Genomic DNA, 56,805 nt, shown 5'->3' on the forward strand with positions numbered 1-56,805 from the left:
ACAAAGCTCTGCATGCCCTGTTTCATAAAGAAGGGCCCGTAGATGGGTGAATTGAACGCAATGGGGACGGAAAAGGCTGCAGCGAGAACGAGCGTACAAATCCATACGGCCTTGTCTCTTAGGATTAGTTTGAGAAGAAGTCGACAGTACATTTGGAAGCACCTACGTTCCTCAAAGAATTGTTAGATTAAAAGTAACAGACCGGATGAAGATACGTGCGACGGGGGCGAGGCGAATGGCTGAGCGGTATCGATATGCGGGTTCAACGGTATCACATTGGCCACATAGATTTTTAACTTGCATTTCTACCCGCCCTTTTCGTAGAGTCGCCGATACGTGCTTAGCGCACCCTCGGCGCGTCCGGCAGGCTTTGCGAAATGGGATCCAGTAGACTTCGGCGCAGCATCATCTTGCGGAATGCTTCTAATGAGCCTCCCATCCTTCAAAAACAGAATCTCATCGCACAGCCTATCGACCGAATCCAAGATGTGGGATGACATGATGATGCACGTACCAGAATCGGCCAGCTTCCTGAGAATCTCGGAATGCAAGTCCACCCTGCTGGGGTCGAGCGCGTTCATGGGCTCATCTAATAGAAGGTACCGCGCGCCCGTCGCATACGCAATCGCCAGGGTAAGCTGCTGCTTCATGCCCTGGCTCAGAGTGCGGATCCTCATCTTCGCGAACTCGCCTATCTGCGTTTGTTCCACTATCTCTTCGATATCGCGAGCATGCGGCCACATATCGCAAACCATCTTGAGGTGATCTTCCGCACGCAATCCGGGATACAGCAGCGTCCCCTCACCAGGTGCATAGAAGATCATAGAACGGACCTCTCTCGCACCCGTACCCTGCACCTCATCCAGAACGATGCTCCCGTCCACGCGAGGACCCGGCAAACCTGCCATCGCACGCAGCAACGTCGTCTTTCCATGCCCGTTCGGAGCGACGAGACCGTAGACCGTACCCGGGGCAAACTCAGCGTTCACCGAATCTACGAGCACCTTCTTTCCATAAGAGATCGTCAGCGTTTGAAGGTCAATCATCGAGATCATCCCCTTTCGATCTTTGGAACACTCAGGCGCACCATCAACGGAGATACGGCGCCCAAGACCACCAGCAGAGCGCCCGATGCGCCGACGACCTCTCCAAAAGGCATCGCGTTCGTCCCTCGCCCAAGGAACCCAATCGTCCCCACCTGGGAAGCGGGATCAAACGAGGCGAATGGAGCCAGCAGCGCGACGCCCATGCCCACGCTTTCAACATGAGCGCTCAACGAACCCAACACCAAGAGAACCGCGCAAACCATTCCGGTGACAACGGGGTTGCGGCTAATCGCTGCTGTCAACGCAGCGACGACGGAAATCACGCCGTATGCCATGACCAGCAACGGAATACTGCACAACACTGCCTCCCCCACCATGGACGTTGTCGAAGCTCCCGCCCGAATGAGAGCGACGGGATACTCCGATCCACCCGCACCGTTCTTAATCACGGACACAACGACAGCGGGAACCATCGACACCAAAAGCAGCACCAAGCCAAGCAGGAGAGCCAGCGCAACAGCCGTCAGAAAACGCACATGCGCTGTTGCGGGGATCTGGAGAACCAGAAGGGAACGACACTGCAGGTGGGTGCACGCGAGCGATGTGACAACCACGGGCAACAGCAAAAATAAGGAGGGAAGCGCTGCCTGGAGATACGAAAGGAGGATTAATGGGGGCATCTTCGTACTTAACTCGTAAACCTTGGGGTCCGGCAAGCTCGCGATCGACTCAAGCAGAAGGGCGCGCGCCTCCGCACGAGAAGGAGTCTCCGGCTCGATTCCGATCGATTGCAGGAGAGTCGCATCTGCCGCGCCCAGCTCACCTCGAGCGCGCTCGTACGTCGCAAGGCTTCGAAACCCCTCCGCAGGCATAGGCGCGTACACGAAACCCGAAAGAGCATCCCGCATGTCTTCCAGGGCCGCTTTGCCCTCGACGTCCATATTCGCAGCGTTCTGCTCTAGATACCGATCTATTGAACGGAGCTCCCCATCCCTATACCGAACAGCGGAAACGTTATCAGCGTCAGGAAACATCTCGACCAGAGCCGGGGCCAGCATCGTCGTCGACATTGCAATCGCGCATACGGCGAGGGTAGGAGAACGCAGGAGCAGTTTCCCCATCGTTCTTACGTATGCAACGGCGGAGGCACAAGCGCTCGAACGAGTTGCCGTTCTCGATGCAGTGAAGGAACCTCTCTCAAGACAAATCGGGGATATCGGGCACGCGCAGCCGCTCTTTCCAGCAACGCAAAGCAGGCTAATTGCCAGCACCTCGATCCCGATTGCGCATACGAGGGCAATCGCGCCACGCTCGAAGCAAAGTCCAGGCAGATTCACTATCTGCGTTGTCGGGTACGGGCTATAGGCGCCGACGGTCAACTCAGTGTTCGCATACGTAAGGGGATTCAACAGGGCGAACTCACGTAAAGCGATGGATCTTCCGTAATACCCGGGAACCATCGTCACCCCCATCAGGGCACATACGAACACGATTCCAAGCGTAGGGTTATTGGCAATCTTCACGGCAAGGTGAACGACAAGCGAGATGAACGCTGCCACCAAGAATTGCAAGATGGCCGTCTGCACGAACACCAGCCAAGCCGGTTTGATAACCGGAGTCGCATATTGAATGTAGCCTATCGGATAGAACGGCGAGCCCGGGCCATTCTTCACAAGCGCGGCGATTATCCCTGGAAGATTGATGGCGAGGACGGCAAGCATTGCAAAAACACTCGCCCATACGCTCGATGCAACAAGTCTACCCAGCTCGCCCATCGGTGCCTGGATGATGAGCTTTTCACGTTTGTTAAGACGTGCGGCAAGGAACGAGACGGCAACGGCCGTTGCGACCCATAGCAAGTACTCCTTCGATCCGTCATAATAGGTGTACTCTCCATCCGATATCTGCAGAAACGGAAGTAGGGGAGAGAGCGGTGCCAAGATAAGACGTCCCGCGGCAAGAGGGTACAGAAGCGCGGGCATGCTTGATGAAGAGGTATAGACACCGTCCTCCCCCGCATTCACAAGCGCATCCGCATAGGATGCTGACAATTCCTGCTCAACACGGGTTATTCCCGACTCGAGGTATTCGACCCGTCCGTCGATGCCAGCCGCGCTCCTGAAGACGGGCAGAGCACAAAGAACCATCAACGCAACAACGACAACACAGAGCGACCTGGAGGAGAGAAGCGACCTAAAGATCGCCTTCGAGATTTTGAGCATATTCATCGCCAACCTTAACCTCATCCAGTCGGAACAGAGGGGCCGAACAAAATGCTCGGCCCTTATTACTTGCCGGCAAAGTCAATTTAACATAAACTGTTAAAAAGTAACCTGAGTTTTTTAAATTCTTCGGAGGTTATTATGAGTTCCGACAATCGCACTCCCCGGCTTCATTCCTTCCGCATCGCATGTGCGATAGCCTCTGCGACCCTTTGCGCCACCGCCATCGCACAAGTGGCGTTCTCCTTAAAGCCAGCAATCGAAGTGCTCGACAACCCTGTAATTGCAGACTCCCCCGCGTATCCAGCCCTTGCGATCTCGACATTGGTCCCTGCCGTCATCGGTATCGCTACGACCATCCTCAGCGCCGTTCTCGTGTGGACGATCAAGAGCGGAGACCCCTTCAAGAAAGGGTCTGCGACATGCTTGAAGGTGCTCGGCATTCTCTTCGTTGTTCAAGCTGCCACCAGCCTCTACGCCGGCTCACTCAAAACCTCCGTTTCGATGTTTGGCGGCGAGGGGGCCGTCGGCGCCCAAGAGATCGCTTCATCATTCGATTGGACCTCTCTGGTTCTCGGCATCGTCCTGTTCATGCTTTCCCAGCTCTTCTTGTACGCCCGAGAGCTGTACCTCGACTCCGACGAGATTGCGTAAGGAAACGCCATGCCCGTAATTGTTCGCCTCGACAAGATCATGGCCGAGCGAAAGATTTCCTCGAACGAACTTGCCGAAAGGATTGGAACCACGCCCGTGAACCTGTCCCGTATTAAAAAAGGGCATATTCGCGGCATTCGCTTCAACACACTCGAGCAGCTATGCCTCGCCCTTCGTTGCCAACCCGGAGACCTTCTCGAAGTCATGAGCGAAGAGGATGCCCGAAAGGAGTTCGGACTCGATTGGTCCGCCGAGGATTAGAGGGCGGTCGTACTCGCCCTGCACACGGGGATGCGAATCGGCGAGGTCTGCGGCCTTCGGTGGTGCGATGTGGATTTCGAGACGGGCCTGATCTCGATCAGACACTCGGTGGCGTACGCGAAGGGAATGGGTTCGTTCATCAAGGACACCAAGACCTATGACGCCAGGGGTATCCCCATCGACCCGGTCGGCCTACTCCCCTTCCTGAAGGAGACCCACGAGATCGACTGCGGAAAGCTGCGCTTGCGCGGCCTTACCGGGGCGGTCGAGATCGGGGGCTGCTACATCCTGTCGGAGCCGGGCGCGACCTTCGCGACGACAAGCTATATCCGCAGGGCGTTCAAGACGTTCTCGGAGACCAACGGCCTCATGGGCACCAACGACGAGCTGATCACGTTCCACGGCCTTCGCCACACGTTCGCAACGCAGTGGATCCGCCAAGGCGGCGATATCAAGGCGCTCCAATCGATCCTCGGCCACAAGGACGCCATGGCGACGCTCAACGTCTACGCCGACATCGAGCCCATCTCCAAAATCCATAACATGCTGCGTGCCACGCCGTGCCTTTGGCGCGGGCACCTCGGGCCGAGGGTCGATCCGGGTCCCATGTTCCAACAGAGGATCCAGGAGTCCATCGAGACGCTCCAGGCGTTCGGCTACGGCATCACCGAGCCGGACGACCGAAATATCGCCATACGCGACGTGAAGACGAACAGTTGGCTCTAGCTCACCGAGTACGCGGCAGTGCTGGGCCCATCCCAACTGAGGTCACGGTGGTCCGATAGGGGCGCCGCCCGCGGCATGCGCCGCGGAGCGGTATCCCCTACCGAAGGGCGGGGATGCCCTCCGCTTCCAGTTCGGAATCAGCCGTCGGAGGCGTTCGGCTGACTGCGGGAACGGCCTGTCCGCTCAATGTGTTCGGCTGAGATCGGAAATCAACCCAACACGAGCCGGACACGCGCCAGACGGCTCTTCCCCGTACGGCCTTCCCCCTTACGCTCATGTTGCAGGCATGTAACGCCGCAGCGAGCGCGCCTTTTTTGCGCCAGACAGGTACAATGATGAACACTGTACCGTAGCGGAGCGCCCCGCGCGCGCCGCAACCACGCGAAAGGGTTTCCCATGGCCGAGATCTCGTCCTCCCGCATCGTCATCACCGTCCTTGGCAAGAACCGCCCCGGCATCGTCGCCGGCGTCACCCGTGTCCTGGGCGAGGCCAATGTCGACATCCGCGACATTACGCAGTCCATTATCGAGGACATCTTCACCATGACCATGCTGGCCGACACCGCTGAGTCCAAGCTCGACTTTGCCGAGCTGCAGAAGGCCCTGGCCGAGGCCGGCGAGCTTTCGGGCGTCAATGTGTCCATCCAGCGCGAGGACGTCTTTAACTTTATGTACCGCCTGTAGCGAACAGGTCGTGCGGGAACAGGCTGGCGCATCTGCACCCAAGCACGCCGCCCCCACACGACCCCGAGAGGAGCGCGCATGGCTTACGACGCCAAGAAAATCTACTACCGCTTCGATGACCATCTGAGCCGCCTGGTCTTGGATTATGAGGCGAGCCGCCAGATTTCGCCCGAAAGCGAAAACCTCTACTACGGCCTGCCGACTGATCCGTACGACGAGGGTCTGTTCGTCGAGCATAACGTCAAGCGCGGCCTGCGCAATGCCGACGGCTCGGGTGTGGTCGCGGGTCTTACCCGCATCTCGGACGTGCACGGCTACAACAAGGTCGACGGCAAGGTCGTGCCCGGCCAGGGCAAGCTCACGCTGCGCGGCTACAACATCGAGGACCTGGTCAACAACGCGCAGGCCGAGAATCGCTATGGCTACGAAGAGGTCGCCTACCTGCTCATCACGGGCTCGCTGCCCAATAAAGAGGAACTCGACGGTTTTTGCGGACGTCTGGGCGCTTTTAGGCACCTGAGCGACGAGTACGTCAAAGAGTTCCCCATGACCACGGTGTCGTCGAGCATCATGAATGTGCTTCAGCGCGCCGTGCTGCTGCTCTACGCCTTCGACGCCGAGCCCGACGCCATTACGCCCGAGCACGAAATCGACGTCGCCATCTCCATGCTCGCCCGTCTCCCCCGCATCGCCGCCTTCGCGCATATGGCCTCGGTCGCCAAGCGCCGCGGCTCCGAGGTCCATGTACCGCATCCCACACCCGGCCTCTCCACCGCCGAGACCATCCTGCAGGTGCTGCGCGGCGGCATGGCATTCACCCGCGACGAAGCCATGCTGCTCGACGTGATGCTCATGCTGCATGCCGAGCACGGCGGCGGCAACAACTCCACGTTTGCCTGCCGCGTGCTGTCCTCCTCGGCCACCGACCCGTATTCCGCCTACGCCGCGGCTATCGGCTCGCTCAAGGGCCCGCGCCACGGCGGTGCCAACGCCAAGGTCGTGTCCATGCACGAGGACATCCGCGCGCATGTCTCCAATTGGGAGGACGAGGACGAGGTCGCAGCCTACCTGGGCAAGATCCTCGACAAGCAGGCCTTCGACGGAACGGGTCTCATCTACGGTATGGGCCACGCCGTCTACACGCTGAGCGACCCGCGTGCCGAGGTGTGCCGCCGTTACGCGCGCACGCTTGCCGCCAAGAAGGACCTGGGCGATGAGTTCGCGCTCATCGAGCGCATCGAGCGCCTGGCGCCGCAGGTGATGCGCGATCACGGCATGACCAAGCCCATCTGCGCCAACATCGACCTGTACACGGGCTTTATCTACAAGATGCTCGGCGTGCCCGAGACGCTCTTTACGCCGCTATTCGCCGTTGCCCGCATGGCCGGCTGGTCGGCGCACCGCATGGAAGAGCTCTTCTGCGCGCACCGCATCATCCGTCCCGCGTATCGCCCGGTTATCGAGCCGCTGAAGTACAAGCCGCTCGCCGACCGCTAGGACGCGGACCGTTATAGAACCCGAGCGTGGCCAGGGCATCACCGCCCTCGGCCACGCTTTTTGCCAGTAGAAAGGGCTGCATCGAATGATTGTGTTTTCCGACATGGATGGAACGCTGCTGACGAGCGATAAGCAGATGAGCGACGCCACCTGGGCGATGCTCGACGAGCTCGCGCGCCGCGGTATTGAGTTTGTGCCCTGCACGGGGCGCCCGCTGTCGGGCGTCTTTGAGCCCATCCTCGCCCACCCCGCCGTACACTACGCAGTCTGCGCCAACGGTGCCAGCGTCTGGCAGCTCGACGACGGTACGCCTACCGATGTCTCACGTGCTACGCGCATTTTGAGCCGACCGCTCGACCGCGCCATCGCCCACCGCGTCCATAGCATTGCCGCCGGCCACGATGTGACCTTCGATATCTTCGCGGACGGGCAGTGCTTCCTCCCCCGCCCGCTCTACACGCGCCTGGACGAATTCTGTGGCGGCGATCCTCACATCGCGGCTTCGCTCAAGCGCACGCGAACGCCGATCGACATGGATATCGACAGCAAAATCGACGAAGTCGAGGTGCTCGAACGCATCGCCATGTACTGGCACGACCCGGCCGATCGCGACGCCATCGCGGCGGAGCTCGACACGCTCGAAGGCATTGAGGTCACGCGTTCGTACGCCATGAATATCGAGGTCATGGGCGAGGGCGCTACCAAGGGGACGGCCCTCACGTGGCTATGCGAGCACCTGGGCGAGCCCCTCGCCGACGCCTGGGCGTTCGGCGACAACATCAACGACATCCCCATGCTGCAGGCGGCGGGTCACGGCATGGCCATGATCAACGCCGAGCCCGAGGATCGCGAGGCCGCCGACGCCATCACCGAATACGACAACGACCACGACGGCGTCGCCCACACCATCATAGCCGCCCTCGCCTAGTCATCGGCCAGTCATTGGGGACGTTCTTAAATGACTAGTCGTTGGGGACAGTCTTCGCGAAAAAGCTGCAAGGACTGTCCCCCACTGCCGGCAGAAAAGGAATGTCCCCATCTGCCGGATTAGGCGAGACTCTCCAGCACGCGACGGAGCTCCTGCTGGACGGCGTGGTCGCGGTTGCAGCCTACGACGCGATCGGCAACCGCTTTGAGCGCGGGGCGCGCGTTTTCCATAGCACAGCCCGTACCGACAAAGCGAATAATCTCGTAATCGTTCATCGAGTCGCCAAACGCCATGACCTCGTCGCGCCCAATGCCGTAATGCTCCGCAAGCTGTGCGATGCCCGAGGCCTTCGACACACCGGGCTGCATGGCATCGATCCATGCGTTTCCAGAAGGCGCAAAGGTAAAGAGCTGGCCGAGCTCACGCTGCAGTACGTAGGCACTGTCCATAACGGCACAGTCATCGCAAAAGATACTCGCCTTGATGATATTTACGCTGGGATCGGGCAGCTCCCAAATGCGCTCGGCATTGGGAAGGTCCTTATCGACCTCGCGTACGAACTTGCACTCATCATCGAGCAAGAAGGATTTGGTTCGGTCAAAGAGCGCAAGATGCAAATTGGGAAACGTCCCGACGGCCTGGGCGAGCTTTCGAATCGCCAGGTGCGAATATACCTCGCGGTCTACCATCTTGCCGTCGGCGTAGACCTGGGCACCGTTAGCTGCGACAAAGTCCATCTTGTCACGAACGGGCGCAAAGAACTCGCACAGTCGATCGTAGCGGCGGCCTGACGATGCGGCAAAATGCACGCCATGCTCGCGTAGCGCCAGGATCAGTTCATAGGTCTCAGGCGGCACCTGGCCATTTTCGTCAAGCAGTGTGCCGTCCATATCGGATGCAATCAGTTTAAACATAGAAAAGCTCCCTTCGGGGTTGTTGGAATCGAACGTGTATCCGATTCCAACGTACCCAAAGGGAGCTCAAATAAGACTCCGCGGTCATAAACGTTACATGGACCTAGCAAATAGCTCACACGTGCCAGAGGTCCCACGGTCGCGGCGTCAGGCGGCACGCCAAAGAGTGTCCCCGACGACTAGTCGTTTAAGAACGTCCCCGATGACTAGTCGGCGTAGGTGAAGGTGGTGACGTCGAACATGCCCTCGGGACGGATGCGGAGCGTCGGGATCACCGGCAGGGGCAGGAAGATGATGCCCATGATGGGATCGAGCGGTGGCTCAATACCCATGGCGCGCGCCTTGACCATAAAGTCGTCGTGCTGCGCCGCCACGTCCTCGGCCGTGCCCTCGCTCATCAGGCCACCGAGCGCCAGCGGAATGCGCGCTACGACCTCACCATCGCGCACCAGCACGTGACCGCCCTGCCCCACGGCTTCAACAGCCGCCATCATATCGGCAGCGTTATCGCCCACCACGCACACGTTGTGCGAATCGTGGCCGATCGTCGAGGCGATGGCACCGCCCGTGATGGTAAAGCCGCGCACCCAGCCGCGACCGATGTGCTTGCCGACAAGACCCAGACCCGCAGGACCATCGCCGTCGGCACCCTCAGCTTGCAGCGACACGCCGCGGCCGTGGCGCTCGATCAGCATAATGCGGCGCAAGCCCTCGGCACTCTCGGGGCGAGCCATACCCGTGATGGCCTTACCCGGCACCACATCAATCACGGCCTCGCCCGGCTTAAAGGCATAGTCGAATACGTCGAGCGAAAGCTTCGGCAGCTTAACGGAGGCGCGTAGCTCATCGGCAAGGGCCGCGACCTCGGCCATCTCGGGTGCAATCTCGCCCACAAAAGTGCCGTCCTGTGCCACGAGCGCGCCGGCGGCATACACGCGATGCGGAGCCGTGGCAAACGTCAGGTCATTGAGCACCAGCAGGTCGGCACGCTTGCCCGGGGCAATCGCACCACGCAGCTCGTGTGGGTCGCGGCAACCGTGGTCCAGGCCAAACGCCTCGGCCGTGGAGAGGGACGCCATAGAGATAGCGACCACGGGGTCGATGCCGGCCTCGATAGCCGCGCGGCAGGCATTGTCGATCATGCCGGTCGCAAGCGCATCGGAAGGGGCGCGGTCGTCGGTCGCGAAGCAGCAGCGGCGGGCGCGCGCGGGATTCTCTAGCAGCATCGGCGACAGGTTGGCCAAGTCGTGGCTACACGTACCTTCGCGCAGCATCACATACATGCCGCGGGACAGTTTATCGAGCGCCTCCTCGGGAATCGTCGACTCGTGGTCGGCGATAATACCCGCCGCGGCATAGGCATTGAGGTCCTTGCCGGCAACGAGCGGCGCATGACCGTCGACTTGCTTGGACGGCGTCTGGTTAGCGGCATCGATGCGAGCACAGGTCTCGGGATCGGCCATAAAAACGCCCGGAAGGTTCATCATTTCGCCCAGGCCAAAGACATCGCCCGGATGCTCGGCAAAAAACGCCTGCATATCGGCAGCCGAAATAACGGCACCGGCCTGCTCGTCGGGCAGCGCGGGCACGCACGAAGGCATCATGTACTTGATGGAGATGGGTGCGCGGCGGCCGTCCTCGATCATAAAGCGCAAGCCGTCGAGACCGGCAACATTGGCAATCTCGTGGCTGTCGGCAATGGCGGTGGTAGTACCGCGCGTCGCGGCCATGCGAGCATACTCGGCGGGACGGATGTTCGAGGACTCGATATGCAAATGCCCGTCAATAAAACCGGGAGCGAGATAGCGACCCTGGCAGTCGATGACCTCAGTTGCCTCGTAGGTGCCAGCAGCATCGTCGCGACCATCGTAGAGCACGCCGACGATCACACCGTCCTTGACGGCAACGCTACCGGGCGCCACACGCTGGCCATACACGTCGACGATCTGCGCATTGGTAAACAGCGTGTCGACGGGCACGCGCCCCTCGGCAGCATCGATCACAGACCTCATGACCTCAACGGACATACATACTCCTTTAACCGTAGAAAAAAGCTGCGGAGCGGACAGACCTTCACCGCAGCAAGCCAATAGCCATTGTATGCCAAAAAGAAAGTCCCGCTAACACCCCTTCCGCTTAACGGCACCGCCAAATGATCCCTCCGTCCCCAAGGGATCGTCGCAACCAAAAAGGCCGCAGTCGGGATTCCCGGCTGCGGCCTTATTGCACTTGTGAGGTCAACTCGCTCGTTAGACCAACTTAAAGCCCTTGCGCTTGCCCACGGAGAGGGTGTCGCCCAGCTTGAGGGCGCTCGGATCGATGTTGTAGCTCTTGGGAGCCACAGCCTTGCCGTTGATCTTGACGCCGCCGCCGTCGATGTCGCGGCGGGCCTGACCGGCGCTGGCCGAAAGGCCCAGGTCCTTGAGCAGGCCAGCGAGGTAAATCTGGCCCTCGTCGTTGACGGTCAGCTCAACGTGCTTCTCGGGGAAGTCGGCAAGCTGGCCCTCCTTGAACACACGGTCGAACTCGGCCTGAGCCTCGTCGCCGGCGCCAGCACCGTGGTAGGTGTCGCACAGGTCGCGGCCTAGAGCGCGCTTGAGCTCGTAGGGGTCGGCGGAGCCATCGGCCAGGGCGGCATCGATCTTGTCGACCTCGGCCGGGGTGAGCGAACTGGCCAGACGATAGTACTTGCCAATCATCTCGTCGGGGATGGACATGGTCTTGCCGAACATATCCTTGGGAGCATCGGTCAGGCCGATGTAGTTACCGTAGGACTTGGACATCTTACGGACGCCGTCGGTGCCCTCGAGCAGCGGCATGGTGAGCGCGATCTGCGGTTCCATGCCCATCTTCTCCATGAGCTCGCGGCCGGCGAGCAGGTTAAAGAGCTGGTCGGTGCCGCCCATCTCGACGTCGGCCTTGATCTGCACGGAGTCGAAGGCCTGCATCACAGGGTACAGGAACTCGTGCAGGGCAATCGGCGTCTGGGACTGGTAGCGCTTGGTAAAGTCGTCGCGCTCGAGGATGCGGGCGACGGTGAACTTGGAGCACACCTGCAGCAGGCCGGCCAGGTCCATCGAAAGGATCCAGTCGCCGTTGTGCACGATGGTGGTCTTCTCGGGGTCCAGGATCTTCATGGCCTGGCTCACGTAGGTCTCGGCGTTGGCCTCGATCTGCTCCTGCGAAAGCTGCGGGCGGGTGGAGTTCTTGCCCGAGGGGTCGCCGATCAGCGCAGTGCCGTTGCCGATGATAAGGGTGACGTTGTGGCCCAGGTCCTGGAACTGACGCATCTTGCGCAGGGGCACGGCATGGCCCAGGTGCAGGTCGGGGCTGGTGGGATCGACGCCGAGCTTGATGTTGAGGGGCTCGCCCTTCTCAAGCTTCTTGCGAAGGTCGGCCTCGGGGACGATCCGCGCTGCACCCGAGGTGATGATACGCATTTGCTCGTCAACAGACAGCATTGGGTATCCTCCTTTTGCTATAGCACCCTCACCGGATACGGCGGTGCTGGAAGTTCATAAACCCACTAATAATAACCAAAAAAGCGCGACGCGGCACCTACGACAGGAAAATCCTCGTCCTGCCGCACGCGTCGATAACGACCGGCAAACGCGTGCCGTCACGTTCGACCAAAAAGCGCGCCTGCTGACGGCGCGAGCAGTCACGGCAACGGACCTGCCCCGTTGCATCCGTGGCGCAGGCGCCCTCGGCAGTCAGCAAGCAGTGCTCGCACACCATGAGCTCGGGACGGTCGGCATCGACAGGCCCCAAGACACCGGGGCAAGCGGCAAGTTCGGCAACACGCTCCGCATCATTGCCGAGCAACTCGGCCGACAAGCACACCCGCCCCGCACCGAGTCCGCGCAGCCAGGTAAGCGTGGCCCGATTGGCACAGAACACCGGCGCCGCCACGTCAAACGTTGTGCCCAGCTCGCGGGCCATCGCCACTTGTCCCAGATTGCGGCAGACGACGCGCCCGGCACGCTGCATAAGCGCCCGAGTCCGCTCGGCGTCGCCCGCGCGGCACACTTCGTCGAGCACCACCGTTGTATCGGACAGATCTCGCTCATCGCGCGGACCCACATCCATCAGCTCCCAGGCAAAGACCATACGAGCAAAATCCTCGCGCTTTGCCGGCCCCGCCGACCCCACCAACTCCGTCGACGCACCGCCATCCACCGCAGCGCCCTCAAAGGGCAGCACCTCAACGGCACGCGCAACGGGCGCAATCGCATCCGCCTCGGCCCGCATGCGCTCCAACACCGCCGCCGTCTGATCCAACACGCCGGCGCTGCGAATCAGATAGACCTCGCAGCCCGCGTCCACCTTACGTTTGCAATGCACGACGATGCGCTCCCCCGCAGCGGCATCCACGGGGCAAGGCACCTGTGGCCAGCGCTTGGGCACATCGGGACGCGCGTCGGCACCCGGGTAAAATCGGATTTCGAGCGTATCGCCCGCCGCCACGGCGGCATCAAGCTCAACCGTCACCTCTTCGTGACCCACCGCCACCAAGTGGCCCACGCGCACGCCCTGGTTGATCGCGCGCTCAAAGCTCATGAGCTCGGCACCCGAACGACCCCGCAGGTAAGCATCGGTAAACCCACGGTTAAACGACCTTCCCAGCTCGCGTTCAAGCTCTTCCACGGCACCGGAGTCCCACGCGCCGTCGCACAGCATATCGAGTGCCCGACGCCACACCCTCACCACGTTGAATACGTAATCGGGATTCTTCATGCGCCCCTCGATCTTGAGCGATGCCACGCCGGCGGCAACAAGCTCGGGCAGGTGCGCGATACCCAGATAGTCACGCGGACAAAGCAGGCGGTCTCCCTCAACGGCGACAACGCTCTGCCCCGCCTCGTCCACTAGGTCGTACGCCAGACGGCACGGCTGCGTGCAGTCGCCGCGCATCGCCGATCGTCCACGCCGCAGGGCCGAGAACTCGCACGCCCCCGAATAGCCGATGCAAATCGCACCGTGGCAGAATACCTCGATGGGCACGCCCGTGGCACATAGCGCCGCAATCTCGTCGACCGTCAGCTCGCGTGCCGTCGTCACGCGCTCGACCCCCAGCTCATCGGCGGCAAGCCGCACGGCACCCTCGCTATGAGCGCCCGCCTGCGTGGACAGGTGAATCTCGACCCCGGGAATCGCCGCGCGCAGCGCGCAGGCCAACCCGGCATCGGCGACAATCAGAGCATCGGCGCCCAGCTCCAGTGCATGAGCTCCCAACGCCACCGCGTCGGACAACTCATCGTCAAACACGAACACGTTGAGCGTTACGTACACACGCACGCCATGGGCATGCGCCACGGCGCAGCCGCGCGCAAACTCGTTATCCGTAAAGCCATGGGCGCTCACACGGGCGTTAAAGCCGCCCAACCCCGCATAGATGGCATCGGCGCCCGCGGCGATGGCCGCAAGCATCTGGTCGAGCCCGCCCGCCGGCGCCAGCAGCTCGGGCAGCGCCGCACCGGCAGCATCCAATCCAGTCTCGTATTGTCCGCTCGGCCCCATCGTCCGAATCGCCATCGACAAACTCCTTACCAAGGTATGCATTCACTCTGAAAAATGCCGTCTTCCAGCATACACGAGGCCTCGCGCGCCCCGTTTGGTTTATCGTGTAATAACTTATGTCCATCCTGCCCCGACGGCACATCCACCGTCTGGCACGACATACCTGGAGGTCAATATATGGGTCCTCGCCAACGACAGGGACACAGCCGTTCAAAGACGCACGCCCTGCCCATAATCCTGCTCTCGTTTTTGGGCTTTCTGCTGATTGCGGGCGTGGCGTTTGGCATCGGCATGGTCGGTAACGTCAACCGCTGGCTGTCCGATCTGCCCGACTACACCGACGCCAACGCGTATCTGGTGAGCGAGCCCACCGAGATCGTCGACTGCAACGGCAACAAGATCGCGAGCTTCTACACGCAAAACCGCAAGTCCATCACCAAGGACGAGGTCTCCCCCTACGTGCTGCAGGGCACCGTTGACGTCGAGGACGAGCGCTTCTACGAGCACGGCGGTATCGACCTGTGGGGTATCGCGCGTGCTGCGGTGGCAACCCTCGGCGGCGGGCACGAAGGCGCCTCGACGATCACCCAGCAGCTTGTGCGCAACACCATCCTGCAGGAGGAGCAATTCGACTCGACCATTGAGCGTAAGGTGCGCGAGGCCTACATCGCCATCAAGATGGAGGACATGTACTCCAAAGACGAGATCCTCATGATGTACCTCAACACCATCTATTACGGCCACGGCGCCTACGGCATCGAGGCCGCAGCCGAGACCTATCTGTCCAAGAGCGCCGCCGACCTCACCCTGAGCGAGGCCGCGCTGTTGATCGGCCTTCCCAACTCGCCCTCGCAGTACGACCCCACGGTCAACCCCGACCTGGCGCTGTCCCGTCGCAACAAGGTCCTCGACAACATGTTGCGCCTGGGCCACATCACCCAGGAGGAGCACGATGCCGCACAGGCCGAACCCATCACCCTCAATGTGACCGAAATCTCGGGCAGCGGCGTCGACGTATACTCGCAGCCCTACTTTGTCTCCTACGTCAAGCAGCTGCTGGAGCAGGAGTTCTCGACCGACGTGCTCTTTAAGGGCGGCCTGACCGTCAAGACCACCATCGACCCCACGATGCAGCAGGTGGCAGAGAATGCCGTCCGCGAGCAGCTCGACACGCTCTCGCTTGACGGCCTGGACATGGGCATGGTCGTCGTCGACCCCAAGACCGGCTACATCAAGTGCATGGTGGGCGGCTACGACTACAACGCCGACGAGAACCACGTAAACCATGCCACGGCCAAGCGTCCCGTCGGCTCCACCTTTAAGGCCTTTACGCTGGCAACTGCCATCCAAAACGGCATGAACCCCAACGTCACCCTCAACTGCAACTCGCCGCTCAAGGCCAAGGGCACCACGACCGAGGTCCAAAATTACGCCAACCAGAGCTATGGCAACATCACGCTTAAGCAGGCGACGGCATACTCCTCCAACACCGGCTACATCCAGGTGGCGGAAGCCGTCGGTAACAGCAAGATCATCTCGCTCGTCAAAAAGCTCGGCATCGACCCCGCCAAGGACAACATCGAGGACGTTCCCGTCATGACCCTCGGCACCGGCTCGATCTCGCCGCTCGAGATGGCCGCCGCCTACGCGACGTTTGCCAACGGCGGCTACTATCGCCAGCCGATCGCCATCACCGAGATTGACTCTCGTACCGGTTCGGTGCTGTACCAGCACACCGACAATCCCTCACAGGTGCTTACCGAGGGCGAGGCCGCCGCGGTCACCGATGTTCTGTCCGGCGTCATGAAGGGCAGCGGTACGGGTGCTGCCGGCGCTCTGAGTGTCAACCAGCCCTATGCCGGCAAGACGGGCACCACCGACAACACCACCAACCTGTGGTTCTGCGGCTATACCCCGCAGCTGGCGTGCGCCCTGTGGACCGGCTATTCCGCGGGCGAGATCCCCATCCAAAAGTACGGCACGGACCTGCTGGGCGACAGCACCAACCTGCCTGTCTTTAAGCGGTTTATGAACACCGTTCTGACCGGTACCGAGCGCGAGGAGTTTGCGACCGGAACGGCGCCCACCTACAAGAACAACAGCGTCTGGAAGTTCTACGGCACCAACAACACCAAGAAGTCGGAGAACGACGACAAGGACAAGGACGAAGAGGAAGAGGAAACCACCACAACGACTACCACGACGACCACGACCACCGAGACCACGGGCGGCGACACCACCGGCGGCACCGGTACGACCGGTGGCTCGACGGGTGGCTCCACTGGTGGTTCGACCGGCGGCGATGGCGGCACGCCTACGCCTACGCCTACGCCTACGCCTACGCCCACTCCCGACCCCTCGCCCACGCCTGACGATACGGTCGGCTAAGAAGTACGCGACTAAAGCCAACAAGGCCCCGAGCAGCTTATTGAACTGCTCGGGGCCTTTTAGTTTGAAGCGACCTGGTGGGCGGTCTTTATACCGGCAAACAAAAAGGGGTACCGACCAACGTCGATGCCCCTTACAAGCCACTATGTCAGCGCACACAATGCCGAGCGCACGACCCGCACACCTACTTGCGAGAATTGCTCAACTTATTGATCAGCGCCTCAAGACGCTCGCCGTCCTCGGCCGTCTGGGCAATAACCAAAATCGTATCGTTGCCGGCAAGCGAGCCAAGCACATCGGGCAGCTCTGCCGCATCAACAGCGGCGGCGATGCCGGAAGCCGTGCCAGGCTGAGCCTTGATCATAACCAGATTATCGGTGCGCAGAACGCCCGCTACGAGCTCGGAAACCATACGCTGCAGGTGCAGGTCCTCTGCCAGAACATAGATGCCCTCAGGGAGCTTACGCAGCCCCATATCGGCAATATCGCGAGAGACAGTCGCCTGCGTGCAATCAAAGCCCATAGCGCGGAGCTCATCGACCAGCACGCGCTGCGTGCGGACGTCCTTATTGCGCACAATATCTCTAATGGCATCCTGGCGCCCATTGCGTTTTTTAGCCATACAAACCCTCTCTCCAAAAGATGGCGGAGACAATCAATCAGTGATTGAATAGTTTAACGCTATTTGAAGGCTTTTGTGTATAAGAACGCATTTCGAAACAATTCTATGCAAATTTGTTTCGAAATGAGCCGTTTAGGCGGTTTTTGCGCTCGTCCGGTTAAGAAAAGCTGCCAGATGCGTACACATCACGCAGCGCGCAGGCTTGGCGCTGGCGATCGGCCCAAACAACAGACCGAGTCCCCGATGGTTGTCCTTGAGCGCGGCGACCATCTGACGGGTTCGAGGCGCCTCGAGCATATCACGCATGCGGGCGGAACGCTCGATTGACGACACTCCATGCGGGCTCAGACACAAATTCTCGATGCAGGCGACCAGTCCGGCAAAGTAGAACTTTTGGCTTGCCAGCTTGAGCCGACCACCGCTATCTGCTTCCGAGAGTGAGTCCGCAAGCTCGTCGAGCGCTCGAGTGTCATCGGATATCCTGGCATACATGGTGGGATCAAAGGCATCTGTAAGCTTAGGTGCCACCGCGTGGAAACAAGCGTCGCCGCAGCCGGACACGAATCGTGCCTGCGAGAGCGCATAAGCCATAAACTCAACCGTACGGTACGCCTTGCCGCGCGACAGGCATGCCTCAAACAGCGGACGGCTATACATCACGCCAGAGGTCTGAGCGACTAGGCCGCCTAAAATCAACTGGGGCAGCCCAGTCACCATAGAAGACTCGTCTTCTATGGCAATAGAGGCAGCATCCAAGACGCGCGAATGACGCTCGCGGTGCGCATCGTATCGATCGAGCGACACCGAGGGGAGCACAATGTCTGCCGCAGTATCGCACGCGATATCGACCATCTTGGAAAGGGCCTGCGGAGCAAACCACTCATCGGCGTTCATGGCGATGATTTGAGAGCCGCGCGAGGCATCAAAACCGGCGCGAAGACAAGCGCCACGCTTCGCGTCCTCGACGTCAATCAAATCAATATGGATGTCCCTGTCGGCAGCAACTTGAAGCGAATGGCGCACACCGGGCGCAGCATCGCGGCAAACAACGACAATCTGCAAATCGTAGAGGTCTTGGTTCTGGATACTCTCGAGCGCACGCATCGCATAGCTGGGCGAACCTTCTACCACAAGGATCACCGAAAGTCGCGGATGCGAGCCACGTCGAACCAAATTATCCGTCCTCTCGACAGCAATGAATCAAACCGTGGTTCATGGTACACCCCGGCAATAAAAGCAATGAGACACCGGTTGCATTGCACGCCAAGAACAGATGTTGCACACGCGCAGCCCACAGATGACAGGTGTCGACGCACGACACGTCGAGCCCTACCCTAGTCGAGCACGACAAGCTCGGCGGGATCGTAATCCACGCCCATAAACGTAAGGCCGCAGGCAGGAGCTGTGGGGCCCGCAGCGGTGCGGTCGCAAGCATCGATAACCTCGCGCATCCACTCGGGTTCACGGCGATGCATGCCAATCTCGACAAGCGTGCCCACGATCGAACGGACCATCGAATGCAGAAACGCATTGCCCTCGATGGTGAACGTCAGGATGTCCTCGCCAAACGCAACCTCATGGCCAAATTCGGCACGCATCACGCAGCGATGCGTGGGCTTGCCAACGGCCGAAGCGACCTTGCAAAAGCTTTTAAAGTCCTGCTCGCCCAGCAGTGCGGGGCAGGCAGCAGACATAGCCTCAACATCCAAGGGATAGCGATGCCACCACACGGCACCGCGGGACAGCACAGGGCGCGCATCTCGATCGGCAATGCGGTATGTATACGTACGGGAACGCGCGTCAAAACGCGCAGAAAAGCCTTTACGGGCCTTGTAGACCTCGTTAATGGCGATATCTTTGGGCAGCAGGGCATCCATAGCCCGCAGCCACCTACGGCGCGTACAAGCGAGCTCAGCGTCCGTTACGGGCACGCTGATGTACTGAGCCACGGCATGCACGCCGGCATCGGTACGCCCCGCGCACGTCAGATCGATCGGGCGGCGAAGCAGCGTCTCGATGGCTCGACGTAGCTCACCCGCAACCGTCGTCTGTCCCGGCTGCTCGGCAAATCCGCTATACGATGAGCCATCATAGGCCACGCGAAATACGAGCGTGGCGTCAAGCTCGGAAATCGAATTGAAATCAGACGGCGCAGTCATGGGCGCTCCCAACAAACAAGCAACGGTATCGCGACAAAAAAAGAGGGGTACGCGAACGTACCCCTCGAATATAGCCTATGCAGACGGAATGTCTACTCAGCGGTCTCCTCAGCAGGAGCCTCCTCGGCGGCGGTCTCCTCGACAGCCTCGACCTTCTTGGGAGCAGCGGCCTTCTTGGGGGCCGGAGCAGCCTTCTTGGCCTTAGGCGTGCAAGGCTCGGTGACGAGCTCCATGATAACGATGGGAGCGTTGTCGCCCTTACGGTTACCGAGCTTCATGATGCGGGTGTAACCGCCGTTGCGGTCCTGCCACATGCCCTGAGCAGCCTTGTCGAAGATCTCGGCAACGAGCTGCTTATCACCGAGCTTGGCGATAGCCAGACGACGAGAGTGCAGGTCGCCCTTCTTGGCCCAAGTGATGATCGGATCGACGACCGAACGCAGCGCCTTAGCGCGGGTCTCGGTGGTCTTGATGCGGTCGTTCTCGAAGAGGGCCTTAGCAAGGCTCTTCTTCATGGCCTTGGTGTGGCTCGCATCGGTGCCGAGCTTAAGGCCCTTCTTAACGTTGTGACGCATGGTCTAGTTTCTCCTCAAATATGCGAAGCATTAAGCCTTCAGGCTCAGGCCCATGGACTCAAGCTTGTCCTTCACTTCCTCGATCGACTTAACACCGAAATTACGGATGTTGAGCAGATCGTTCTCCGAGAACTCAACGAGCTGACGGACCGAGTGAATGCTGGCGCGCTTAAGGCAGTTGTAGGAACGGACGGAAAGGTCCAGATCCTCGATCTGCTTGTCCAGCTCGGCGTTGTCGTTGGTGACCTCGGGAGCGAAGATCGAAGCCTCCTCCTCGACCTCGGGGGTCTCGGCAAGGTTCATAAAGGCGGCCATATGCTGGTTGATGATATTGGCAGCCTGGACCACGGCGTCGCGCGGGGCGATGGAGCCGTTGGTCTCGATCTCGAGGACAAGGCGGTCGTAGTCGGTATGCTGACCGACACGGCAAGCCTCAACGAGCTTGGCGCAACGGGAAACCGGCGAGTACAGCGAGTCGACATGGATCACACCGATGGGATCGTTGTCGCGCTTGTTGGCCTCGCCAGAAACATAGCCGCGGCCATAGCCGATGCGCATGCTCATGGTGAGATGGCCACCCTCGGTGAGCGTAGCGATGTGCTGCTCGGGGTTGACCAGCTCAAACTCGGACGGAATAAAGAAGTCCGCACCGGTGACCTCGCAGGGGCCGTCAACAGAAATGGTGGCGGTCGCCTCGTCGGTCGTGCCGAGAGCCCTGAAGACAAGACCCTTGACATTCAGGACGATGTCGGTGACATCCTCGACCATGTTAGGGATGGTCATGAACTCGTGCTGTGCACCATCGATCTGAATAGCCTCGACGGCGGCACCCTCGAGCGAGGACAGAAGTACGCGACGAAGGGAGTTACCCAGCGTATCGCCGTAGCCACGCTCGAGCGGCTCGACGGAGACACGAGCAGACGTCTCGTTGATCTCTTCGACCTGAACCTGAGGCCTAATGAATTCTGACATGTATTACCTCCAGCCTCAGCAGCCCGGATGGACTACTTAGAGTAGAGCTCGACGATGAGCTGCTCGTTGATATCACCGCTGATCTGCTCACGCGTCGGCAGAGCGAGCACGTTACCAGACAGCTTCTCGATATCGACCTCGAGCCAGCCAGGGACCTCAAAGCGCTCGGAGGAAATCAGAGCCTCCTTGATGGGGAGGAGGTCACGGAACTTCTCGCCGACAGCGACGACGTCGCCGGCCTTGACGCGGTAGGACGGAATATCCACGCGCTTGCCGTTCACGGTGAAGTGACCGTGACGGACGGACTGACGAGCCTCTTTGCGGGTGCGGGCGAAGCCAAGACGGAAGACGACGTTGTCAAGGCGAGACTCAAGGATGATCATGAGGTTCTCACCGGTGACGCCGTTCATCTTACGGGCCTTGTTGAAGTAGCCGTGGAACTGCTTCTCCAGAACGCCATAGATGAACTTGACCTTCTGCTTCTCGCGCAGCTGCATGCCGTACTCAGATTCCTTGCGACGGCGCTTGGGCTGACGGATAGATTCCTTCTTGCTGCTGTAACCGAGCTCAGCGGGATCGATCCCGAGCTGACGGCAGCGCTTAAGAACAGGAGTCCTGTCGATTGCCATATTGATACGATCCTTTCAGTTACACGCGGCGACGCTTCTTGGGGCGGCAGCCGTTGTGCGGAATGGGGGTCTTGTCCTGGATGCTCGAGACCTCGAGGCCAGCAGCCTGGAGGGAGCGAATGGCGGTCTCACGACCGGAGCCGGGGCCCTTGACGAAGACGGAAACCTTCTTCATACCGTGCTCCATGGCCTGCTTGGCAGCAGCCTCGGCAGCCATCTGGGCAGCGAACGGCGTGGACTTACGGGAGCCCTTGAAGCCCACCTGGCCAGCCGACTTCCAGGAAATGACGTTGCCCTGGGGATCGGTGATCGAAACGATCGTGTTGTTGAACGTAGAACGAATGTGAGCCTGGCCCACGGAAATGTTCTTACGGTCCGCGCGCTTCAGACGGGCAGCGCGAACGTTCTTCTTAGCAGTAGCCATCTATCTAGCGCTCCTTATTTCTTCTTCTTAGCACCGATCTGACGCTTCGGGCCCTTGCGGGTACGAGCGTTAGTGTGGGTGCGCTGGCCGCGGACCGGGAGGCCCTTGCGGTGACGAAGGCCGCGGTTGCAGCCGATGTCCATAAGGCGCTTGACGTTCTGGTTGCGCTCACGGCGGAGGTCGCCCTCAACCATGATCTGGTTCTTATCGATATAATCACGGATGGCGTTAACCTCATCCTCGGTGAGGTCCTTAACACGCGTATCCACGTTAACGTTGCACTCGACGCAGATCTTCGTCGCAGTGGTGCGGCCGATGCCGTAAATGTAGGTCAGACCGATCTCAACGCGCTTCTCACGCGGGAGGTCGACACCATTAATACGGGCCAACGTAGTCTCCTCTCTTAACCCTGACGCTGCTTATGACGGGGGTTCTCGCAAATGACGAGAACCTTGCCATGGCGCCTAATGATTTTGCACTTATCGCACATCTTCTTGACCGAAGGACGTACCTTCATCGTTCTTCCTTTCGGTAGCGCTCAAACTACTTCCCTACTATCTACTCGCCCAGCCGCAGGCGTTTAAAACTATGGCTGGTCTTCACACACAATCCGACCGTAGGTTGAGCTAAGCCTGCAGTCGGAAATGGAGTGCGTGTATGCGTGCCGCTATTTGTAGCGATAGGTGATGCGGCCGCGGGTCAGGTCGTACGGGGAAAGCTCCACGACAACCCTGTCACCGGGGAGAATACGGATGTAATTCATTCGGATCTTGCCAGAAATGTTGCACAGAACCGAATGACCGTTCTCGAGCTCGACCTTAAACATGGCGTTGGGCAGCGGTTCCTTTACCGTACCCTCGAGCTCAATTGCGTCTTCCTTCTTCACAAGCAATCATCTTTCTCTAGAAAACGACAGCGATTGAGTATTCTACAATACGCATGCACGTATCGTAATATCTTCGTAATGGCTCCACAACTAAGCGGAACTTGTTACATTTGAAATGTAAAACAAAGCCGTTCCCTGATACCCAAGATCGCCTTGAAATGAGAAGGCATAGACCTTGGGGTCATGCCTTCGAAATTGAAAGGCGAGGTTGGGCATCAGGGGGCGGCGACTTTTACATTTCACCGCCTTGCAAGGAACACCAAGCACCTTGGGCATCCGTGGTGAGAATCACCGGTCCGTCATTGGTAATGGCGACGGTGTTCTCGTAGTGCGCGGCGGGCAGGTGGTCGTTGGTCGTGACGATCCAACCGTCGGAGCCCGTGCTCACATGGTTGGAACCCATCGTAACCATCGGCTCGATGGCAATGACCATGCCAGCCTGGAGGCGAACGCCTCTCCCCTTCTTTCCATAGTTAGGAACGTTGGGGTCCTCGTGCATCACACGGCCAATGCCATGGCCCACATAGTCGCGAAGCACGCCGTAACCGTGAGACTCGGCGAGAGACTGAACGGCATAACCGACGTCCCCGATATGGTTACCGGGAATAGCCTGCTCGATGGCAGCCTTAAGGCAATCGCGCGTGACCTCGCACAGGGCCTTGGCCTCGGGCGTAGGGGTGCCGACGAAAAACGTCCAAGCGTTATCGCCAACCCAACCGTCGACAACGGCTCCCGTATCGATGGAGATGATATCGCCATCGCGCAGGATCATGTCGGGGTTGGGAATACCGTGGACCACGGCATCGTTAATCGATGCGCAAATGGTACCGGGGAACCCGCCGTAACCCTTAAAGGCCGGGGTGCCGCCATGCATACGGATAATCTGCTCCGCGAGCTGATCGAGCTCAAAGGTCGAAACACCAGGGCGCACCATGGCTCCAACGTGGCGGAGCGCCATCTTAGATAGCGCTCCTGCCTTCTTCATCTGCTCGATTTGCGTTGCAGACTTAATCTTGATCATAGACCAAGAGCCTCTTTGACATCCCCGTACACGGTCTCGCGAGCCTGGTCACCGTTGACCGACTTGAGCAGACCCTGGCCACGATAGTAGTCGACGAGCGGGCTCGTGGACTTCTCGTAGACGTCGAGACGGTTCTTGATGGTCTCGGGCTTGTCGTCGTCGCGCTGATACATCTCGCCGGCGCACTTGGGGCAGGTAGCATCGGCAGCGGTGCCGGTGTAACCGCAGGCGCGGCAGGTGCGACGCGAAGACAGACGATCGATGATGACCTCGGGGGCCACGTCGACCAGAAGGGCGCAGTCGATCTCGCGACCCATGGCGGAGAGCTCGGAATCGAGCGTCACAGCCTGGGCGGTGTTGCGCGGGAAGCCGTCGAGGATGAAGCCCTGCTGGGCGTCATCGGCAGCAAGGCGCTCCTTGACAAGGTCGATCACGAGCTGGTCGGGAACGAGCTCGCCAGCGTCCATGTACTTCTTAGCCTGAATACCAAGCTCGGTGCCACCCTTGACGGCAGCACGCAGCAGGTCGCCCGTGGAAATGTGAGCGACGCCAAACTCGGCGACGAGCTCCTGAGCGACGGTGCCCTTACCGGCACCCGGAGCTCCGAGCAATACGAGGTTCATGAGCAATCCTCCTCTAGCCTATTTAAAGAATCCATCGTAATCATACATCTTGATCTGGCCTTCGAGCTTATCGACCGTGTCGAGCACGACGCCGACCATGATGAGGATGGACGTTCCGCCAAAAGCCTGGATCAGATGGTTACCCGTGAAGGAGAAGATGATCGAAGGCACGATGGCGATGAGCGCCAAAAAGACAGCGCTGGGAAGCGTGATCTTGTTGAGCGCGTTCTTGATGTAGGCCGCGGTAGCCCTACCCGGACGAACGCCCGGAATAAAGCCGCCCTGCTTCTTAAGGTTGTCGGCGGTGTCATCGGGGTTGAACACCATGGAGGTGTAGAAGTACGCGAAGAACACGATGAGGACAACATTAAGCACCCAGTTGAGCCAACCGGTCGAAAGCGCAGAGGCAACTGCCTGAATCCAGCCGATGCCGGGGAAGAACACAGCAATCTGAGCCGGGAAGTACAGCAGCGCCGAAGCGAAGATGATCGGCACGACACCCGCGGTGTTAACCTTGATGGGCAGGTAGGTGGTCTGGCCACCCATCATGCGACGGCCCACGACGCGCTTAGCGTAGGAGACCGGAATGCGGCGCTGGCCGCGCTCAAGGAAAACAATCAGCGGGATAACCAGCAGGATGATGGCGCAGATGATCACCATGGTGATGATGCCACCGGCGTTACCCTCGGTGCTGGAGAAGATCGCCTGCGGAAGACCGGCCATGATGTTCGCGAAGATGATAAGCGACATGCCATTGCCGATACCGCGCTGGGTGATGAGCTCACCAATCCACATGATCAGCATGGCACCCGCAGTGAGCGTGCCGACGATCATGAGGTCGAAGATGATCTCGGGAGCGCCGGCGCCATTAAAGCTGATGCCGAAGCTCTTAAAGAGGAAGAGGTAACCCACGGAGTTGAGGATTGCCAGAGCCAGGGTGAGGTAACGCGAATACTGCGTAATCTTGGTCTGACCGACCTCGCCCTCGCGGGCAAGCTCATGCAGGGAAGGCACAACGGCCTGGAGCATCTGGAGGATGATTGAGCTGGTGATGTAAGGCATGATGCCCAGCGAAAACACCGACACATAGCTCAACGCGCCGCCAGAGAAAAGATTCAGGAGGGCCATAGCACCTGCGGCGACCGAATTGTTATCGGTCGAGAAAAGGCCCAGCATCCCCTGGAAGGGAATGCCGGGCACAGGAACGTGCGCACCAATGCGGTACACGACGAGCATAGCTATGGTAAAAAGAATCTTTTCGCGCAATTCTTTGATGCGGAAAGCATTCTTAAGACCATTTAGCACGGCAGCTCGACCTTTCCGCCGGCGGCCTCGATCTTGGCCTGCGCAGAAGCGCTGACCTTGTCGACCTTGACCGTGAACTTCTTGGTGAGCTCACCATTGCCGAGCACCTTGACGGGCTCGAACTCGCTCTTGGTGATGCGAGCGGCCTTAAGAGCGGCACCGTCGATCACAGCGCCATCCTCGAACTTACGCTCGAGACGCTCAACGTTAACAGCGGTGTACTCGATACGACGGGGGTTGCGGAAGCCCGGAAGCTTGGGCAGGCGCATAGCCAGCGGAGTCTGGCCACCCTCGAAGCCGGCACCCTTGGTGCCGCCAGAGCGGGAACCCTGGCCCTTCTGACCGCGGCCAGAAGTGGTGCCGTGACCCGAAGAATTGCCACGGCCGACGCGCTTGCGGTTCTTGGTGGAACCGGGCGCGGGAGTAAGATCGTGAAGCTGCATTTGCTACTCCTCTACAATCTCGACAAGGTGCTTGACCTTGAAGATCATGCCGCGGACGGACTCGTTGTCAGCAATCTCGCGAACCTCGCGGATCCTGTGGAGACCGAGGGCACGGACAGTACGGACCTGGTCCTGCTTGCAACCGTTGGTGCTGCGGACCTGCTTGATCTTGATGGTGTCAGCCATGCTTAGTTCTCCTTACCGACGAACATCTCGGAGACCGTCAGGCCACGGCGAGCCGCGACGTCCTCAGGGCTGGAGAGCTCCTTGAGGCCCTCGACGGCAGCCTTAATGATGTTGAGGCCGTTGTCGGTACCGAGGGACTTGGACAGGACGTTCTTGATGCCAGCAAGCTCGAAGAGGGGACGCACAGCGCCGCCGGCGATAACGCCGGTACCCTCGACAGCGGGCTTGATGATGATGCGGCCGGCACCAAAGTGGCCGAGAACCTCGTGCGGGATGGTGCCCTGCTCGGTCACCGGCACGTGGAACATGTTCTTCTTGGCATCGAGAGACGCCTTGGAGATGGCCATGGGCACCTCAGCGGACTTGCCCATGCCAACGCCGACGTTGCCCTTGCCGTCGCCAACGACGACGAGAGCGACGAGGCTCATGCGACGACCACCCTTGACGGTCTTCGACACGCGGTTGATGTAAACGACGCGCTCCTCGAACTCGGAGGCCTCGCGCTGCTGCTTCTGATTACGAGCCATGTGCTACATACCTCCTAGAACTCGAGACCGGCGGCACGAGCACCGTCGGCGAGGGCCTTGACGCGGCCATGGTAGATACGGCCACCGCGATCGAAGGCGACCTTGGTGATGCCGGCCTCGATGGCGCGCTTGCCAACGAGCTGACCGACCTTCTCCGCAGCCTCCTTGTTCGAGGTGTGGGTGCCCTTGAACTCGGCCTCGAGGGTCGAGGCAGAGACGAGCGTCAGGCTGGAGCCCTTGCTGTCGTCGATGATCTGGGCATAGATGTTGGCGTTAGTACGGGTCACGCGAAGACGCGGACGCTCGGAGGTACCCGAGACCTTGCCGCGAACACGACGCTGACGACGCTTGAGGCCTTCCAGCTTCGCCTTATGCTTGTTCATACGTAAACTCCTAAAAAGGTTGATCTTGCCAGCACCTGACGGGGTGCTGGTCTTATGCGAGTGAGTCGGTTACGACTACTTGGCGGCCTTACCCAGCTTGCGGCGGATGTGCTCGCCAACGTAGTGGATACCCTTGCCCTTGTAAGGCTCGGGAGGACGATGGCCGCGGATCTCAGCGGCGATCTGACCGACCTGCTGCTTGTTGATACCCTTGACGTTCACGTGGGTGTTGTCGGGAACCTCGAAGGTGATGCCCTCGGGAGCCTCGACGATCACGGGGTGCGAGAAGCCCAGGGAGAACTCGAGGTTCTTGCCCTTCTGCTGCACGCGGTAACCGACGCCGGCGAGCTCGAGCTTCTTCTCGAAGCCCTCGGAAACGCCAACAACCATGTTGTGGATGAGGGCGCGGGTGAGGCCGTGGCGGGCACGGGTCTCACGCTCGTCGTCGGGACGGGAAACGGTGAGGACGTTGTCCTCGACTTTGATAGCGAGCTTCTCAAAGACATCAAGCTCGAGCTGGCCCTTGGGGCCCTTGACGACAACGTTGTTGCCGTTGACTGCCACTTCGACTCCGGCGGGAATCTGGACAGGCTTATTACCGATACGAGACACGGTGATCTCCTTTCCTTCTACCTACCGAGCGAATTACCAGACGTAAGCGATGATCTCGCCGCCGACGTTGTGCTTGCGAGCATCGCGGTCGGTCATGACGCCATGGCTGGTGGAAATAATGGCGGTACCAAGGCCACCGCGGACGCGGGGCATGTCGGCAACGCCGGTGTACTTACGCAGGCCCGGCTTGGAAATGCGGCGGATGCCGTTGATGACCTTAGCCTTCTTGGGACCATACTTAAGCGTGATGTGCAGAGTCTTCTGGGGAACGGTGTCCTCGACATCGTAGCCCTCGATGTAGCCCTCCTCGTGCAGAACACGAGCGATCTCGACGAGCTTCTTGCTGCTCGGCATGGAGACCGTGGCCTTGTTCACAGAGTTAGCGTTACGGATGCGCGTAAGCATATCTGCGATCGGGTCTGTAAGGTTCATACAGATTCTCCTTCGTTCTTGATGAACACGTGCTCTTGGTTCTTCGCCGCCCTTAACGGCAAAGCCTTTTTAGCGCGTTTTCCCTGTTCCAAACTGATGCTTGAAACGCTGGTAGTGACTTACCAGCTGGCCTTCTTAACGCCGGGAAGCTCGCCCTTGAGTGCAAGCTCGCGGAAGCAGACACGGCACAGGCCGAACTTGCGGTACACAGAGTGCGGACGGCCGCAGCGCTGGCAGCGCGTGTACTCACGAGTAGAGAACTTCTGCTTGCGATTGCACTTGACGATCATCGATGTCTTAGCCACTTATATCCTCCTCACATAGAGTATTGTTCGCCCCAAGCGCCGCCCCCTTCTGGGAACGGCGCTCATAGGGCAGGTGAACCTATTTCTTGAACGGGAAACCGAAGGCGTCCAGAAGGGCCTTGGCCTCCTCATCGGTGTTGGCGGTGGTCACGAAAGTGATGTCCATACCACGCTGGTGATCGACGGAGTCGAAGTCGATTTCGGGGAAGATGAGCTGCTCGGTGACGCCCATGGAGAAGTTACCACGGCCGTCGAAGCTCTTGGCGGAGATGCCGCGGAAGTCGCGGATACGGGGGATTGCGACAGAGGTCAGACGATCGAAGAACTCCCACATACGGTCGCCACGCAGGGTAACCTTGCAGCCGATCGGCATACCAGCGCGCAGGCGGAAGGTAGCGATGGACTTGCGGGCACGGGTGATCATCGGCTGCTGGCCGGTGATGGCGCGCAGGTCGCGCACGGCACCGTCGATGGCCTTGGAATCGGTAGCGGCCTCGCCGACACCCATGTTCACGACGATCTTCTCAAACTTGGGGATCATCATGACGTTCTCGTACTGGAACTTGTCCTGAAGCTGCTGCTTGACCTCGTTGTTGTACTTGGTCTTCAGACGCGGCACATACTTCTCTTCTGCCATTGTTCACTCCTTCTTGGGGTTTTAAGCACGGGGCGTGGCCACGATGGGTTGTCCTCGTGCCTCCTGGCTGCATCCGCGCCGCTCATGGCATTACGCGGTTTGGACTCGACACAGCAGGAGCCGACAAAACAATCGGTACTATACGCGCATCGGGAGCGTTTTTCCAGAAAAACCTCGTCTGCCTGCACAACTCCACAACTCCCCCGCACATATTGATCCCTAGGGGACGGAGGAAAATGGCAGTTGCGGTGAAATAGGGACCGTTTGACGGCTTAACAGGCTTTAATAGTCCGTATTTCACCGCAACTCATATATGGGGCGTTATTTTTGGCGCGGGAGGACCAGGTTGAGGATCACAGCAACGAGCGCGGCGACGGCAATGGAGGATCCGCCAAAGACGGTGCCAACCCATGCGGGGAATCCAGCGCCGGCAAGCGCGCCGGCCGTGCGCTCAATGCCCGTGCCAAAGGCGATAGAGAGGCCCATGAGCGTGGTATCGCGCTGAGACAGGCCGTGGCGGGCGAACATGACCACACCGTTCATGCCGATGGTCGCGAACACGCCAATGGTGGCGCCGCCGATTACCGGCTGCGGAATGGACGTGAGCACCGCCGCGCACTTGGGCAGCAGGCCCGCGACGAGCAAGATGGCGGCGGCAAGCGTAAAGACCATGCGGTTGACGACCTTGTTCTCGGCGATAATGCCCACATTCTGGCCAAAGGTTGCCGTGGGGACGCCGCCCAAAAAGCCCGACAGCATACCGACCAGGCCGTTGGCGATCAGACCGCCCGAGATCTGGCTATCGGTCGCAGGGGTATCGAGCGCGGCGGACGAGACAGCGGCAAACTCGCCCATAACCTGTACTGCGTTGACAATGGCGACAACGCCCACAACGGCGCACGCGGCCGGGTCGAACACCAGGCGATGGGCGCCCAGGGCCGGCGGGGCGAACCAGCTGGCGGTCGCGATGGCCGAGAAATCGACCATGCCCAACACCGCAGCCAAAACAAAGCCCGCGCAGATACCGGCCAGGATGCTGCCCAGCCTAAGCGCGCCCTTGCCGTAGTTGCCAGCCATAAAGGTGACGACGAACGTCACAAGTGCGACGGCCCAGTTGGTGACACTGCCAAAATCGGCCGCGCCCTCCCCGCCCGCCATAGAAGCCACAGCGACCGGGCACAGAGACAGGCCGATCACAAAGATGACGGTGCCGAGCACCGGGGCCGGGAACAGAAAGCTCACGCGCCTAAACAGCAGGCCGAAGAGCACGACGAGCGCGCCACCGATTACCTGGGCGCCCAGCACGGCCTCAAAGCCGAGCTCGAGACCGACCGCCTTGAGCGCCGGCACGAAGGTGAAGCTCGCGCCCATCACGATGGGCAGGCTCGAACCGACGACACCTTTTATGGGGAACTGTTGAAGGAAAATGTCGAGCGCCGAGAGGACGAGCGACGCCTGGATGACAGCGGCCTCCTCCTGAGGGGTAAAGCCGCAGACCGACGCGATGATGATGGCGGGCGTGACGATACCCGCGAATGCCGCCAGCACATGTTGCAATGCATGGGGCAATACCTGCACAAACGAAACTTTTCCCGTGCGCTCGAACAGGGCGCCCCCTGCTGCCGACTCCGCCATTTGCGTCTCCCATACTCTAGGCAGCGGCCCCATGCCGCTCAACGAGCGGACATTATAGGGCATATGGCACAGGTAGCATTTTGACCCGCAATCCTGCATCCCCCGGGGTCAAACAGCAGTTGCGGTGAAATAGTTCCTGGCTGACCGCCCGTCAGGCTTATCTAGGAACTATTTCACCGCAACTCATATATGGGGATGCGATTAGCGCTTGCGGGGGACGAGCTTGGTGCGGCGCAGGTGAATCATCTCGGCAGCGATGGAGATGGCGATCTCCTCGGGGTCCTCGGCCTCGATGGCAACGCCGATCGGCAGGTGCAGCTCGTCGATCTGGTCCTGCGTAAAGCCCTCCTGCTCCAGGCGGGCGCGCACAAAGGCCGTCTTGCGGCGCGAACCCAGACAGCCCAGATAGGCGGGCTTGGCGTGCATGGCCTGAATCACCACGTCGATATCGGACTTGTGACCCGCCGTGGCGACGACCACTAGGTCACGCGGGCCGATGGGGCACTGCTTGCTCAGGCTCTTGTAGTCGACCAGACGACGGTCGTAGACACCGGGCACCCATTCGGGGGTCAGTGTGCCGGGGCGGTCGTCGCAAGCCACAACGGCAAAGCCCGCCGCCGTGAGCACCCGCGCCGTCGCAGCACCCACGTGGCCGCAGCCAAAGATATAGGTCAGGCCCTCGGGGCAGAGCGTCTCGATGTGCGCCGTGGGAATCTCGGAGGCCGCGTTGGTGTAGGTGACCTTACTCCCCTCCTCCACCAGCGAAAGCTCGGGGCAGCCCATTATGGTGCGGCGCGACTCCTCGCCATGGTACTTGGCCACATCGCCCTCGAGCGCGCTCGCGATAAACGGCTCAAAGTCGATGACGAAGTCGCCGATGCGTCGATACGCCAAGACGTCGGCAATCGACTGGAACAACGGCGCCTGCGATACATCCAGGTGCAGATAGCACAGGCAGATGGCTCCGCCGCAGATCATGCCGGTATCGGAGTTCTCGCCGCCCATGGTGTAGCGGACCAGACGCGATTGCCCTGCGCCCAGCAGCTCGCGCGCCTCGTCCAGCGCAAAGAGCTCAATCTTGCCGCCGCCGATGGTGCCCGCTTGGCTGCCATCGGCAAAGACGGCCATCCAGGCGCCCACGCCGCGCGGCGATGACCCCGCCGTGCCGGCCACGACCACGAGCTCGCACGTCTCGCCAGCACGCAGGGCGGCAAGCGCCGCATTCACCACATCGAGCTTTTCCATTGCCGCCTTCTATCCTCTAAAGACATCGGTGAGCATAGCGAGTGCCTCGAGCACGCCGCCGCCGACCGACGTCGCCTTGTCCGAAATATAGTTGATATAGCTGGCATCGCCGCGCGGATCGACGTCGGCGCATTTAAAGCCCTCAGTCACCTGCACGCCGTTCGCCAAAAGCCCGCGCAGACAGCCATCGATCTGCGTGACCATGGGAGTATCACCCGCATACCCGATCACGTCTCCGGCGCTCACGATGTCGCCGATGGTGCGGTCGGACCGAAACATGCCGGCGGCGGGGCTGTGGATAACGCGCTCCTTGCCATAGCCGGCGATCATGCCCGGCACGCCCGTGTTGGGCTGGGGCGAACCTTGGGTAATGACACGGCCGAGAAAATGCCCGCGCATGGTCTCGACCACGGCGTCGCAGTCAACCGGCGCGGTAAAGCCCGGCCCCACGGCGATGACGGCAGGCGCCATGTCGCGCGTGGTGCCCAAGTTGCGCTTAGCCAAAATCGCGTCGACCACAGCCGCGGGTTTCAACTCGCCGAGCATCTTGGCCTGGGGGTCCACTACAACGGCGACGTCTCCAGCCTCGGTAATCGCAAGCGCCTCAGCCGGCGTCTGTGCCAAGCGAGCGCGAATGCCTTCGACCTCGACCTCGCCCAGGCGAATGGCCTCGCAAAAACAGATTGTGCGACGGATGCACGTGGGAACCGCGATATCGGCCATAACGACCGACACGCCGGAGCGCACCAAGCGAGCGGCGACGCCCGTGGCGATATCGCCGGCGCCGCGAACATAAACGAGCATTCCCGGGGCACCTCCCTGTGCTACGGTTTGAGCAGAGCAAAAGCGGTTCGACCGCTACTCTGATGATTATTTATTATCACAGTATTATACGGCGGTGAACAGATGGAAACGGTTAGCGGCAATCTTGTCTCGGCACTCAGGATCGAGCCGGGCATTACCGCGATTATCGGCAGCGGCGGCAAGTCGACGTTGCTGAAGACGCTGGGTCTTGAGCTCATGCGCGCTGGCGGCCGCGTGCTCCTCTGCACCACCACGCATATGTTTCCCGTCGCCGGCGTGCCATGGGACGGGTCGAATCGTCGCCTGGACGCCGCGCCTTGGAAGCCGGGCGCCGCGCATGTCCCCGGTTGCACCTGCGAGGCCTGCACGGGCCTTGTGCACGGAAGCATCTGCCAGGCAGGCGTCTTGAACCCCCAGACGGGCAAGCTCTCCGCCCCCGCCGAGCCGCTCGGCGAGCTGGCACGGCGCTTTAACTATGTGTTGGCCGAGGCAGATGGCAGCAAGCGACTCCCGCTCAAGGCGCATGCCGCCTGGGAGCCGGTAATTCCCGCCGCCACGGCAAACGTTGTCTGGGTCGTCGGCGCCTCGGGGCTGGGCAAGCCCGTCGCCGAGGTTGTCCACCGCCCCGAGCTCTTCTGCGAGCGCTGCGGCTGCGAGCCCACCGACGCTGCCACCCCAGAGCGCGTCGCCCAGGTGCTCAATGCCGAGCTGCAGATGCTGAACCTCAACAATGCCCGTATCATGCTCAACCAAGCCGACACGCTTGCCGACCCAACAATGGCAGATCGCTTCGAGGCAGCCCTCAACCGCCCCCTCATCGCCACCAGCCTCCAGGGGTAGCAAATTTGGGACGGGGCTCTTTTTGCTACCCCGTCCCAAAAAATCATCTCCCAAATTAGCTACCCCGGCGGTCTTCCCGTTAGCGGGGCACGTAGCGGCCGGGTTGGGCTCCGGTGGGCTCGCCGTCGCGTGCCGCCAGCACGCCGTTCACAAACACGGCCTTGGCGCGGCCATGTGCCTCAAAGCCCTCGAGCGGCGTGTAGTCCACGGCCTGATGCTGCGTCGCGGCGCTGATCGTCCAACGCGCGCACGGATCCCACACGCACACGTCGGCATCGGCGCCCTCGGCAAGACAGCCCTTGCGCGGATACATGCCAAAAACGCGCGCCGGATTCTCGCTCATCAAGCGGCACAGATCCTCGGGACCCAGCTGTCCCTCAAAGCTCGTGGCAATCGCAACGGGACGATGCTCCACGCCGGGCCCGCCGTTGGGAATCGCGCGGAAATCATCGCGTCCTCGGTCCTTTTGCCCGTGCAGGTTAAAGCTGCAATGATCGGTCGCAATCGTATCGATCTCGCCAGCCACAAGCGCCTCGCGCAGCGCGGCACGGTCACCGGCATGGCGCAGCGGCGGGCTCATCACGTACTTGGCGCCCGCAAAGCCGTCCTCGCCCTGCTCCAGATAGCAGGTGTCGTCGAGCATCAGATACTGAGGGCATGTCTCGACATAGATGTTCTTCTGCCCGCGCGCTTTGGCAGCGCGAATGGCCTCGAGCCCCAGCTTGGTCGAAAGGTGCACCACGTTGACCGGAACGTCCCCGGCCAAGTGCGCCAGATACAGCAGGCGGCTCACGGCCTCGGCCTCACACACGTCCGGACGGCTGAGCGCATGGCCCTCGGGCCCGTGGATACCCTGCTCAAACACGCGCTTCTGCAGCGCGTTGACCAACGTGCCGTTCTCGCAATGCACGCACAGGATACCGCCCACGCGCTTGAGCTCCTCCAGCACCTCGAGCGTCTCGGCATCGTCCAGGCGCAGATGGTCGTAGGCAAAGTAGGTCTTAAACGACGACACGCCCGCCTCGCGCATGGCCGAAAGATCGGCGCGGTTGCGCTCATTCCACTCGGCAAGCGCCATATGGAAGGCATAGTTGGCGGTGCAGGTGCCGTCGGCGCGATGATGCCACTCGACCAAGGCATCGGGCATGGTCACGCCGCGATCGGCCGTCGCGTAGTCCACAATGGTCGTCGTGCCGCCGCAGGCAGCCGCGCGCGTGCCGGTCTCAAAGCTATCGGCCGTCCAATCCATGCCGGTCCAGCACTGCATGTGCGTGTGGCCGTCGATAAAGCCGGGAAACACCCAACAGTCGGTGGCGTCCTCGACGGTATCGCCCTCGCCCGGCTCGATTGCCGCGGCAATCCGCACAATCTTGTCGCCCTCCATGGCAAGATCGGCGCGGCGAAGCCCCTGGGGCGTCACGAGTGCGCCGTTTTTGATGATGATCATAATTGCTCCTTATTGATTGATGCAGTTGGCCACGCGATCAAAATACGAGCAGGCGGCGATATGCTCCGTTATGCGTCGCTGTCCCTTGACGGTATCGACGTCCCACAGCTCGTAGGCACGCGCCTCGACCAGCACCACGTCGGTACGGTCCTTGAGGATCGAACCGCCGCCGTCCTTACCCTCAAGACACATAAGTGCATCGAACAGTTCCGCCGGAAAGAGCACCGGGCTCGAAGGCTCACCGTTGCACGCAAGACGCACCGGATGCTTGCGGCCACGCTCGTCAAATGCACGAACCATAGCCTCAAAAGAATCTGAACTCACGAGCGGCTGGTCGCCCGGCAAAAAGAGGCACCCTTTCCAGTTGCGTTCGACTCCCCACGAAAGGCCCGCACGGACGCTTTCGCTGCGCAGCTCGCCATCGTGCAGCACGCACGGGCAATGCTTGTCCTCGCAAATCTGAGCGACCTCGGGCCAACGCGTCGAAACCACAACGTCAAAGCCCCGGGGAACCGAATCAATGGTCCGGGCAATCAGCGGCTCGCCATAGATATCGGCGAGCATCTTGTTAGAGCCAAATCGCTTGCCCTCGCCCGAAGCCATAATGACGAAACCAAGTTTCATGGCGATACCTCCCCTGAAACCATCGTACCCATAACTCGCGTCGCGGGGCATCTACATCGAAAGCGCTTATCCCCCACGCCCACGATGCAAAAAGGGGCACCCCGCCGGTTGGCAGAGCGCCCCCTTTACATGGCTTACCTCAACCCAGCTTTAGGCCTGGAACCAACGGGCGGTGTTGCGCTCGTCGAGGGCCTTGAGGGTAGCGGCGGGATCGGCAACCTTCTGCAGGAACATCATGGCTGCGATGGCGTACGGCTTGTAGCTGGCCTCCTTGTACATGCCCACGCGGTGCATGTCGAAGACGTCGGCGTTGACCTCGCCGTGCTCGCAAGAGACACCGGAGATGTCGGCGGGCAGCGGATGCATAAAGATGGTGTCCTGGCCGTTGGCGGTCTTCTCCATGAGCTCGGTCGTGGAGCACCAGTCCTGATGGGTGGCGTTCTGGGCGAGCAGCTCCTTCTCGAGTGCAGCGATGCCGGCGTCGTCGCCCTCGGCGTACAGGTTGGTGCGCTTCTCCATGGCGGCAAACGGAGCCCAGCTCTTCGGGATCACGATGTCGGCGCCCTCGAAGGCCTCGGCCATGGTGTTGACCTGCTTAAAGGTGGTGCCGGACTCGGCGGCATAACCCTTGGCGCGCTCGACGACCTCGGGCATGAGGTCGTAGCCCTCGGGGTGGGCCAGGGTGACGTCCATGCCAAAGCGGGGCAGCAGGCTGATCAGCGACTGCGGGCAGGACAGCGGCTTGCCGTAAGAGGGCGAATAGGCCCAGGTAACGGCAACCTTCTTGCCCTTGAGGTTCTCAAGGCCGCCAAACTCGTTGATGAGGTAGAGCATGTCGGCAGAGGACTGCGTGGGGTGGTCGGAGTCGGACTGCAGGGAGATGAGCGTGGGACGGTGATCCAGAACGCCATCCTCGTAGGCCTGCTGGACAGACTCGGAGACCTCGGCCATGTAGGCGTCGCCCTTGCCGATGTACATGTCGTCGCGGATGCCGATGACGTCGGCCATGAAGGAGATCATGGTAGCGGTCTCGCGGACGGTCTCGCCGTGAGCGATCTGGGACTTCTTCTCGTCCAGGTCCTGCAGCTCAAGGCCCAGCAGGTTGGCGGCCTTAGAGAAGGAGAAGCGCGTACGGGTGGAGTTGTCACGGAACAGGGAGACGGCCAGACCCGAATCGAAGATCTTGGACGAAACGTTGTTCTCACGCAGTTCGCGCAGGGCGTCGGCGACGATGTAGAGCGCCTTGAGCTCATCGGTGGTCTTATCCCAGGTGTGCAGGAAGTCGCTGCCGTACATGCCCTTAAAATCGAGGCCGTTCAGCTGCTCGACGAGCTCGGTAAACTTAGCGTCCATGTAAATATCCTTTCCAAAGATGAAACGATTGCAATGAGTAGATGTGCTCCGGCATGCGCGTGTGGCTAGAACATGCAGAGCGCTATGACGAGGACCCGCTACCGTTGAGGAAGCATGGGAGATAACGACCGCGGGCCCCAAGTCAACAGGGGGTGCCGGGGACACGAGCGGCCCCCGGCTCAACAAGATCAAGGAATGGGACTAGTCGATCTTGTTGTTGGTCAGACCGGCGCGGAACACGGTGGCATCGCCATCGGCCTGGCTCGGATCGTAGAGGTTCAGGGCAGCCACATACATGGCAGCAGCGGTGACCAAGTCGTCCTTGTAGGTGACCTCGTTGGGAGCGTGAGCCTGAGACTCGGCACCCGGGCCAAAGCCCACGCAGGGGATGCCATAGCGGCCCTGGATGGAGACGCAGTTCGTGGAGAAGGTCCACTTGTCGCACAGCGGACGACCGGTGCGCTTGTCCATGCTGGGCTCGCAGCCGATGCGCTCGTCACCGAACATGGCCTTGTGGGCGTCGACGAGGGCCTTGACGTGCGGAGCGGTCTCCTTGTTGATCCACGTGGGGAAGTAAGCCTCGGTCTCGTAGACCTCGCCGGTCCAGGACGGACGGTCGTACATGTACATGGAGACCTTCACGTCGTCGCCGTACTTCTTGGCGGCCGGCAGGTTGCGGATCTCGTCCAGGCAGGACTCCCAGGTCTCGCCGGCGGTCATGCGACGGTCGATGGAGATGGCGCAGGAGTCAGCGACAGCGCAGCGGCTGGGGCTGGTGTAGAAGATCTGGCTGACGGTGCAGGTGCCGCGGCCCAGGAAGCGGGCGTCCTCGAAGTGCTCGGGGTTGTACTTGGGGTCGAGCATCTTGACGAGGCCCTTGATGTCGGTCGACTCGTCGCAGCCGTTGTTGTTGAGGGCGCGGACGTCGGCGATGATGTCGGCCATCTTGTAAATGGCGTTGTCGCCGCGGTCGGGAGCGGAGCCGTGGCAGGAGGTGCCGTGAACGTCGACGCGGATCTCCATGCGGCCGCGATGACCGCGATAGATGCCGCCGTCGGTGGGCTCGGTGGAAATGACGAACTCGGGCTTAATGCCGTCCTTGTTGTAGATGTACTGCCAGCACATGCCGTCGCAGTCCTCTTCCTGGACGGTGCCGACGACCATGATCTTGTAGCCCTCGGGGATGAGGCCCATGTCCTTCATCATCTTGGCAGCGTAGGTAGCAGAAGCCATGCCACCCTCCTGGTCGGAGCCGCCGCGGCCGTAAATGATCTCGTCGGTCTCGTAGCCCTCATAGGGATCGGCATCCCAGTTCTCGATGTTGCCGATGCCGACGGTGTCGATGTGGGAGTCGATGGCGATGATCTTGTCGCCCTCGCCCATAAAGCCCATGACGTTGCCCAGGCCGTCGACCTTGACCTCGTCATAGCCAAGGCTCTCCATCTCGGCCTTGATGCAAGCGACAACCTCACCCTCCTCGCAGGACTCAGAGGGATGGGAGATCATGGCGCGCAGGAAGCGAGTCATATCAGCACGATGGGACTCAGCAGCAGCCTTGATAGCGTCGAAATCGAGTTCTTTAGCCATTGTTCATAACCTTTCAAACGAAGGAATCTACCTGTGAGGTGGCGGAGCGATACCTATTTGCTCCGCTGCTCGGACAGTCCTGCGCAAGACGGAAAGCACATTAAGTGCTTTCCTTTGCGTGCGGAACTCGCGACGGAGCAAATAGGTATCGCTCCGCCTCCCGGGTTCATACATCTGCAGGACATAGGGGGTCTAATAGGAATTTGGCGCGGCGCGTTGCGCCGCCCAACGATTAACAAGTGGGATATTCGCCTTCCCAAACAATGCGGCGATACTGGTCGGGGTCCGTGTCACCTTCCGTGGAGAAGCAGAGCACGGAGCTCGTCTTGTCCAGGCCGATGAGCTCCTTGAGCTCGGCGTACTCGGGATCGAGCATGAGGGTCTCGACCAGACCGGTGGTCACCGCGCCGGACTCGCCGGAGATGACGCGCGGGTCGCCCTTCTCGGGAGCGCCCAGGGTGCGCATGCCGCGAGCGGTGACCCAGTCGGGGCAGGACACGAAGGCGGTGGCGTGGTTGCGCAGGATATCCCAGCCCAGGATGTTGGGCTCGCCGCAGCACAGACCGGCCATGATGGAGGGCATGTCACCGTCCACGATGCGCGGATCGCCGTCGCCGGCGGCAGCACCCTTGTACAGGCAGGCGGCAGGCGCGCACTCAACCACGACGAAGGTGGGCGGGTTATCGGGATACAGGTTGGTGAAGTAGCCCACCACGGCGCCGGCGAGCGAGCCTACGCCAGCCTGGACAAAGACGTGCGTCGGGCGGTTGATGGCCATCTCGCGCAGCTGCTCGGCAGCCTCGGAAGCCATGGTGCCGTAGCCCTCCATGATCCAGGACGGGATCTTCTCGTAGCCCTCCCAGGCGGTGTCCTGAACGATGACGCCGCGCTCGCAGGCATCGGCCTCGGCGGCGGCCATGCGCACGCACTCGTCGTAGTTGACCTCTTCGATGGTCACCGTGGCGCCCTCGGCGGCGATGTTATCGAAGCGGGGCTTGGTGGAACCCTTGGGCATGTGCACGACGGCCTTCTGGCCCAGCTTGTTGGCAGCCCATGCCACGCCGCGGCCATGGTTGCCGTCGGTGGCGGTAAAGAAGGTAGCCTGGCCAAAGTCCTTGGCAAGCTGATCGGAGGTCAGGTAATCGAAGGTGCAGTCGGCAACGTCCTTGCCGGCCTCGTCGGCAATGTAGTTGGCCATGGCAAACGATCCGCCCAGGACCTTAAAGGCGTTGAGGCCAAAGCGGTAGCTCTCGTCCTTAACGCACAGGTTGGACAGGCCCAGGCGCGCAGCCTGACCGTCCAGGCGGGCAAGCGGAGTGACGGTATATTGAGGGAACGACTGGTGGAAGGCGCGGGCCTTCTTCACGTGGTCGAGGCTCATGATTCCCAAGTGCTTATCATCGCTCTTGGGCATCGTGTTGCCCGCCCACTGGATCTTATCGGCCATACGGTGAACTCCTTAAGTCCTCTCTTGCCGGCCCCCGCATACGCGTTTCAGCCCATTCCCATTCATGCGGCTAAACTTTTATGTGGATGCCAAACAAAAAGTTTGTTAGTACTGTTCTATCACACTTTTTGATTGGCAAACCTAACAAATTGTTTGTTGCCGTAATCGGTACCTTTTCGCCGCCGAACGGTCACATAACGCAGCGACGCTTTCGTTATTTGCGAACAAGTGTGGTTTATGGCAAAGTGTGCCCAAACTAATTTTTAGGAAGGCACCCATGACCCCCGCACAGATTGAGTTCTATAAGCGCCTTGCACACGGTCTGGCGCTCCAATTTGGCCCCAACTGCGAAATCGTCGTCCACGATCTGGAGACCGATGACGTGGACCACTCCATCGTAGTGATCGAAAACGGCCACGTCAGCGGGCGCAAACTGGGTGACGGCCCCAGCCATATTGTGTTTGAGTCCATGCACGAGGGCGCCACCGACGTACACGACCGCGAGCCATACCTCACCAAAACCACCGATGGCAAGCTGCTCAAGTCCTCGACGATCTTTATCCGCAACGATGAGGGCAAGCCTGTCGGCATTTTGGGCATCAACTTTGACATTACGCTTATGAAGGCTTTTGAGCGTTCGCTCGACGCCTTTACCGGCACCGGCGGCACGGGCTATACCGAACCCGAGCCCATTACCAAGAACATCGGCGACCTGCTCGAAGACCTGCTGCACGAGTGCGAGCAGTTTGTGGGCAAGCCCGCGGCACTCATGACCAAAGACGAGCGCATTCGTGCCATTGGCTACCTTGACCGTCGCGGCGCCTTCCTCATTTCCAAGTCGAGCGAGCGCGCCTGCGAGTTCTTTGGCATCTCCAAGTACAGCTTCTATAGCTACCTCAATGAGGCCAAGGCGGCAGCAGGCGACAAGTAGGCACTCGCCTGGATTGCCTCTCCCCTTTTGGGCGCGAGTTCTGGAAAGCATGAATCCAAGACCGAGCCGCTTGGAAAGTTCCATATAATCGATGTTATTAGTATTTCGAAAGGGTGGAACAGAATGGCGTTGAGCAAGGCATCATGCACCGGTCGCGGATTGATTCCGGCAATTGGTGGACATGTGCACCGCATGTTCGATGAGGGTGAAGACGACCTGTTTTCGCTGAGCCTTGACGACGTGATGGATGATCGCCCGTGGACCGCCGACGAACTCATGGGCGGCGGGGCTCGTCCGTCAAGCCTCAATCCCGCACTTGCGCCTAAGCCCGCATCTGCGCCGACTCCTGCGCAGTCGCCTGTTTCGACGCCCGCACCCACTTCGGCGACCACGCCCGCTCCCCGCCCCGCAAGCGACCCGTCCGAAACGGCGGCATTTCTCGCTGCAGCGACGCAGGGCAAATCGGCCGACAGCACCGTTATGTACAGCGCCCAGCAGTTGCCTGTTCCTGCGGCACGCAAGCCTCCGGTCACAAGGCTCGATGAGCCCGTTGCCCATCAGGTTGCCTACGATTCCTGGGCTGCAACCGATCTGGATGAGACCTCTACCGGCATGCCGGCGCTCGACGTTCCAGTTAACCCGCTTTTTGCCGCCAACACGAGTGCCGCGGACTATGAGAGCGGTACGGCATTTTCCGATTATTCCGATGGCTATGCTGGCAACGGTCGCATCGAGACCGAGGATTATGGCACCGCATCGAGCGATTATCTCAACGATCCGTACGCTGCCACGCCTGCACCGGAATATGACCCGGAGGCCGCGTCCGCGCCGGTGTATACCAAAAGCACAGGCGAAGAACGCTTCGCCGATTATTACGCCGAGGAAAAGGCGCTGCGTTTCTCGGAATTTCCGCAGGCAGTCAAGGTTGCCTTTATCGCCATTGTCATTGCCCTGCTCGGTGTCATTGCGTTTGAGGGATTCCGGCTGTTCTCCGGCCCCACCCAAGCGGAGTCGGAGACCCAGCAAAAAGAGGACGATAACGAGTATCTGGACATCAACACCCTCAAGGGCGACCCCAACGACGGGGACGACGAGTAGCGAGGGCTGAAGGCTGCCGCAGGATCTCGCATCCAGCACCGGCTTCTAAGTGCTGTCTTGTCATCCAGCTACACTTTTCCTGATAATTTGCCTATCGAATTTGACACTTTTCCGAAGTTCTAAGGGGCCTATTTCGACACTTTTCCGTACTTTTAAACGGGAGATTTCGACACTTTTTCTGATTTGAGCCTAGCAACAGCCGGCGAAATCAAGCGCCGTCCGCGCGTCATTTCGCAAGCGGCGCTTGATTTCTGTCCGTACACGTTGATAGACTTCCTCTTGCCCGCAAGGAGCGGGCGCATTTTATCCAGAGTCGGGGTAGAGAGTTGGCTCCACGATCCCGACGCCAACCGGCCAAGAGGCACGGTGGCCCTGCCAACATCGATGAAAGGAGTCCGTATGGACAATTTCTCCGTGCGCAGTGAGCGCAACTTCCACAATCTGGTCGTCAAACCAAATCACATGCATCTTCTGGACAAGCCGAACGGCTATGCCTCGGCCATGGTCAAGAGCAGCCTCTCCCACCAGATGCGCTTTACGGTACAGAAGCTCGAGGAAGAGCTCTGTGCTGCCGGCAATCCGCATGTGCTGCAGATCAAGCTGCTTGGAGACGATTCGCGCGAGCCGTCGAGTTGGAAGCTGTTTGCAGACGGCACATGCATCGCGAACGGTTCAGGAGAATTTGCCCGTGAATGCTTCTGCGAGGGCGCCGAGGTATTTCTGGACCTGTGCCGCGACGCCGTCGAGACTGCCGAGCTGCGTCAGTGGAGCCAGAGGGAGTATGAGCTGTTGAGTGCCGCACGTGGGATTGCGGGGGCGTAGGAACAGAAGCCTCATGATGGTGGCCTCGGCTGGAATGACGTATCGCTCGATAAATGATCTCAACAACGTAGCCGATGCGCCGCATTTCGCCTCAAAGGCATTGAGCGATCGGGCGGCGTCCAGCATTTCTTTGATATCCCCAATTGATTGTTCCGAGAAAGTCTCTTCATGCCCTCATAATCGCCCTTACGAGAAACTTGGACGAGACGGGCGTCCATACGCCGTCTCTAAACTAACGAGCCGTTCGCGGAAAGAACATCAGGCTAGCGTGGGCCAAAGATATACTGGTATCGTTGCAACAATTATGGAAGATCGGCATCGTCAATGACCTCCTTGAAATTCTCCAGGCGCTTCGCGCTTAGCCTGCTCGTCCCGCTGTCCGCCGCCGTAGCGCTAGCTTTGCCCTCAACCGCCCTCGCTGCGTCGGACCCGAACCCGCCCAGCATCTCCAACGTGACGTTATCCGCGACGACAGTCACGGCCGGCTCCACGCTGCATGTCGGCTACGATGTGGACGACCCCGATGGGGTGCGGTCAGTCACGCCGATAGTCGAGGTCGTCGTCGATAGCGATGACGGGGACCAGGGCAACAGCTCCCGCCTCGCCTTCCGGTCGACCGGCGACACGACCGCGGGCTTCGATATCCCCACCTCCCCGAGCGACCGGCCCTGCAGGTACCGGATCATCGGCCTCGGCGTGACCGATAGCCTTGGATGGGTTACCGATGTCTACGACGCGGCGTATGCCGAGGAGAAGGGACTCAACTCTCCGACCTTCGCCACCAGCCCCCTCGTCTATGAGGTGACCGAGGGGCCCGCGGACCAGAACCCGCCGACCGTGTCCTCCGTGTCGTTCTCGAGCAGGGAGGTCGCGACCGGTGCCGACTTCCACATCTCTTGGTCCGTCGCGGACCCGGACGGCGTTCGCTCCGTTTCCCCCATACTGCAGCGGGGCTGGGAGGATAAGGACGACGGCTGCTCCGTTTCGTCGGCCTATTATCACGGAGGCTCGTCTATCGACGGGTTCGACCTCACATTCGACAGCAATAGGATCGGAAGGCACAGGCTGATCGGCCTTTCGGTCACCGATGACCTAGGGTTCGAGACCGATGTGTACGAGAGTTCCTACGCCAGGGCCAACGGCATCTCGGGCGCGACTTTCTCGGTTGCCGACCCGAGCGAGCTGTGCTTCGAGGTGACCGGCAGCGCGATCGACCGGAACCCGCCCACGGTCTCGAACGTTTCCATCTCCGCGAAGAGAGTCCCTGTCGGCGGGCTCCTCCGCATCTATTGCAATGTAGGCGACGCGGACGGCGTGAAGTCTGTCTCCCCGATTCTCGGCGACCCCGGCTATGTCGAGGACCCGAACTCTGTAAAGGCCCGTAAAACGTTGAGCTGCAGCTACGATGCGGCAAGAGGCTATATCGAAATCGAGTTCCCCACGTCGCTCTCGATGGGCTCGTTTGAAATCCATGCCCTCGCGGTCCTCGACAAGGCGGGTCATGAGACCTTCGTCTACAGCTCCGCCTACGCCGAGCGTAACGGCAAGACCGGCGTCCGGACCTTTGATGTCGACGACGCGGAGAACGTCACCTTCGACGTGACCGCCCCGCTGTATGCCGCCACCAAGGGCAACGGGCAGGCATATGCAAAGGGCAACGAGAACGGTCTGACCTTCCGCTTCAGCGGTCCTCTCGATGAGTTCACGCGTCTCCTCGTGGACGGAAATGAGGCCTCCGCTGAGAACTACACCGCAACCAAGGGCAGCACGATTATCGAGCTCAAGCCGGCCTACCTGGACACGCTTGCCGCCGGCGGACACACCGTCACGGCCGTCTGGAAGGACGGGACGGCGACCGATGCATCCTTCACCGTGGAGGGGAAGGCCCAAGGGGAGCAGGCGGGCGGCAAGACCGATGTAGATTCACCCGGCGACAACAAAAGTGATCCTGCCACTCCTGAAAAGGACGCCGACGAGGCGTCTACAAAAAGGTCGGGACACACGACAACCGATGAACTAAAGCTCGCCGTAACCGGCGACTCCGCTTGGATGGCCAGCATCGCATTAGCCATGGCGGCCACGGCCTGCTTCGCGGCAGCGAGAAGGCTTGAGCCCAAGCAGCATAGGCACGAACAGTAGCTCAAAGCGAACTCAACTGGGAAGGGCAGATGGATAGCCGTCCTTCTCTTGCAATCAACCCAATCCGCTGAAATGCAATCAGTTAACGAGTTTTGCCAGACGCTCGGTCTCTACCCCGCTCTGGCAAGCCACCTAGCAATGAGATAATGCCCACGGCGATCAACGCAAACAAGGAGCACGCTATGGCAGACAACGAGATCAAACCCTCAACGGACGGCGGCCGAGAGGAACTCGTGGCAAAACAGCTCGCATCGACCAAAATCCACCTCGCGCTCACCCAGGAGCGGGCGGACATCTCCGGCGCCATCAAGCTGCCGCTCGAGCGAATTCCCCAGCTCGGCGTGGCGTTCGCCTCGCTCCCCTCGATGTTTCGCACCGTCACTAACACGGTGAGCGTACCCACGTTGCTCCAGGCGACTGACAAATTTGGCAACCCGCTCGATCCGTCGAAACTCAACTCGTTCAAGGACGGCAGCGGTCTCACAGGGGGCTACCGCGACGCAGTCAAGGGCTTTGGACAGGCGCGCTTCCACGTAGTCGAGGGCGACATCGCCACGAGCGTCACTCAAGTGCCTTACGACCCGACGTCGTTGTTCATGGCAGCCGCAATCGCGCAGATAAACCAAAAGCTCGACTCCATCCAGGAGTCCGTCGACGAGATGTTCGAGTACATGCGTCAGCGCGACAAGGCCAACATGCGTGGCAACCTCAAGACGCTCGCAGACATCCTCAACGGTTACGGCCTCAACTACGGCAACGCCACCTACATGGCAAACGCCCATATGAAGGTGCTCGACATCAAACAGTCGTCCGCGCAGGACATGGAACTCTTCCGCTCGCAGGCGCAAGCGGATCTGAAAAAGAAAGGGTTCATCGAGGTGCGAGACGGCTTGGGCAGACGCCTCGACAAGGTGCTCGACTACCTCAAAGACTGCCAGCTCGCCACCTACATCCACGCGTTCTCACTGTTCCTCGAACCCATGCTCGCCCAGAACTTCGAGCCCGCAAAGCTCGCGGACGCCACCGCGAAGATCGAGGCCGATTCGATTGCGTATCGCGAGCTCTACACCGAGTGTTACGACGCCCTCGAGGCGGGAACTGCCGACACCGTCGATGCGGCACTGCTGGGCGGCATCGCGTCCGCGGGCAAATTGCTCGGTCACGCCATCGCAAAGACCCCCGTGGGCGAACATACGCTCATCGACGAGGCACTCGAGGGTGCAGGAGAGGACATCGGCAGGTTCAACGACAGGCAATCCGAGAAACTCCTCGAAAAGCTCCATCGGGCAAAGACGCCTGACGTCGCACCGTTCAAGCAGAGCGTAATGGAAGTAGACACCCTCTACAACCGCCCCACGCAGATCGCCGTGGACGCCGAGAACGTCTACATCCTGCCTGCCAAGCGGCAGGAAGAGTAGCGATACGCGACAGGCCACGCGCCATGCAGACGGCCAACCGCCTATCTCCCCTCCGCCTTCAACTTCAGCAACAGATCGCTCAGCTCGGGGCACTTGCTGGAAAGGCGTGTCTCCGCTCGCTCGCCCATCCCCCACCGCTGGCGGATCTCCTGGGCGCGCGGGCTCACGCGGTAGTCCCCCTCCATCATCTGCTTGAGCAGCTTGGCGGTCACGCGCGCATCGGCTAGGGCACTGTGGGCGTGACCCGTCGACTCGTCGAACTCGATGCCAAACCACGTCGCTGCGTCACTCAAAGAGACGCACCCGTGGCTGCTCATGTCCATGATCGAGGTGTAAAACGCCTGCAGGTCGGCCCAGTCCGTAGGAAATGCGGAAAGATCGATGTGCTTTGCTTGGCACTCGATCAAAAGCTGTCGACGATCCGCCCCGCTCCAACAGACCACCTGGGCGGAGTAGCGCCCGATCCAATCGCTGAGCCTTTTGATCATCATGTAGAGCGGATCGGCCATCGCGGTGCCCACGGCCGATATCCCTGTGAGCTCGCGGACGGGGAACGCAACGCCTTCGGTAAATTCCGTCTGTACAAACTGCGAGAACTCGCCCATAACGTTGCCGTGGTAATCGAGCTTGACGGCGCCGACCTCGATAATCTCGTTACGCAGTCCACGGCGCTGGCGCTGCTTTGGCGCCGGCGCAAACTCAAAGTCCAGCACGATCTGGCGCGCAAAGTTCGTCGTATCGATAGCCGAGATACACGGCGTCTTTTCAGCTGACACGGTTGGGCCTTTCTCCGTTGCCTGCCGCTTGCTACATAGGCGGCTACATTGCCGTAAAGATAGGCGCCCGTGCGGACATGAAATCGCACAGTGCAGCTTTCCGGCATCCTTGCGTAAAGCTGCGCTTTGAGATGGTCACGTCGCTGTTATTATCGAACATATATTCGTATTTATGGCTGCAGTTTGATAGACTGGTTATTGTTGACGGCAGTTCCATGTGCCGGGCAGCGCCCTCCATGCGACGGGAGGTGATGCCCATGACCGATCTGACTGATTTTGTGAAGCTCCTGACCGCTTTGGTCTCGCTCCTCACGGCGCTTATCGGACTTACCGAGGCACTCAAGCAGCATACGAAGCATAAAAAGAGGGGTCGACGCCGCTAAGGCGATGACCCCTTAATCCAAGCAACGGCGCTGCCCAGCTCTTCACTACTTGGGCTGCCGTCGACCTTATTTTACCCACGGGCACCGGGTTTACCAAATGGATTTTCGGTAAAGGAAGCACGGCACGCCCGCAAAAACACTACGCCCCAAGTGCCGCCACGGGGATCACCGCCACGCCGTCGTCGCGTGTGTAGGCAATGCTCCCCTTTCCAACCACGACCGGCAAAAACGCCGGCGCGGCATTCTGGGCGTCAGGATTGGAGAGCACTTTCCTCTCCAGCGCCTTGAGATTTCTCGCTCCATCGTCTGCTTTCGCATCGCTCAGCTTGACCTCGATGGCTCCTCAGCGCCCGTCGTGCTCAACGATCAGATCGACCTCAAGGCCCTTCTCATCTCGGAAATAATGGACACTGTTGTCGACACCGCCGTAGGTGGAAAGGAACACGCGCACGTCGCGCAGAACGAGGTTCTCAAAGAGCATCCCAAACGTTTGCATATCGCCAAGCAGCCGCTCAGGGGTAGCCCCCAGCAACGTCGCCGCAAGTAACGGGTCGCAGAAGTAGCGCTTGGGGCGCACGCGAACGCGGGCCTTCGAGCGCATGGGCGGCTCCCATCCGCACAGGTCCTCGGTCAGCTTGAGCCTGTTGAAGAGGTCCAGGTACGCAGCGATGGTCCTCTCGTCGGGACCCGCCTCGCCGTACGAGGCATCCTTCATGAGCGTCTTGTACGTGACAGCCTGGCTCTCGTTCATGGCAAGAGCTCGCAAAAGGCCGTGTGCAAGCTCGGGCGATCATGCGATATGCGAAATTACGCCATTCTCAATGCGGATTTTACGCTACTTTCAATGTAGTTTTTACGCCATTCTCATTGAAGGTTTTATGCTTGGCATCCTTAGCGCGACGCTCGCTCAACCCCTGACCACCGGATTGCCCGAATTCCGGGATGCTGCCTCCGTTCCAAACAAAAGGCCCCGACTCGCGATGAGCTGCCTCCCATTTCTTGAACATTAGAAATGGGAGGCTTTCCACCCCATGCCTCTATCGGAAACGGCATCCCGTCCTGAGCATCGAATCCGGGACGTAGTTTCCGCATGCGGCTTCGTTAGGAAAGCATGTTCTACTCTGAGCGCTCATTCCGGGGTGCAATTTCCGCCAGAGACGCCGCCGGGAAAGCACATCCCGGTTTGGAGCCGAAATCTGGGATGTAGTTTCCGCTTGAAGGGCGATCCGAAAAGCACGTCCCATTCCGAGTGGCAATTCCTGGTCACAGTTTCCGCAGATACAAGGCGACAGTCCGCCGCCCTTATCACATGCCTTCAAACATGCGATCCAGAAACACAAAACAGCAGATAGAATGCTCTTTTTCAAAAAAGTACACGTCCCTAAACTTACCAAGGTTTCATATCTAGCTACCGTTCACGGTCGCCGATTACCGCCCACCGATTCAAACAAGAAATATGTCGCCAAAAGCAGGTCATCTACCTGCATGGTTAGATTTTGGTCAGCTTTTGGTCAGCTGAGCGGCAAGTTCCAGCTGATACGTTTTTGCTACCCAAAAGGAGGCGGTAGCTCATGACCCATTGCAATGACCAGCTCATCGACCAACTGCTCACTCAAGCCGAACAAGAGGGGCGCTGTCTGATTCCCCCGAGCTCGGCGATCCGAAAAGCGCTCCTTCGGCGCACCGGCGGCACGGTTGTCTCGCCCATGCCGGGGTTGTTTGCGCGAAAAACGCGCTGGAATGAACTCAACCGAGCGCAACGCCATTGCGAAATCCTCCGCGCCCTTGCGATCATCCACCCCGATTGGACGTTCTGCTCGTTTTCGGCCGCCTGTCTGCTGGGGCTCGAGGTCTCGTGGCGACACCTGAATGTCGTGCATGTCTGCAGCGCCACCAAGCCGTCGGCTCGCCCGGGCGCGCATATTCAGCGGCATCAGATCGATCCGGTCGGAGCAATCCGCCTGTCCGGCATATCGGTAACACCGCCCATCCAAACGGCCACAGATTGCCTGCTGCAAACTGGTTTTGCCGACGGCATGCCCATTGCCGATTCGGCGATCTCAAAGCTCGGCCTTGCGCCGGAACAGCTGATGGAGGCCGTTGAGCAACGAGCGACTGCCCGCAATGGTCGCGCGATTCGCACCGCCCTCACAACGCTTCGATATGCCGACGCTCGTGCCGAGAGCGGCGGGGAATCGGTCGCCCGAGCCGTCATGATCGAGACGGGCTTTGCGCCCGACTGGCTTCAATACGAGCTGACGGACCCCTTCGATTCGGCCAAGCCCATACGAACGGACTTTGCCTGGGAGCGCCAGGCGCGGGAACTCACGCTGGGCGAGCTCGACGGGCTCATCAAATATACCGACCAGACCATGCTGGCCGGACGCACCACCGCCGAGGCGCTCGTTGCCGAACGACAGCGTGAGGCGCATCTATCGCTTTACGGTCATCCCTTGCTGCGCTTTACCATGAACGAAGTCCGTTCGGCAGGCATGTTCGCGAAAAAGCTGCAGACGGCAGGCATCCGGCAGACCGCGCTGCCGACATGGCTCAACGATATTGAGCTGTAGGGGCTACCGAGCTTATGCCCGCCTGCCTACCAAACCGGGACACGCTTTCCGGTTGGCAGCACCCGCGGAAACCATGTCCCAGACTGAGTGCTCAAAACGGGACGCACTTTCCAGATGGCATGCCTAGCGGAAAGCGTGTCCCGGAATCAAGGCCTAGAACGGGACACGCTTTCCGGTTGAACGCCCAGCGGAAATTACATCCCGGAATAGACGCTCAAACTGGGATACATTTTCCGCTGAGGGCCGATCCGGAAACCGTGTCCCACTCCGAGCGTCAATTCTGGGATGAACTTTCCGCCAGAGGGTTCAGCCGGAAACGGCATCCCACTCTGAAGCAAAATTTTGGGACGCAGTTTCCGTTTGAAGCTCCAACCGGAAAGCGCGTCCCACTCTGGAGCCGAATTCCGGGACACGCTTTCCGCCAGAGGCTCTACCGGAAAGCGCATCCCATTCTGAGCATCGATTCCGGGTTGCAGTTTCCGCCTGAGAGCCGATCCAGAAACTGCATCCCATTCTGAGCGCCTATTCCGGGACACAGTTTCCGCTCCAAACAAAAGGCCCCGGCTCGCGATGGAGCCGGGGCCAAAGGTGCAGCGTATGCAGTTGATGCTGAGCATGGACAGCTCGTCAGCAATGGCTGTCCGCGCCCTACCCTACCCGCGGTGACGGGCGCGACTGTACGGCGTATCCACCATGGGAAGATCCGGACGCAGCTTGCCGTCAAACGCGCGATAGGCGTTCTGTACGGCGGGCGCTGTGGGGATCGTTGCGATCTCGCCAATACCCTTGCCGCCGTATGCCACGGGCAGTAGCTCGTCCTTCTCCACGTAGATGGCGTGGATATCCGGAATCTCGGGGGCACGGAATAACCCGAGCGTACCGTACCTTGCCTGGGGTACGCAGTCCTTGAGCGGCCAGTCCTCGGTGAGCGCATAGCCCATACCCATGAGCACGCCGCCTTCAATCTGACCTTGGATCGAGATGGGGTTGACCACCTTGCCGGAATCGTGCGCGGCATAGACCTCGCTCACGCGACCGTCATCATCCAGAATGACCACATGCGTGGCAAAACCGTAGCAGATGTGGCTCTTGGGGTTGGGAACGTCAGCGCCCAGCTTGTCAGTCGGCTCCAGGTACACGTAGCCAAACTCGCATCCCTCGAGCGCCTTGATGGCGGTTGCGGGATCTTGAGGATGCATGCCCTGGCCGGCGACGAGTTCCTGCGTGCGCAGCTGGTAGGCGCGACCGTCGTCGTACTCGATCTTGACGCCGTCGCCATGCGCACTCACGGGAGCATCGGGTGCAGGCTTGCCAGCCTCGATGCCAACCATGGCATCGCGCAGCAGGAAGGCGGCGCCGCGCACGGCCTCGCCGGTCACGACCGTCTGACGCGAGCCAGACGTGGTGCCGGAGTCGGGAGCGTTCTCGGTGGAGCACTCGCCGTTGGCGATGCAGCTCAGCGGCAGACCGCAGGCCTCGGCAACGTCCTGCAAAAAGACCGTGTTGCAGCCCTGGCCGATGTCGGACGTGGCGGCGTAGACCACGGCGCGGCCATCCTCGACGCGAATCTTGCAGCGGCCGGCATCGGGCAGGCCCACGCCCACGCCGGCATTCTTCATGGCGCAGGCGATACCGGCATGTCCGGGATGCGCGTAGTAGGCATCCTTGACCTCGAGCAACGTCTCCTTCAGCGCCGTGGAGCAATCGGCAATCTGGCCGTTGGGCAAAACCTCGCCCGGCTCGATGGCGTTACGGTAGCGGATCTCCCACGGGTCCAGGCCGACCTTCTCTGCCAGCAAGTCGATCAGGCTCTCGAGCGCAAACTCGGACTGGCAAACGCCAAAGCCTCGGTACGCGCCGGCGGGCGGGTTGTTGGTGTAGTAGCCAAAACCGCGAATGTCGGTGTTCTGGTACTTGTAGGGGCCGACGGCGTGCGTACAGGCGCGCTCGAGCACCGGGCCGCACAGCGACGCGTAGGCGCCGGTATCAAAGTTGATCTCGCAGTCCAGACCGGTAAAGTTGCCCTCGGCGTCGCAACCCAGCGTAAAGGTGCCGTCCATGGCATGGCGCTTGGGATGGAACGCGAGCGACTCGGCACGCGTGAGCTTGCACTTCACGGGACGCTGGAACTTATATGCGGCGAGCGCGGCCAGGTGCTGGATGGACACGTCCTCCTTGCCGCCAAAGCCACCACCCACGAGCATGGTCTCGACGACCACGCGCTCGGGCTCGTTGTCCCAGCCAAACATGTGGGCACACTCTTTGCGCGTGTCGTAGGCACCCTGGTCGGTCGACTGCACCTTGACGCCGTTCTTGTACGGGAAGGCAACGGCGCACTCGGGCTCCAAGAAGGCATGCTCGGTAAAGGGCGTGGTAAAGCGCTGCGTCACGGTGAACGCGCTCTCTGCCAGCGCCTTGGCGGCGTCGCCGCGCGTCACGTGACGGCTCTGGCACACGTTGTCCTTGAGCTCCACCGTGTTGCCAAAGGCAAAGAAGCTGTCGTGCAGGCGCGGGGCGTCGGCAGCCCTGGCCTCGACAATGTTACGCACGGGCTCCAGCGGCTCGTAATCGATCTTTACGAGCTTCTTGGCCTTCTCGAGCGTCGCCTCGTCCTCGGCAACCACCAGCACGATGGCATCGCCCACGCAGCGGGTGATATCGCCCTGGGCGATCATGACGTCCCAGTCCTGGATAAGGTGGCCGACCTGGTTGACCGGCACGTCCTCGGCGCGCAGGATGCCCACCACACCGGGCAGGGCCTCGGCCTTGGAGGTGTCGATGGAGAGCACGCGGGCGCGCGGATACTTGGAGCGCACGGCGCTGGCGTAGGTCAGACCCGGCTGATCGAGCTCGTCGATGTCATCGGGATACTTGCCCTCGCCGAGCACCTTCTTGCGCACGTCAATACGGAAGGCGCGCTTGCCCACGCCGTAGTCGTCGCCGCGCTCCAGGTCCTCGTCGATCTGCTTTTCGCCGCGGAGCACCGCAGCTGCCAGCGAAATGCCCTCGATGATCTTTTTGTAGCCGGTGCAGCGGCAGACGTTGCCGCGGATGGCGTACTTGATCTGCTCCTCGGTAGGCTCGGGGTCCTCGGCGATGAGCGCCGCACCTGCCATGACCATGCCGGGGATGCAAAAACCGCACTGCACGGCGCCCACGGCGCCAAAGGCGTACACAAAGGCCTCGCGCACGTCCTGGGGCAGGCCCTCGACGGTCACGATGTTGCGGCCGGCGGCAAGGGCGGTGGTCAGTACGCAGGCCTTGACGGCCGCACCGTCCACATGGATGGTGCAGGTACCGCACGCGCCCTCGGAGCAGCCGTCCTTGGCGGAGTGAATATGCAGGTCGTCGCGCAGGTAGCGCAGCAGCGGCTTGTTCTGAGTCGTCGTACACTCCACGCCGTTAACGGTAAAAGTGAATTCCTGTGCCATGGTGATTCCCTTCTACACGCCGGCGGCGATGCCGGTGCGGTCGTGGATGGCGCCATGCGGGCAGACGACGGCGCACATACCGCACGACAGGCAGTCCGCGCCATCGATATGGGCGCAGTTGTCCTCGATGCGGATAGCGCCGGCGGGGCACTTTTTGGCGCACATGCCGCAACCGATGCAGCTCGTGTCGCAGATCTTGCGGGCGATGGCGCCCTTATCGGTGTTGTTGCAGCGCACCAGGATGTTCTGGTAGCCGGGGACGAAGGCGATCACGCGCTGCGGGCACGCCATGCCGCACAGGCCACAGCCCGTGCACTTGGAGCGGTCCACGCGAGCGATGCCATCAATCAGCGCAATGGCGCCGTGGGGGCAAGCCGTGACGCAGGCGCCACAGCCAATGCAGCCTTCGCTGCAACGGGCGTCGCCGCCTGCGGAAGCACAGCCGCTTCCGCAGGCAACGTAGGCCACGTTATGTTGAATGGATTTGGCCATAAGAGACTCGCCTATTTCTTAAGGAGATACGAATAGCTGTCGCGCACGGCCTTGATGGTCAGGCGGACAGCCTCGGGCAGACCGGTGTTGACGGCATCGACCGAGACGGTACGGACCGTACCGGCGACGCGAACCTTAAAGTGATCCTCGTCCACGGCCAGGAAGCCCTCGTTCTCGGAGTTCTCCATGTCCTGCTCGCTCCAGAACAGGGTGAGCTTGTCCTTGTAGGGACGACCCTCCTGGTAGGGACAGAACACGGCGCAGTTGCCGCACTCGTTGCACATGCCATCGACATGGACGACCTGATGCTTGGCCAGGCCCGGCACCTTAATGGCAACGTTGGCGCGGTTGGGGCACACGTCGCAGCAGACCTCGCACACCGAGCCGCAGCCCAGGCAGCGAGTCTTGGTGCAGTTGCGCTTGTCGCGGCAGAGCGTGCCCTTGCGCTCATAGCAGGTGTCCTCGCGGCCGGCCTGCTCGTTGCAGTCGGCGTACTTGTTAAAGTCCACGCCGGCGATGGCACGGGCGACCTCGGCGGCGTCGGCAATAGCCTCGACCACGGTGGCAGGACCGCGGCGGCAGTCGCCCGCAGCCCAGACGCCCTCGACGCCGGTGGAGGTGGCGGCAAGACGGCCACGACGGTCGTGCTCAACGCCCGCGGCATCGTACAGGCTGGCATCGATGCCCTCGCCCACGGCGCAGATCACCGTGGTGGCGGAAAGCTCGACGGTCTCGCCCGTGGCGACGGGGCTGCGACGGCCGCTTGCATCCGGCTCGCCAAGCTCCATAACGTCGCAGGTCAGCACGGCGCCGTTGAGTGCCTTGGGCGCCAGCAGCTCGCAGAACTCAACGCCATCGGCAAGAGCAAGATCGAGCTCTTCCTCGTCGGCGGGCATCTGCTTCTTGGTGCGGCGATACACCAGGCGCACGTTCTTCACGCCTGCCAGGCGCTTGGCCACGCGGGCGGCGTCCATGGCGGTGTTGCCGGCGCCAATGACCACGACGTCCTCGCCCAGCTCGAGCTTCTCGCCCTTCTTGGCGGCCTCGAGGAACTCCAGCACGTCGAGCTCGGCGCCCTCGCCCAAGCCTGCAGAGCCGGGCATCCAGGCACCGGTGGCCACGACCACGTCGGTAAAGCCCTGGGCCTTGAGTTCGTCGATGGACTCCACGCGAGCGTTGAGCTGCACCTTGGCGCCAAAGGCCAGGCAGAGCTCGGCATCGTGGGAGATATCGTCGCTGGCGATACGGAACTCGGGGATCACGTGACGGACCACGCCGCCGAGCGAATCGCGGGCCTCGAAGATAGTGACGGGCACGCCGGCACGCGTCAGGAAGAACGCCGTCGCCAGACCGGCCGGGCCGCCGCCGATAACGGCAACGTTGCGCTCGGCGTCGTTGGCGATGGCTTGGGCGCGCAGCTTGGGCAGCACGGTGGTCATGGCCTCGCGGGCGGCCTTGAGCTTGCTGGCGCGGATCTGGGCGCCCTCGGGCTCGTAGAATGCACGCTCGCAGGCACGGCCGCAGGGATGCGGGCAGATGGTGCCGGTAATGAACGGCAGGGCGTTGCGCTCGATGATGATGTTGAACGCGTCCTCGTAGCGACCCTCGTCAACAGCCGCCAGGTAGGCGGGAATATCCTGCTGGATGGGGCAGCTCGTGCGGCACGGCGTGGTAAAGCAGTCGGAAAGCGGGCTTTTGCCGGCGACCTTGCGGTCGGGCAGCGGGCGCAGCGGCTTCTTGTAGAGCGGGTTGGTGAGCGAGTCGGTCTGGATCGCGGTCACGGCCTCGAGCGAGACGCCCGCGAACGGCTTGCCGTCCAGATCGGTAAACTCGCCGGCCATCTGGCTAAAGCGCTCGTAGCCACCGGGCTTGAGCACGTCGGTCGCCAGGGTAACGGGCCAAATGCCGGCATCGTACAGGGCACGGATGTTGTAGACCGTGGCACCGCCGGAGTAGCTGATGCGCAGCTTGCCATCGAACTGCTCGGTAATGCGGCGGGCGGCCTCGATGGTCAGCGAGAACAGCGAACGACCGGACATGTACATCTCGGTGGAGGGCAGCTCGTTCCTCGTCACGTCGACGGGGAACGTGTTGGTCAGCTTGACGCCAAACTCCAGGCCGCGCTCGGCGCACAGGGCAATCAGGCGCTCGAACATGGGCACGGCGTCGGCCCACTGCAGGT

The 56,805-nt window shown here is 60.8% G+C and carries 56 protein-coding genes, 1 pseudogene and 1 riboswitch (1 of these 58 only partly in view); of the genes and pseudogenes, 15 read left to right on the top strand and 42 right to left on the bottom strand.

Annotated elements, in window-relative coordinates; translation table 11 throughout:
* Positions 1-305: 305 nt before the first annotated feature.
* Complete coding sequence (locus PMW70_RS02735; protein ID WP_271743819.1) at positions 306-1,046, bottom strand: ABC transporter ATP-binding protein; 741 nt, start codon at positions 1,044-1,046, stop codon at positions 306-308.
* Between the two features lie 5 nt (positions 1,047-1,051).
* Positions 1,052-3,274: a hypothetical protein gene (locus PMW70_RS02740; protein ID WP_271743820.1), complete on the bottom strand. Its 2,223-nt coding sequence runs from the start codon at positions 3,272-3,274 to the stop codon at positions 1,052-1,054.
* A 135-nt stretch (positions 3,275-3,409) separates the two neighbouring features.
* Here PMW70_RS02740 and PMW70_RS02745 point away from each other — a divergent pair, with 135 nt between their 5' ends.
* The 6 genes from PMW70_RS02745 to PMW70_RS02770 all read left to right on the top strand — a co-directional run bounded on the left by PMW70_RS02745 (position 3,410) and on the right by PMW70_RS02770 (position 8,018).
* On the top strand, positions 3,410-3,922 hold the full coding sequence (locus PMW70_RS02745; protein ID WP_006235293.1) for a DUF2975 domain-containing protein: 513 nt from the start codon (positions 3,410-3,412) through the stop codon (positions 3,920-3,922).
* A gap of 9 nt (positions 3,923-3,931) precedes the next feature.
* Positions 3,932-4,183 carry a helix-turn-helix domain-containing protein gene (locus PMW70_RS02750; protein ID WP_006235292.1) on the top strand — a complete coding sequence of 84 codons (252 nt, stop codon included), beginning with the start codon at positions 3,932-3,934 and terminating at the stop codon, positions 4,181-4,183.
* 18 nt (positions 4,184-4,201) lie between these two features.
* On the top strand, positions 4,202-4,909 hold the full coding sequence (locus PMW70_RS02755) for a site-specific integrase (RefSeq protein WP_271743877.1): 708 nt from the start codon (positions 4,202-4,204) through the stop codon (positions 4,907-4,909).
* A gap of 396 nt (positions 4,910-5,305) precedes the next feature.
* The gene (locus tag PMW70_RS02760; RefSeq protein WP_006235289.1) at positions 5,306-5,593 is read left to right on the top strand and encodes an ACT domain-containing protein; all 288 of its coding nucleotides are present in this window, start codon (positions 5,306-5,308) and stop codon (positions 5,591-5,593) included.
* 78 nt (positions 5,594-5,671) lie between these two features.
* Complete coding sequence (locus tag PMW70_RS02765) at positions 5,672-7,090, top strand: citrate synthase (protein ID WP_271743821.1); 1,419 nt, start codon at positions 5,672-5,674, stop codon at positions 7,088-7,090.
* Positions 7,091-7,175: 85 nt separating this feature from the next.
* Positions 7,176-8,018 (top strand): Cof-type HAD-IIB family hydrolase, encoded by an 843-nt coding sequence (locus PMW70_RS02770; RefSeq protein ID WP_271743822.1) that lies wholly within the window; start codon positions 7,176-7,178, stop codon positions 8,016-8,018.
* Positions 8,019-8,137: 119 nt separating this feature from the next.
* Here the strand turns inward: PMW70_RS02770 and PMW70_RS02775 are convergent, their stop codons facing one another.
* From PMW70_RS02775 to PMW70_RS02790, 4 genes are all read right to left on the bottom strand, one after another.
* Complete coding sequence (locus tag PMW70_RS02775; RefSeq protein ID WP_271743823.1) at positions 8,138-8,932, bottom strand: Cof-type HAD-IIB family hydrolase; 795 nt, start codon at positions 8,930-8,932, stop codon at positions 8,138-8,140.
* A 206-nt stretch (positions 8,933-9,138) separates the two neighbouring features.
* A complete protein-coding gene (locus PMW70_RS02780) occupies positions 9,139-10,959 on the bottom strand; it encodes an adenine deaminase (protein WP_271743824.1) in 1,821 nt (606 codons plus the stop codon).
* A 222-nt stretch (positions 10,960-11,181) separates the two neighbouring features.
* Positions 11,182-12,393, bottom strand: coding sequence for a tyrosine--tRNA ligase (gene tyrS, locus PMW70_RS02785; RefSeq protein ID WP_271743825.1), 1,212 nt, complete (start codon positions 12,391-12,393; stop codon positions 11,182-11,184).
* 97 nt (positions 12,394-12,490) lie between these two features.
* Complete coding sequence (locus tag PMW70_RS02790; RefSeq protein WP_158558585.1) at positions 12,491-14,467, bottom strand: U32 family peptidase; 1,977 nt, start codon at positions 14,465-14,467, stop codon at positions 12,491-12,493.
* A gap of 162 nt (positions 14,468-14,629) precedes the next feature.
* Here PMW70_RS02790 and PMW70_RS02795 point away from each other — a divergent pair, with 162 nt between their 5' ends.
* On the top strand, positions 14,630-16,840 hold the full coding sequence (locus PMW70_RS02795) for a transglycosylase domain-containing protein (RefSeq protein ID WP_117839676.1): 2,211 nt from the start codon (positions 14,630-14,632) through the stop codon (positions 16,838-16,840).
* Positions 16,841-17,024: 184 nt separating this feature from the next.
* Here the strand turns inward: PMW70_RS02795 and PMW70_RS02800 are convergent, their stop codons facing one another.
* From PMW70_RS02800 to yqeB, 24 genes are all read right to left on the bottom strand, one after another.
* A complete protein-coding gene (locus tag PMW70_RS02800; protein WP_271743826.1) occupies positions 17,025-17,462 on the bottom strand; it encodes an arginine repressor in 438 nt (145 codons plus the stop codon).
* A gap of 132 nt (positions 17,463-17,594) precedes the next feature.
* Positions 17,595-18,635 (bottom strand): glycosyltransferase family 2 protein, encoded by a 1,041-nt coding sequence (locus tag PMW70_RS02805; RefSeq protein WP_271743827.1) that lies wholly within the window; start codon positions 18,633-18,635, stop codon positions 17,595-17,597.
* Positions 18,636-18,796: 161 nt separating this feature from the next.
* Positions 18,797-19,621: a tRNA pseudouridine(38-40) synthase TruA gene (gene truA, locus PMW70_RS02810; RefSeq protein ID WP_271743828.1), complete on the bottom strand. Its 825-nt coding sequence runs from the start codon at positions 19,619-19,621 to the stop codon at positions 18,797-18,799.
* A gap of 92 nt (positions 19,622-19,713) precedes the next feature.
* Complete coding sequence (gene rplQ, locus PMW70_RS02815) at positions 19,714-20,196, bottom strand: 50S ribosomal protein L17 (protein ID WP_089573564.1); 483 nt, start codon at positions 20,194-20,196, stop codon at positions 19,714-19,716.
* A gap of 30 nt (positions 20,197-20,226) precedes the next feature.
* Positions 20,227-21,168, bottom strand: coding sequence for a DNA-directed RNA polymerase subunit alpha (locus tag PMW70_RS02820; protein ID WP_006235276.1), 942 nt, complete (start codon positions 21,166-21,168; stop codon positions 20,227-20,229).
* A gap of 32 nt (positions 21,169-21,200) precedes the next feature.
* Complete coding sequence (gene rpsD / locus PMW70_RS02825; RefSeq protein ID WP_006235275.1) at positions 21,201-21,797, bottom strand: 30S ribosomal protein S4; 597 nt, start codon at positions 21,795-21,797, stop codon at positions 21,201-21,203.
* Between the two features lie 19 nt (positions 21,798-21,816).
* Positions 21,817-22,221 (bottom strand): 30S ribosomal protein S11, encoded by a 405-nt coding sequence (gene rpsK / locus PMW70_RS02830; protein ID WP_006235274.1) that lies wholly within the window; start codon positions 22,219-22,221, stop codon positions 21,817-21,819.
* Positions 22,222-22,235: 14 nt separating this feature from the next.
* Positions 22,236-22,610, bottom strand: coding sequence for a 30S ribosomal protein S13 (rpsM, locus tag PMW70_RS02835; RefSeq protein ID WP_022094275.1), 375 nt, complete (start codon positions 22,608-22,610; stop codon positions 22,236-22,238).
* A gap of 14 nt (positions 22,611-22,624) precedes the next feature.
* Entirely contained in the window at positions 22,625-22,738 is a 114-nt protein-coding gene (rpmJ, locus tag PMW70_RS02840) for a 50S ribosomal protein L36 (protein ID WP_006363204.1), read from the bottom strand.
* Between the two features lie 150 nt (positions 22,739-22,888).
* A complete protein-coding gene (infA, locus tag PMW70_RS02845; RefSeq protein WP_035137443.1) occupies positions 22,889-23,107 on the bottom strand; it encodes a translation initiation factor IF-1 in 219 nt (72 codons plus the stop codon).
* Between the two features lie 232 nt (positions 23,108-23,339).
* The gene (map, locus tag PMW70_RS02850; RefSeq protein WP_117639640.1) at positions 23,340-24,128 is read right to left on the bottom strand and encodes a type I methionyl aminopeptidase; all 789 of its coding nucleotides are present in this window, start codon (positions 24,126-24,128) and stop codon (positions 23,340-23,342) included.
* On the bottom strand, positions 24,125-24,751 hold the full coding sequence (locus PMW70_RS02855; RefSeq protein ID WP_055252238.1) for an adenylate kinase: 627 nt from the start codon (positions 24,749-24,751) through the stop codon (positions 24,125-24,127). Before PMW70_RS02855 ends, map begins: the two co-directional genes overlap by 4 nt.
* An 18-nt stretch (positions 24,752-24,769) precedes the next feature.
* Positions 24,770-26,056, bottom strand: a complete 1,287-nt coding sequence (gene secY / locus PMW70_RS02860) for a preprotein translocase subunit SecY (protein WP_035137447.1) — start codon at positions 26,054-26,056, stop codon at positions 24,770-24,772.
* Positions 26,050-26,499, bottom strand: a complete 450-nt coding sequence (rplO, locus tag PMW70_RS02865) for a 50S ribosomal protein L15 (RefSeq protein WP_006235267.1) — start codon at positions 26,497-26,499, stop codon at positions 26,050-26,052. Before rplO ends, secY begins: the two co-directional genes overlap by 7 nt.
* A 3-nt stretch (positions 26,500-26,502) precedes the next feature.
* A complete protein-coding gene (gene rpmD, locus PMW70_RS02870; RefSeq protein ID WP_006235266.1) occupies positions 26,503-26,685 on the bottom strand; it encodes a 50S ribosomal protein L30 in 183 nt (60 codons plus the stop codon).
* Positions 26,686-26,687: 2 nt separating this feature from the next.
* On the bottom strand, positions 26,688-27,212 hold the full coding sequence (gene rpsE / locus PMW70_RS02875) for a 30S ribosomal protein S5 (RefSeq protein ID WP_006235265.1): 525 nt from the start codon (positions 27,210-27,212) through the stop codon (positions 26,688-26,690).
* 14 nt (positions 27,213-27,226) lie between these two features.
* Positions 27,227-27,595 carry a 50S ribosomal protein L18 gene (gene rplR / locus PMW70_RS02880; RefSeq protein WP_006235264.1) on the bottom strand — a complete coding sequence of 123 codons (369 nt, stop codon included), beginning with the start codon at positions 27,593-27,595 and terminating at the stop codon, positions 27,227-27,229.
* 75 nt (positions 27,596-27,670) lie between these two features.
* Positions 27,671-28,207 (bottom strand): 50S ribosomal protein L6, encoded by a 537-nt coding sequence (gene rplF / locus PMW70_RS02885; protein WP_271743829.1) that lies wholly within the window; start codon positions 28,205-28,207, stop codon positions 27,671-27,673.
* Positions 28,208-28,240: 33 nt separating this feature from the next.
* Positions 28,241-28,639: a 30S ribosomal protein S8 gene (rpsH, locus tag PMW70_RS02890; RefSeq protein WP_006235262.1), complete on the bottom strand. Its 399-nt coding sequence runs from the start codon at positions 28,637-28,639 to the stop codon at positions 28,241-28,243.
* A gap of 119 nt (positions 28,640-28,758) precedes the next feature.
* Entirely contained in the window at positions 28,759-28,944 is a 186-nt protein-coding gene (locus PMW70_RS02895; protein WP_022094280.1) for a type Z 30S ribosomal protein S14, read from the bottom strand.
* A gap of 79 nt (positions 28,945-29,023) precedes the next feature.
* Positions 29,024-29,581: a 50S ribosomal protein L5 gene (gene rplE, locus PMW70_RS02900; RefSeq protein ID WP_006235260.1), complete on the bottom strand. Its 558-nt coding sequence runs from the start codon at positions 29,579-29,581 to the stop codon at positions 29,024-29,026.
* 321 nt (positions 29,582-29,902) lie between these two features.
* A complete protein-coding gene (locus PMW70_RS02905; protein WP_271743830.1) occupies positions 29,903-31,216 on the bottom strand; it encodes a uracil-xanthine permease family protein in 1,314 nt (437 codons plus the stop codon).
* A 201-nt stretch (positions 31,217-31,417) separates the two neighbouring features.
* A complete protein-coding gene (locus PMW70_RS02910) occupies positions 31,418-32,461 on the bottom strand; it encodes an XdhC family protein (protein ID WP_271743831.1) in 1,044 nt (347 codons plus the stop codon).
* Between the two features lie 9 nt (positions 32,462-32,470).
* Positions 32,471-33,265 carry a selenium-dependent molybdenum cofactor biosynthesis protein YqeB gene (gene yqeB / locus PMW70_RS02915; RefSeq protein ID WP_117638133.1) on the bottom strand — a complete coding sequence of 265 codons (795 nt, stop codon included), beginning with the start codon at positions 33,263-33,265 and terminating at the stop codon, positions 32,471-32,473.
* Positions 33,266-33,367: 102 nt separating this feature from the next.
* On the opposite strand from yqeB, the gene yqeC reads away from it, so the two are divergent.
* Entirely contained in the window at positions 33,368-34,105 is a 738-nt protein-coding gene (gene yqeC / locus PMW70_RS02920; RefSeq protein ID WP_271743832.1) for a selenium cofactor biosynthesis protein YqeC, read from the top strand.
* A gap of 79 nt (positions 34,106-34,184) precedes the next feature.
* Here the strand turns inward: yqeC and hydA are convergent, their stop codons facing one another.
* The 5 genes from hydA to dpaL all read right to left on the bottom strand — a co-directional run bounded on the left by hydA (position 34,185) and on the right by dpaL (position 40,563).
* Positions 34,185-35,552, bottom strand: coding sequence for a dihydropyrimidinase (gene hydA / locus PMW70_RS02925; RefSeq protein ID WP_271743833.1), 1,368 nt, complete (start codon positions 35,550-35,552; stop codon positions 34,185-34,187).
* 9 nt (positions 35,553-35,561) lie between these two features.
* On the bottom strand, positions 35,562-36,176 hold the full coding sequence (locus PMW70_RS02930; RefSeq protein ID WP_271743834.1) for a nucleotidyltransferase family protein: 615 nt from the start codon (positions 36,174-36,176) through the stop codon (positions 35,562-35,564).
* A gap of 150 nt (positions 36,177-36,326) precedes the next feature.
* Positions 36,327-37,529, bottom strand: coding sequence for a knotted carbamoyltransferase YgeW (gene ygeW, locus PMW70_RS02935; RefSeq protein ID WP_055252229.1), 1,203 nt, complete (start codon positions 37,527-37,529; stop codon positions 36,327-36,329).
* A gap of 201 nt (positions 37,530-37,730) precedes the next feature.
* Positions 37,731-39,116 carry a YgeY family selenium metabolism-linked hydrolase gene (locus tag PMW70_RS02940; protein WP_055252228.1) on the bottom strand — a complete coding sequence of 462 codons (1,386 nt, stop codon included), beginning with the start codon at positions 39,114-39,116 and terminating at the stop codon, positions 37,731-37,733.
* A gap of 232 nt (positions 39,117-39,348) precedes the next feature.
* Complete coding sequence (gene dpaL / locus PMW70_RS02945; protein ID WP_271743835.1) at positions 39,349-40,563, bottom strand: diaminopropionate ammonia-lyase; 1,215 nt, start codon at positions 40,561-40,563, stop codon at positions 39,349-39,351.
* Between the two features lie 277 nt (positions 40,564-40,840).
* Here dpaL and PMW70_RS02950 point away from each other — a divergent pair, with 277 nt between their 5' ends.
* From PMW70_RS02950 to PMW70_RS02970, 5 genes are all read left to right on the top strand, one after another.
* Positions 40,841-41,494 carry a helix-turn-helix transcriptional regulator gene (locus PMW70_RS02950; protein WP_040359230.1) on the top strand — a complete coding sequence of 218 codons (654 nt, stop codon included), beginning with the start codon at positions 40,841-40,843 and terminating at the stop codon, positions 41,492-41,494.
* 123 nt (positions 41,495-41,617) lie between these two features.
* The gene (locus tag PMW70_RS02955; protein WP_271743836.1) at positions 41,618-42,592 is read left to right on the top strand and encodes a hypothetical protein; all 975 of its coding nucleotides are present in this window, start codon (positions 41,618-41,620) and stop codon (positions 42,590-42,592) included.
* A 300-nt stretch (positions 42,593-42,892) separates the two neighbouring features.
* A riboswitch (SAM riboswitch) is annotated at positions 42,893-42,983 on the top strand.
* A gap of 8 nt (positions 42,984-42,991) precedes the next feature.
* Positions 42,992-43,414: a hypothetical protein gene (locus PMW70_RS02960; RefSeq protein WP_271743837.1), complete on the top strand. Its 423-nt coding sequence runs from the start codon at positions 42,992-42,994 to the stop codon at positions 43,412-43,414.
* Positions 43,415-43,738: 324 nt separating this feature from the next.
* Positions 43,739-45,553: a hypothetical protein gene (locus PMW70_RS02965; protein WP_117861975.1), complete on the top strand. Its 1,815-nt coding sequence runs from the start codon at positions 43,739-43,741 to the stop codon at positions 45,551-45,553.
* 182 nt (positions 45,554-45,735) lie between these two features.
* Entirely contained in the window at positions 45,736-46,971 is a 1,236-nt protein-coding gene (locus tag PMW70_RS02970; RefSeq protein ID WP_117786172.1) for a hypothetical protein, read from the top strand.
* 41 nt (positions 46,972-47,012) lie between these two features.
* On the opposite strand, the gene PMW70_RS02975 is transcribed toward PMW70_RS02970, so the two are convergent.
* Complete coding sequence (locus PMW70_RS02975; RefSeq protein WP_271743838.1) at positions 47,013-47,747, bottom strand: 3'-5' exonuclease; 735 nt, start codon at positions 47,745-47,747, stop codon at positions 47,013-47,015.
* A 257-nt stretch (positions 47,748-48,004) separates the two neighbouring features.
* Between PMW70_RS02975 and PMW70_RS02980 the strand changes: the two genes are divergently transcribed.
* A complete protein-coding gene (locus PMW70_RS02980) occupies positions 48,005-48,130 on the top strand; it encodes a hypothetical protein (protein ID WP_255413174.1) in 126 nt (41 codons plus the stop codon).
* 139 nt (positions 48,131-48,269) lie between these two features.
* Here PMW70_RS02980 and PMW70_RS02985 read toward each other — a convergent pair whose 3' ends face one another.
* From PMW70_RS02985 to PMW70_RS02995, 3 genes and pseudogenes are all read right to left on the bottom strand, one after another.
* The gene (locus tag PMW70_RS02985; RefSeq protein ID WP_255413173.1) at positions 48,270-48,398 is read right to left on the bottom strand and encodes a hypothetical protein; all 129 of its coding nucleotides are present in this window, start codon (positions 48,396-48,398) and stop codon (positions 48,270-48,272) included.
* Between the two features lie 75 nt (positions 48,399-48,473).
* Positions 48,474-48,899, bottom strand: a pseudogene (locus tag PMW70_RS02990) (DUF4143 domain-containing protein); the annotation flags it as partial.
* A 61-nt stretch (positions 48,900-48,960) separates the two neighbouring features.
* Positions 48,961-49,137 carry a hypothetical protein gene (locus PMW70_RS02995; protein ID WP_271743839.1) on the bottom strand — a complete coding sequence of 59 codons (177 nt, stop codon included), beginning with the start codon at positions 49,135-49,137 and terminating at the stop codon, positions 48,961-48,963.
* A gap of 564 nt (positions 49,138-49,701) precedes the next feature.
* On the opposite strand from PMW70_RS02995, the gene PMW70_RS03000 reads away from it, so the two are divergent.
* A complete protein-coding gene (locus tag PMW70_RS03000; protein WP_271743840.1) occupies positions 49,702-50,700 on the top strand; it encodes a hypothetical protein in 999 nt (332 codons plus the stop codon).
* Positions 50,701-51,353: 653 nt separating this feature from the next.
* Here PMW70_RS03000 and xdh read toward each other — a convergent pair.
* The 3 genes in view from xdh to ygfK are tightly spaced (at most 12 nt apart) and all read right to left on the bottom strand, a layout consistent with a single transcriptional unit that may run on beyond the window.
* Positions 51,354-54,131, bottom strand: a complete 2,778-nt coding sequence (gene xdh / locus PMW70_RS03005) for a selenium-dependent xanthine dehydrogenase (RefSeq protein WP_271743841.1) — start codon at positions 54,129-54,131, stop codon at positions 51,354-51,356.
* Positions 54,132-54,143: 12 nt separating this feature from the next.
* Positions 54,144-54,623, bottom strand: a complete 480-nt coding sequence (locus tag PMW70_RS03010) for a 4Fe-4S binding protein (RefSeq protein ID WP_117773418.1) — start codon at positions 54,621-54,623, stop codon at positions 54,144-54,146.
* Between the two features lie 11 nt (positions 54,624-54,634).
* Positions 54,635-56,805: the 3' portion of a putative selenate reductase subunit YgfK gene (ygfK, locus tag PMW70_RS03015; protein WP_271743842.1), read on the bottom strand. Its footprint extends 829 nt past the window's final position; only the last 2,171 of its 3,000 coding nucleotides appear in the window; the start codon falls outside the window, past its right edge — the gene reads right to left on this strand; the stop codon is at positions 54,635-54,637.

This window comes from Collinsella aerofaciens (genome assembly GCF_028209625.1).
Classification (GTDB): domain Bacteria; phylum Actinomycetota; class Coriobacteriia; order Coriobacteriales; family Coriobacteriaceae; genus Collinsella; species Collinsella aerofaciens_AM.

Excerpts from the sequence above, each read along its gene's own strand:
- PMW70_RS02735 (WP_271743819.1), bottom strand. The coding sequence starts at position 1,046 with ATGATTGACCTTCAAACGCTGACGATCTCTTATGGAAAGAAGGTGCTC.
- PMW70_RS02740 (WP_271743820.1), bottom strand. The coding sequence starts at position 3,274 with ATGAATATGCTCAAAATCTCGAAGGCGATCTTTAGGTCGCTTCTCTCC.
- PMW70_RS02745 (WP_006235293.1), top strand. The coding sequence starts at position 3,410 with ATGAGTTCCGACAATCGCACTCCCCGGCTTCATTCCTTCCGCATCGCA.
- PMW70_RS02750 (WP_006235292.1), top strand. The coding sequence starts at position 3,932 with ATGCCCGTAATTGTTCGCCTCGACAAGATCATGGCCGAGCGAAAGATT.
- PMW70_RS02760 (WP_006235289.1), top strand. The coding sequence starts at position 5,306 with ATGGCCGAGATCTCGTCCTCCCGCATCGTCATCACCGTCCTTGGCAAG.
- PMW70_RS02765 (WP_271743821.1), top strand. The coding sequence starts at position 5,672 with ATGGCTTACGACGCCAAGAAAATCTACTACCGCTTCGATGACCATCTG.
- PMW70_RS02770 (WP_271743822.1), top strand. The coding sequence starts at position 7,176 with ATGATTGTGTTTTCCGACATGGATGGAACGCTGCTGACGAGCGATAAG.
- PMW70_RS02775 (WP_271743823.1), bottom strand. The coding sequence starts at position 8,932 with ATGTTTAAACTGATTGCATCCGATATGGACGGCACACTGCTTGACGAA.
- PMW70_RS02780 (WP_271743824.1), bottom strand. The coding sequence starts at position 10,959 with ATGTCCGTTGAGGTCATGAGGTCTGTGATCGATGCTGCCGAGGGGCGC.
- tyrS (WP_271743825.1), bottom strand. The coding sequence starts at position 12,393 with ATGCTGTCTGTTGACGAGCAAATGCGTATCATCACCTCGGGTGCAGCG.
- PMW70_RS02790 (WP_158558585.1), bottom strand. The coding sequence starts at position 14,467 with ATGGCGATTCGGACGATGGGGCCGAGCGGACAATACGAGACTGGATTG.
- PMW70_RS02795 (WP_117839676.1), top strand. The coding sequence starts at position 14,630 with ATGGGTCCTCGCCAACGACAGGGACACAGCCGTTCAAAGACGCACGCC.
- PMW70_RS02800 (WP_271743826.1), bottom strand. The coding sequence starts at position 17,462 with ATGGCTAAAAAACGCAATGGGCGCCAGGATGCCATTAGAGATATTGTG.
- truA (WP_271743828.1), bottom strand. The coding sequence starts at position 19,621 with ATGACTGCGCCGTCTGATTTCAATTCGATTTCCGAGCTTGACGCCACG.
- rplQ (WP_089573564.1), bottom strand. The coding sequence starts at position 20,196 with ATGCGTCACAACGTTAAGAAGGGCCTTAAGCTCGGCACCGATGCGAGC.
- PMW70_RS02820 (WP_006235276.1), bottom strand. The coding sequence starts at position 21,168 with ATGTCAGAATTCATTAGGCCTCAGGTTCAGGTCGAAGAGATCAACGAG.
- rpsD (WP_006235275.1), bottom strand. The coding sequence starts at position 21,797 with ATGGCAATCGACAGGACTCCTGTTCTTAAGCGCTGCCGTCAGCTCGGG.
- rpsK (WP_006235274.1), bottom strand. The coding sequence starts at position 22,221 with ATGGCTACTGCTAAGAAGAACGTTCGCGCTGCCCGTCTGAAGCGCGCG.
- rpmJ (WP_006363204.1), bottom strand. The coding sequence starts at position 22,738 with ATGAAGGTACGTCCTTCGGTCAAGAAGATGTGCGATAAGTGCAAAATC.
- map (WP_117639640.1), bottom strand. The coding sequence starts at position 24,128 with ATGATCAAGATTAAGTCTGCAACGCAAATCGAGCAGATGAAGAAGGCA.
- PMW70_RS02855 (WP_055252238.1), bottom strand. The coding sequence starts at position 24,751 with ATGAACCTCGTATTGCTCGGAGCTCCGGGTGCCGGTAAGGGCACCGTC.
- rplO (WP_006235267.1), bottom strand. The coding sequence starts at position 26,499 with ATGCAGCTTCACGATCTTACTCCCGCGCCCGGTTCCACCAAGAACCGC.
- rpmD (WP_006235266.1), bottom strand. The coding sequence starts at position 26,685 with ATGGCTGACACCATCAAGATCAAGCAGGTCCGCAGCACCAACGGTTGC.
- rpsE (WP_006235265.1), bottom strand. The coding sequence starts at position 27,212 with ATGGCTCGTAATCAGAAGCAGCAGCGCGAGGCCTCCGAGTTCGAGGAG.
- rplR (WP_006235264.1), bottom strand. The coding sequence starts at position 27,595 with ATGAACAAGCATAAGGCGAAGCTGGAAGGCCTCAAGCGTCGTCAGCGT.
- rpsH (WP_006235262.1), bottom strand. The coding sequence starts at position 28,639 with ATGAACCTTACAGACCCGATCGCAGATATGCTTACGCGCATCCGTAAC.
- rplE (WP_006235260.1), bottom strand. The coding sequence starts at position 29,581 with ATGGCAGAAGAGAAGTATGTGCCGCGTCTGAAGACCAAGTACAACAAC.
- PMW70_RS02905 (WP_271743830.1), bottom strand. The coding sequence starts at position 31,216 with ATGGCGGAGTCGGCAGCAGGGGGCGCCCTGTTCGAGCGCACGGGAAAA.
- PMW70_RS02910 (WP_271743831.1), bottom strand. The coding sequence starts at position 32,461 with ATGGAAAAGCTCGATGTGGTGAATGCGGCGCTTGCCGCCCTGCGTGCT.
- yqeB (WP_117638133.1), bottom strand. The coding sequence starts at position 33,265 with ATGCTCGTTTATGTTCGCGGCGCCGGCGATATCGCCACGGGCGTCGCC.
- yqeC (WP_271743832.1), top strand. The coding sequence starts at position 33,368 with ATGGAAACGGTTAGCGGCAATCTTGTCTCGGCACTCAGGATCGAGCCG.
- hydA (WP_271743833.1), bottom strand. The coding sequence starts at position 35,552 with ATGATCATCATCAAAAACGGCGCACTCGTGACGCCCCAGGGGCTTCGC.
- PMW70_RS02930 (WP_271743834.1), bottom strand. The coding sequence starts at position 36,176 with ATGAAACTTGGTTTCGTCATTATGGCTTCGGGCGAGGGCAAGCGATTT.
- ygeW (WP_055252229.1), bottom strand. The coding sequence starts at position 37,529 with ATGGACGCTAAGTTTACCGAGCTCGTCGAGCAGCTGAACGGCCTCGAT.
- PMW70_RS02940 (WP_055252228.1), bottom strand. The coding sequence starts at position 39,116 with ATGGCTAAAGAACTCGATTTCGACGCTATCAAGGCTGCTGCTGAGTCC.
- dpaL (WP_271743835.1), bottom strand. The coding sequence starts at position 40,563 with ATGGCCGATAAGATCCAGTGGGCGGGCAACACGATGCCCAAGAGCGAT.
- PMW70_RS02950 (WP_040359230.1), top strand. The coding sequence starts at position 40,841 with ATGACCCCCGCACAGATTGAGTTCTATAAGCGCCTTGCACACGGTCTG.
- PMW70_RS02955 (WP_271743836.1), top strand. The coding sequence starts at position 41,618 with ATGGCGTTGAGCAAGGCATCATGCACCGGTCGCGGATTGATTCCGGCA.
- PMW70_RS02960 (WP_271743837.1), top strand. The coding sequence starts at position 42,992 with ATGGACAATTTCTCCGTGCGCAGTGAGCGCAACTTCCACAATCTGGTC.
- PMW70_RS02965 (WP_117861975.1), top strand. The coding sequence starts at position 43,739 with ATGACCTCCTTGAAATTCTCCAGGCGCTTCGCGCTTAGCCTGCTCGTC.
- PMW70_RS02970 (WP_117786172.1), top strand. The coding sequence starts at position 45,736 with ATGGCAGACAACGAGATCAAACCCTCAACGGACGGCGGCCGAGAGGAA.
- PMW70_RS02980 (WP_255413174.1), top strand. The coding sequence starts at position 48,005 with ATGACCGATCTGACTGATTTTGTGAAGCTCCTGACCGCTTTGGTCTCG.
- PMW70_RS02995 (WP_271743839.1), bottom strand. The coding sequence starts at position 49,137 with ATGTTCAAGAAATGGGAGGCAGCTCATCGCGAGTCGGGGCCTTTTGTT.
- PMW70_RS03000 (WP_271743840.1), top strand. The coding sequence starts at position 49,702 with ATGACCCATTGCAATGACCAGCTCATCGACCAACTGCTCACTCAAGCC.
- xdh (WP_271743841.1), bottom strand. The coding sequence starts at position 54,131 with ATGGCACAGGAATTCACTTTTACCGTTAACGGCGTGGAGTGTACGACG.
- PMW70_RS03010 (WP_117773418.1), bottom strand. The coding sequence starts at position 54,623 with ATGGCCAAATCCATTCAACATAACGTGGCCTACGTTGCCTGCGGAAGC.